Origin of the sequence: Neoroseomonas terrae, from assembly GCF_018129025.1 — a bacterium.
Classification (GTDB): domain Bacteria; phylum Pseudomonadota; class Alphaproteobacteria; order Acetobacterales; family Acetobacteraceae; genus Neoroseomonas; species Neoroseomonas terrae.
The window spans coordinates 1-55,446 of sequence record NZ_JAAEDI010000034.1 but is presented as its reverse complement, the minus strand read 5'-3'; the positions used below and the strand labels follow the sequence as shown (position 1 = coordinate 55,446).

The 55,446-nt window shown below is 70.0% G+C and carries 54 protein-coding genes and 1 tRNA gene; 32 read left to right on the top strand and 23 right to left on the bottom strand.

Annotation, left to right across the window (positions count from 1 at the left end):
- Positions 1-262: 262 nt before the first annotated feature.
- From GXW78_RS24470 to GXW78_RS24450, 5 genes are all read left to right on the top strand, one after another.
- Positions 263-1,636 (top strand): 3-deoxy-D-manno-octulosonic acid transferase, encoded by a 1,374-nt coding sequence (locus GXW78_RS24470; protein WP_211871528.1) that lies wholly within the window; start codon positions 263-265, stop codon positions 1,634-1,636.
- The gene (lpxK, locus tag GXW78_RS24465) at positions 1,637-2,626 is read left to right on the top strand and encodes a tetraacyldisaccharide 4'-kinase (RefSeq protein ID WP_211871527.1); all 990 of its coding nucleotides are present in this window, start codon (positions 1,637-1,639) and stop codon (positions 2,624-2,626) included.
- A 101-nt stretch (positions 2,627-2,727) separates the two neighbouring features.
- Positions 2,728-3,294, top strand: coding sequence for a DUF2889 domain-containing protein (locus tag GXW78_RS24460; RefSeq protein ID WP_211871526.1), 567 nt, complete (start codon positions 2,728-2,730; stop codon positions 3,292-3,294).
- Positions 3,295-3,420: 126 nt separating this feature from the next.
- Positions 3,421-5,607 carry an excinuclease ABC subunit UvrB gene (uvrB, locus tag GXW78_RS24455; RefSeq protein WP_272876902.1) on the top strand — a complete coding sequence of 729 codons (2,187 nt, stop codon included), beginning with the start codon at positions 3,421-3,423 and terminating at the stop codon, positions 5,605-5,607.
- 104 nt (positions 5,608-5,711) lie between these two features.
- Positions 5,712-5,948, top strand: a complete 237-nt coding sequence (locus GXW78_RS24450) for a hypothetical protein (RefSeq protein ID WP_246522597.1) — start codon at positions 5,712-5,714, stop codon at positions 5,946-5,948.
- Between the two features lie 4 nt (positions 5,949-5,952).
- Here GXW78_RS24450 and GXW78_RS24445 read toward each other — a convergent pair whose 3' ends face one another.
- Entirely contained in the window at positions 5,953-7,407 is a 1,455-nt protein-coding gene (locus tag GXW78_RS24445) for an alpha/beta hydrolase (RefSeq protein WP_211871525.1), read from the bottom strand.
- Positions 7,408-7,488: 81 nt separating this feature from the next.
- Here GXW78_RS24445 and GXW78_RS24440 point away from each other — a divergent pair, with 81 nt between their 5' ends.
- The 4 genes from GXW78_RS24440 to GXW78_RS24425 all read left to right on the top strand — a co-directional run bounded on the left by GXW78_RS24440 (position 7,489) and on the right by GXW78_RS24425 (position 12,905).
- Positions 7,489-8,499, top strand: coding sequence for an AI-2E family transporter (locus GXW78_RS24440; protein WP_211871524.1), 1,011 nt, complete (start codon positions 7,489-7,491; stop codon positions 8,497-8,499).
- 17 nt (positions 8,500-8,516) lie between these two features.
- The gene (locus GXW78_RS24435) at positions 8,517-9,740 is read left to right on the top strand and encodes a patatin-like phospholipase family protein (protein ID WP_211871523.1); all 1,224 of its coding nucleotides are present in this window, start codon (positions 8,517-8,519) and stop codon (positions 9,738-9,740) included.
- Positions 9,741-9,906: 166 nt separating this feature from the next.
- Positions 9,907-10,374 carry a biliverdin-producing heme oxygenase gene (locus GXW78_RS24430; RefSeq protein WP_211871522.1) on the top strand — a complete coding sequence of 156 codons (468 nt, stop codon included), beginning with the start codon at positions 9,907-9,909 and terminating at the stop codon, positions 10,372-10,374.
- Positions 10,371-12,905 (top strand): HWE histidine kinase domain-containing protein, encoded by a 2,535-nt coding sequence (locus tag GXW78_RS24425; RefSeq protein WP_211871521.1) that lies wholly within the window; start codon positions 10,371-10,373, stop codon positions 12,903-12,905. Before GXW78_RS24430 ends, GXW78_RS24425 begins: the two co-directional genes overlap by 4 nt.
- A 75-nt stretch (positions 12,906-12,980) precedes the next feature.
- Here the strand turns inward: GXW78_RS24425 and GXW78_RS24420 are convergent, their stop codons facing one another.
- Positions 12,981-13,451: an MmcB family DNA repair protein gene (locus tag GXW78_RS24420; protein WP_211871520.1), complete on the bottom strand. Its 471-nt coding sequence runs from the start codon at positions 13,449-13,451 to the stop codon at positions 12,981-12,983.
- Positions 13,452-13,505: 54 nt separating this feature from the next.
- Positions 13,506-14,339 (bottom strand): SDR family NAD(P)-dependent oxidoreductase, encoded by an 834-nt coding sequence (locus GXW78_RS24415; RefSeq protein ID WP_211871519.1) that lies wholly within the window; start codon positions 14,337-14,339, stop codon positions 13,506-13,508.
- A gap of 91 nt (positions 14,340-14,430) precedes the next feature.
- Between GXW78_RS24415 and GXW78_RS24410 the strand changes: the two genes are divergently transcribed.
- On the top strand, positions 14,431-15,549 hold the full coding sequence (locus GXW78_RS24410) for a PQQ-dependent sugar dehydrogenase (RefSeq protein ID WP_246522596.1): 1,119 nt from the start codon (positions 14,431-14,433) through the stop codon (positions 15,547-15,549).
- A 4-nt stretch (positions 15,550-15,553) separates the two neighbouring features.
- On the opposite strand, the gene GXW78_RS24405 is transcribed toward GXW78_RS24410, so the two are convergent.
- On the bottom strand, positions 15,554-16,783 hold the full coding sequence (locus GXW78_RS24405) for a type VI secretion system contractile sheath domain-containing protein (RefSeq protein WP_211871518.1): 1,230 nt from the start codon (positions 16,781-16,783) through the stop codon (positions 15,554-15,556).
- Between the two features lie 100 nt (positions 16,784-16,883).
- Between GXW78_RS24405 and GXW78_RS24400 the strand changes: the two genes are divergently transcribed.
- Entirely contained in the window at positions 16,884-18,047 is a 1,164-nt protein-coding gene (locus tag GXW78_RS24400; protein WP_211871517.1) for an MFS transporter, read from the top strand.
- Between the two features lie 395 nt (positions 18,048-18,442).
- On the opposite strand, the gene GXW78_RS24395 is transcribed toward GXW78_RS24400, so the two are convergent.
- Positions 18,443-18,661: a hypothetical protein gene (locus GXW78_RS24395; protein WP_211871516.1), complete on the bottom strand. Its 219-nt coding sequence runs from the start codon at positions 18,659-18,661 to the stop codon at positions 18,443-18,445.
- Positions 18,662-18,792: 131 nt separating this feature from the next.
- Here GXW78_RS24395 and GXW78_RS24390 point away from each other — a divergent pair, with 131 nt between their 5' ends.
- The 3 genes from GXW78_RS24390 (at position 18,793) to GXW78_RS24380 (ending at position 21,492) form a co-directional block, all read left to right on the top strand.
- Positions 18,793-19,542, top strand: coding sequence for an SDR family NAD(P)-dependent oxidoreductase (locus tag GXW78_RS24390; protein WP_211871515.1), 750 nt, complete (start codon positions 18,793-18,795; stop codon positions 19,540-19,542).
- A gap of 96 nt (positions 19,543-19,638) precedes the next feature.
- Entirely contained in the window at positions 19,639-20,661 is a 1,023-nt protein-coding gene (locus GXW78_RS24385) for an aspartate-semialdehyde dehydrogenase (protein WP_211871514.1), read from the top strand.
- Positions 20,662-20,688: 27 nt separating this feature from the next.
- The gene (locus tag GXW78_RS24380; RefSeq protein WP_211871513.1) at positions 20,689-21,492 is read left to right on the top strand and encodes an APH(3'') family aminoglycoside O-phosphotransferase; all 804 of its coding nucleotides are present in this window, start codon (positions 20,689-20,691) and stop codon (positions 21,490-21,492) included.
- Positions 21,493-21,508: 16 nt separating this feature from the next.
- On the opposite strand, the gene GXW78_RS24375 is transcribed toward GXW78_RS24380, so the two are convergent.
- Both GXW78_RS24375 and GXW78_RS24370 read right to left on the bottom strand, forming a co-directional pair.
- Positions 21,509-22,153 carry a trimeric intracellular cation channel family protein gene (locus GXW78_RS24375; RefSeq protein ID WP_211871512.1) on the bottom strand — a complete coding sequence of 215 codons (645 nt, stop codon included), beginning with the start codon at positions 22,151-22,153 and terminating at the stop codon, positions 21,509-21,511.
- Between the two features lie 10 nt (positions 22,154-22,163).
- On the bottom strand, positions 22,164-23,393 hold the full coding sequence (locus GXW78_RS24370) for an MFS transporter (protein WP_211871511.1): 1,230 nt from the start codon (positions 23,391-23,393) through the stop codon (positions 22,164-22,166).
- Positions 23,394-23,665: 272 nt separating this feature from the next.
- Here GXW78_RS24370 and GXW78_RS24365 point away from each other — a divergent pair, with 272 nt between their 5' ends.
- From GXW78_RS24365 to GXW78_RS24330, 8 genes are all read left to right on the top strand, one after another.
- A complete protein-coding gene (locus tag GXW78_RS24365; RefSeq protein WP_211871510.1) occupies positions 23,666-24,508 on the top strand; it encodes a class I SAM-dependent methyltransferase in 843 nt (280 codons plus the stop codon).
- A 164-nt stretch (positions 24,509-24,672) separates the two neighbouring features.
- Positions 24,673-25,119: a succinate dehydrogenase, cytochrome b556 subunit gene (gene sdhC / locus GXW78_RS24360; RefSeq protein ID WP_211871509.1), complete on the top strand. Its 447-nt coding sequence runs from the start codon at positions 24,673-24,675 to the stop codon at positions 25,117-25,119.
- Between the two features lie 5 nt (positions 25,120-25,124).
- Positions 25,125-25,517 (top strand): succinate dehydrogenase, hydrophobic membrane anchor protein, encoded by a 393-nt coding sequence (gene sdhD / locus GXW78_RS24355; protein WP_211871508.1) that lies wholly within the window; start codon positions 25,125-25,127, stop codon positions 25,515-25,517.
- 103 nt (positions 25,518-25,620) lie between these two features.
- Positions 25,621-27,429 (top strand): succinate dehydrogenase flavoprotein subunit, encoded by a 1,809-nt coding sequence (gene sdhA, locus GXW78_RS24350; RefSeq protein ID WP_211871507.1) that lies wholly within the window; start codon positions 25,621-25,623, stop codon positions 27,427-27,429.
- A gap of 14 nt (positions 27,430-27,443) precedes the next feature.
- Positions 27,444-28,226, top strand: coding sequence for a succinate dehydrogenase iron-sulfur subunit (locus GXW78_RS24345; RefSeq protein ID WP_211871506.1), 783 nt, complete (start codon positions 27,444-27,446; stop codon positions 28,224-28,226).
- Between the two features lie 156 nt (positions 28,227-28,382).
- Positions 28,383-29,948: an ABC transporter substrate-binding protein gene (locus tag GXW78_RS24340; RefSeq protein WP_211871538.1), complete on the top strand. Its 1,566-nt coding sequence runs from the start codon at positions 28,383-28,385 to the stop codon at positions 29,946-29,948.
- Positions 29,949-30,025: 77 nt separating this feature from the next.
- Positions 30,026-31,597, top strand: coding sequence for an ABC transporter substrate-binding protein (locus GXW78_RS24335; RefSeq protein ID WP_211871505.1), 1,572 nt, complete (start codon positions 30,026-30,028; stop codon positions 31,595-31,597).
- 214 nt (positions 31,598-31,811) lie between these two features.
- Positions 31,812-32,558 carry a hypothetical protein gene (locus GXW78_RS24330; protein WP_211871504.1) on the top strand — a complete coding sequence of 249 codons (747 nt, stop codon included), beginning with the start codon at positions 31,812-31,814 and terminating at the stop codon, positions 32,556-32,558.
- Between the two features lie 43 nt (positions 32,559-32,601).
- On the opposite strand, the gene GXW78_RS24325 is transcribed toward GXW78_RS24330, so the two are convergent.
- A complete protein-coding gene (locus tag GXW78_RS24325) occupies positions 32,602-34,827 on the bottom strand; it encodes a primosomal protein N' (protein ID WP_211871503.1) in 2,226 nt (741 codons plus the stop codon).
- Positions 34,828-34,900: 73 nt separating this feature from the next.
- Between GXW78_RS24325 and fsa the strand changes: the two genes are divergently transcribed.
- Genes fsa through GXW78_RS24310 form a run of 3 tightly spaced genes read left to right on the top strand, consistent with a single transcriptional unit; the run spans position 34,901 to position 37,163 of the window.
- A complete protein-coding gene (gene fsa / locus GXW78_RS24320; RefSeq protein WP_211871502.1) occupies positions 34,901-35,557 on the top strand; it encodes a fructose-6-phosphate aldolase in 657 nt (218 codons plus the stop codon).
- Positions 35,554-36,234, top strand: a complete 681-nt coding sequence (locus GXW78_RS24315) for a GAF domain-containing protein (protein WP_211871501.1) — start codon at positions 35,554-35,556, stop codon at positions 36,232-36,234. Before fsa ends, GXW78_RS24315 begins: the two co-directional genes overlap by 4 nt.
- On the top strand, positions 36,231-37,163 hold the full coding sequence (locus GXW78_RS24310) for a tyrosine recombinase XerC (protein WP_211871500.1): 933 nt from the start codon (positions 36,231-36,233) through the stop codon (positions 37,161-37,163). The genes GXW78_RS24315 and GXW78_RS24310 overlap by 4 nt, the downstream gene beginning before the upstream one ends.
- A gap of 408 nt (positions 37,164-37,571) precedes the next feature.
- Here the strand turns inward: GXW78_RS24310 and GXW78_RS24305 are convergent, their stop codons facing one another.
- The 5 genes from GXW78_RS24305 to GXW78_RS24285 all read right to left on the bottom strand — a co-directional run bounded on the left by GXW78_RS24305 (position 37,572) and on the right by GXW78_RS24285 (position 42,570).
- Positions 37,572-38,570: a Bug family tripartite tricarboxylate transporter substrate binding protein gene (locus GXW78_RS24305; RefSeq protein ID WP_211871499.1), complete on the bottom strand. Its 999-nt coding sequence runs from the start codon at positions 38,568-38,570 to the stop codon at positions 37,572-37,574.
- A gap of 88 nt (positions 38,571-38,658) precedes the next feature.
- The gene (locus GXW78_RS24300) at positions 38,659-39,369 is read right to left on the bottom strand and encodes an endonuclease V (RefSeq protein WP_246522595.1); all 711 of its coding nucleotides are present in this window, start codon (positions 39,367-39,369) and stop codon (positions 38,659-38,661) included.
- A 4-nt stretch (positions 39,370-39,373) separates the two neighbouring features.
- On the bottom strand, positions 39,374-40,642 hold the full coding sequence (locus GXW78_RS24295) for a hypothetical protein (protein WP_211871498.1): 1,269 nt from the start codon (positions 40,640-40,642) through the stop codon (positions 39,374-39,376).
- Positions 40,639-41,586: a metal ABC transporter substrate-binding protein gene (locus GXW78_RS24290; protein WP_211871497.1), complete on the bottom strand. Its 948-nt coding sequence runs from the start codon at positions 41,584-41,586 to the stop codon at positions 40,639-40,641. The genes GXW78_RS24295 and GXW78_RS24290 overlap by 4 nt, the downstream gene beginning before the upstream one ends.
- Positions 41,587-41,814: 228 nt before the next feature.
- Positions 41,815-42,570: a hypothetical protein gene (locus tag GXW78_RS24285; RefSeq protein WP_211871496.1), complete on the bottom strand. Its 756-nt coding sequence runs from the start codon at positions 42,568-42,570 to the stop codon at positions 41,815-41,817.
- 116 nt (positions 42,571-42,686) lie between these two features.
- Here GXW78_RS24285 and pip point away from each other — a divergent pair, with 116 nt between their 5' ends.
- The 3 genes from pip to GXW78_RS24270 all read left to right on the top strand — a co-directional run bounded on the left by pip (position 42,687) and on the right by GXW78_RS24270 (position 44,328).
- Positions 42,687-43,634 (top strand): prolyl aminopeptidase, encoded by a 948-nt coding sequence (gene pip / locus GXW78_RS24280; RefSeq protein WP_211871495.1) that lies wholly within the window; start codon positions 42,687-42,689, stop codon positions 43,632-43,634.
- A 25-nt stretch (positions 43,635-43,659) separates the two neighbouring features.
- A tRNA-Arg gene (locus tag GXW78_RS24275) sits at positions 43,660-43,736 on the top strand.
- Positions 43,737-44,013: 277 nt separating this feature from the next.
- On the top strand, positions 44,014-44,328 hold the full coding sequence (locus GXW78_RS24270; protein WP_211871494.1) for a DUF2171 domain-containing protein: 315 nt from the start codon (positions 44,014-44,016) through the stop codon (positions 44,326-44,328).
- Positions 44,329-44,373: 45 nt separating this feature from the next.
- On the opposite strand, the gene GXW78_RS24265 is transcribed toward GXW78_RS24270, so the two are convergent.
- Positions 44,374-44,805: a PRC-barrel domain-containing protein gene (locus GXW78_RS24265; RefSeq protein ID WP_211871493.1), complete on the bottom strand. Its 432-nt coding sequence runs from the start codon at positions 44,803-44,805 to the stop codon at positions 44,374-44,376.
- 188 nt (positions 44,806-44,993) lie between these two features.
- Between GXW78_RS24265 and GXW78_RS24260 the strand changes: the two genes are divergently transcribed.
- From GXW78_RS24260 to GXW78_RS24250, 3 genes are all read left to right on the top strand, one after another.
- Entirely contained in the window at positions 44,994-45,257 is a 264-nt protein-coding gene (locus GXW78_RS24260) for a hypothetical protein (RefSeq protein ID WP_211871492.1), read from the top strand.
- 498 nt (positions 45,258-45,755) lie between these two features.
- Positions 45,756-46,136, top strand: coding sequence for a PRC-barrel domain-containing protein (locus GXW78_RS24255; RefSeq protein WP_246522594.1), 381 nt, complete (start codon positions 45,756-45,758; stop codon positions 46,134-46,136).
- A 298-nt stretch (positions 46,137-46,434) separates the two neighbouring features.
- Positions 46,435-47,169, top strand: a complete 735-nt coding sequence (locus GXW78_RS24250; protein WP_211871491.1) for a class I SAM-dependent methyltransferase — start codon at positions 46,435-46,437, stop codon at positions 47,167-47,169.
- Between the two features lie 43 nt (positions 47,170-47,212).
- On the opposite strand, the gene GXW78_RS24245 is transcribed toward GXW78_RS24250, so the two are convergent.
- The 7 genes from GXW78_RS24245 to GXW78_RS24215 all read right to left on the bottom strand — a co-directional run bounded on the left by GXW78_RS24245 (position 47,213) and on the right by GXW78_RS24215 (position 53,266).
- Entirely contained in the window at positions 47,213-47,974 is a 762-nt protein-coding gene (locus tag GXW78_RS24245) for a class I SAM-dependent methyltransferase (protein ID WP_211871490.1), read from the bottom strand.
- On the bottom strand, positions 47,971-48,744 hold the full coding sequence (locus GXW78_RS24240; protein ID WP_211871489.1) for an ABC transporter ATP-binding protein: 774 nt from the start codon (positions 48,742-48,744) through the stop codon (positions 47,971-47,973). Before GXW78_RS24240 ends, GXW78_RS24245 begins: the two co-directional genes overlap by 4 nt.
- Entirely contained in the window at positions 48,741-49,802 is a 1,062-nt protein-coding gene (locus GXW78_RS24235) for a FecCD family ABC transporter permease (RefSeq protein WP_338147836.1), read from the bottom strand. The genes GXW78_RS24240 and GXW78_RS24235 overlap by 4 nt, the downstream gene beginning before the upstream one ends.
- A complete protein-coding gene (locus GXW78_RS24230) occupies positions 49,799-50,959 on the bottom strand; it encodes an ABC transporter substrate-binding protein (protein ID WP_211871488.1) in 1,161 nt (386 codons plus the stop codon). Before GXW78_RS24230 ends, GXW78_RS24235 begins: the two co-directional genes overlap by 4 nt.
- Positions 50,960-51,038: 79 nt before the next feature.
- Positions 51,039-52,016: a Bug family tripartite tricarboxylate transporter substrate binding protein gene (locus GXW78_RS24225; RefSeq protein ID WP_211871487.1), complete on the bottom strand. Its 978-nt coding sequence runs from the start codon at positions 52,014-52,016 to the stop codon at positions 51,039-51,041.
- A 41-nt stretch (positions 52,017-52,057) separates the two neighbouring features.
- Complete coding sequence (locus GXW78_RS24220) at positions 52,058-52,813, bottom strand: SDR family NAD(P)-dependent oxidoreductase (RefSeq protein WP_211871486.1); 756 nt, start codon at positions 52,811-52,813, stop codon at positions 52,058-52,060.
- A gap of 42 nt (positions 52,814-52,855) precedes the next feature.
- Positions 52,856-53,266, bottom strand: a complete 411-nt coding sequence (locus GXW78_RS24215; RefSeq protein ID WP_246522593.1) for an RrF2 family transcriptional regulator — start codon at positions 53,264-53,266, stop codon at positions 52,856-52,858.
- A gap of 63 nt (positions 53,267-53,329) precedes the next feature.
- Between GXW78_RS24215 and GXW78_RS24210 the strand changes: the two genes are divergently transcribed.
- Positions 53,330-53,779, top strand: coding sequence for a group III truncated hemoglobin (locus tag GXW78_RS24210; protein WP_338147835.1), 450 nt, complete (start codon positions 53,330-53,332; stop codon positions 53,777-53,779).
- Between the two features lie 9 nt (positions 53,780-53,788).
- Here the strand turns inward: GXW78_RS24210 and GXW78_RS24205 are convergent, their stop codons facing one another.
- Both GXW78_RS24205 and GXW78_RS24200 read right to left on the bottom strand, forming a co-directional pair.
- Positions 53,789-54,565, bottom strand: coding sequence for an inositol monophosphatase family protein (locus GXW78_RS24205; RefSeq protein ID WP_211871484.1), 777 nt, complete (start codon positions 54,563-54,565; stop codon positions 53,789-53,791).
- 238 nt (positions 54,566-54,803) lie between these two features.
- The coding region (locus GXW78_RS24200) for an MFS transporter (protein WP_211871483.1) at positions 54,804-55,446 on the bottom strand (643 nt) is incomplete at its 5' end.

Sequence of the window (55,446 nt, the reverse complement as noted above, 5' to 3'; positions counted from 1 at the left end):
AAACCAATACTTGGCACGGCGCGGTACCATCGCGTGCCGCGAGCAAGGCCGCATTGCGCCCGGCCCGTCCCCACACGCCCGCCGAAGCCTACAGGCGGACGTGGCGCGCGACGGCGACCCTTGGCTCTCATCCAGGCCACCGCGCACCGCGCCAGGTCGAGGTTTGCAAAGGCCCTTCGGCCTTTGCCGGGGCGGCTTGGGGGGGCAGTGCCCCTCCAATTCCGCAGCGGACGACGGACGGCACCCGATGGCCCCCGCCGGCATGACCCCCCTCGCCTGCGCCTGGCACTGGGCCGCGACCTCCGCCGCGCCGCTCCTGCCGGCGTACCTCCGCCGTCGCGTCCGCCGCGGCAAGGAGATCGCCGAGCGCCTGCCCGAGCGCTTCGGCCTCGGTGCCGCGCGGCCTGACGGGCGGCTGCTGTGGCTGCATGCCGCAAGCGTCGGTGAGACGCTGTCGATCCTGCCGCTCATCGACGCCCTGGCTGCGGCTGCGCCGCGCCTATCCTTCCTGGTCACCACCGGCACGGTCACGTCGGCGACGCTTCTCGCCCGACGCCTGGCCCCCGCGCTGGCGGGGCGGGTGAGCCACCGTTTCATCCCGCTCGACGTGCCAGGGTGGGTCGCCCGCTTCCTCGATGGCTGGCGGCCGGATGCCGGGGTGTTCGTGGAATCGGAGCTGTGGCCGAACCTGATTGGTGCGGCTGCGGGGCGGGGCGTGCCGCTCGCACTGGTCAACGGCCGGATGTCCGAGGTCTCGGCCCGCTGGTGGGCGCGCGCGCCGGGCCTGGCGCGCCGGGTCTTCGCCCCCTTCGCCCTGGTGCTGGCGCAGACCGAGGCCGATTCGACCCGTTTCCGCGCCCTGGGTGCCCGGGCGGAAAGCTGGGGAAACCTGAAATATGCCGCCCCACCGCTGCCGGTGGATGCCGCGGAACTCGGCCGGTTGCGCGCGCTGGTGGCCGGCCGGCCGGTGTGGCTTGCCGCCAGCACCCATCCGGGGGAGGAGGCGATCGCGCTCGCGGCCCATCGGCGGATGGCGTCGGCGCATCCGGGATTGCTGACGGTCATCGTTCCCCGGCATCCCGAGCGCGGGGCCGAGATCGCTGCGCTCGCTCAGGGCCTGCGCCTGGCCCGTCGCGGGCTGGCGGAGGATCCGGCCGCGGATACCGGGGTGCTGCTTGCCGACACGCTCGGCGAACTGGGGCTGTTCTACCGGCTGGCGGATGCGGCCTTCGTCGGCGGCTCGCTGGTGCCGCATGGCGGGCAGAATCCGCTTGAGCCGGCGCGGCTCGGCTGCCCTGTGCTGCTCGGCCCCAATGCCTGGAACTTCGCCGAGATCGTCGCCCGGCTGGAGGATGCCGGTGGCCTGGCGAGGGTGGTGCCGGGGCCAGACCCTGCGGCCGCGCTGGCCGAGGCGGTTTCCGCCATGCTAACCAGTCCCGACCGGGGGCGGGCTCAGGCCGAGGCCGCCGCCGGGGTGGCGGCCGAGGAGGCCGGGTTGCCCCAGCGGATCGCCGCGGCGCTGCTGCCGCTGCTGTCCCTGCGGGACGAAGCGGGAGCCGGCACGCCGGGCCCGGACATGGCGGGATCGGTCATCGCCGGGCCGCCAGCGACAGGCATTGTGGACGACAGGAACTGAATGCGCGCTCCAGAGTTCTGGAGCGGCGGTAGCGGGGGGCTCGCGCCCATTCTGCTGTCGCCGTTCTCCGCCCTTTACGCGGCCGCGACGGCGCGGCGCATGTCGCATCCCGGCTGGCAGGCCCCCGTGCCTGTGGTGTGCTGCGGCAATGCGACCGCCGGCGGCGCCGGCAAGACGACGGTCGCCCTCGACATCGGCCGCCGGCTCGGCAATCGCGGCATCGGGGCGCATTTCCTGCTGCGCGGCTATGGCGGGCGCATCAAGGGGCCCGCCCGAGTGGACGTGGCCCAGCACGACAGCACGGCCGTCGGCGACGAGGCCCTGCTGCTGGCGGCGGAACGCCCGACCTGGGTCGCCGCGCACCGCTCGGCCGGGGCGAAGGCTGCGATCGAGGCGGGAGCGCAGGCCATCGTCATGGATGACGGGCTGCAGAACCCGACCCTCGAGAAGGACCTGTCGCTGCTCGTCATCGACGGCTCCTATGGATTCGGCAATGGCCGGGTGATCCCGGCCGGGCCGCTGCGGGAACCGGTGGCCGCCGCCGCCGCCCGCTCCCACGCTGCGGTGATGGTCGGCGACGACGAGACCGGCGCCCTGGCCCAATTGCCGCCTGGCCTGCCGGTGCTGCACGCCCGCCTGGTCCCTGGGCCCGAGGCCGAGTTGCTCGCCGGCCAGCCGGTCTTCGCCTTCTGCGGCATCGCCAATCCGCGCAAGTTCTTCACGACGTTGCAGGAGGCCGGGGCCTTCCTGGCCGGCCGGCAGGCCTATGCCGACCATTACCCCTTCGACGAGGGCGACCTGCGCGACCTGCTGGCGCAGGCGGACAGCCTGCGCGCCACGCCCGTGACGACGCGCAAGGATTTCGTCCGCATCCCGCCCGCCTTCCGCAATCGGGTGACGGTGGTGACGGTGCAGCTCGAATGGGTGGAGCCGGCGGCGATCGAGATCCTGCTCGAGCCCATCGCGGCGCGGGTGCCGGTGGCGGCCTAGCGCCCGGGCATGGCTGCCCCGTGCCCGATGCCGCCTGTGCCGGGTTTCCGGATTCCGCAGGTGGCCAATATGATGCGGCGCAGCAAGCCTGGAACGTCTCAATGCCGCTCTCTACGCCAGCCGACCGCGAACCGCTGCACCGCCGCCAGATCGACATGCGGGGCTATCGCCGTGCCGACGGGCTGTTCGATATCGAGGGGCATCTGGTCGACACGAAGTCCTACGGCTTCGACAATGAGGAGAAGGGCTGGCTCGAGCCCGGCACGCCGCTTCACGGCATGTGGATCCGCCTCACGATCGACGAGGACATGCTGATCCACGCCTGCGAGGCGGCCTCCGACCACACTCCCTATGGCGTGTGCCCCCAGGCGGCGCCGAATTTCGCACGGCTCGCCGGGCTGACGATCGGCCCGGGCTTCAACCGGGCGGTGCAGGAGCGCGTGGGCGGCGTGATCGGCTGCACGCATCTGCGCGAGATGCTGGCGCAAATGGCCACCGTCGCCTTCCAGACCATGTACCCGGTGCGGCGGGAGAAGGAGCTGGCGCGGGAGGCCGCGACCGGCGTCCGCGAGCGCCCGCGCATCATCGGCACCTGCCTGGCCTATGACCCGTCGAGCCCGGTGGTGAAGATGCGTTGGCCCTGGCTGGTGCAGGACGCAGCGGAGTAGGCGCCAAACCGGGCCTGACCAGGCATGGAGGCGCCCCGTCGCGCCGATCAGGGATGCGTGGACCTGTAGCCTGCCGGGACGATGCGCGGGTAGCGTTTCGCCCCCCGCAGGCCCATCTTTCGCTCCATGAATCTGATCACCCCCGGCCCCATGCTGTTCATTCCGGAGAAGCGGCCTGCGCCGCCGCTGGAACGGGCGCTGAAGGTCGTGTCCCCCTACGAGCCGAACGGGGATCAGCCGACGGCGATCCGGGACCTGACGGCGGGGCTGCAGCAGGGCGAGCGTGACCAGGTGCTGCTCGGCGTCACCGGCTCGGGCAAGACCTTCACCATGGCAAAGGTCATCGAGCACCTTCAGCGCCCCGCGCTGGTATTGGCGCCAAACAAGACACTCGCCGCGCAGCTCTACGGCGAGATGAAGTCCTTCTTCCCCGAGAATTCGGTCGAGTACTTCGTCAGCTACTACGACTACTTCCAGCCGGAGGCCTACGTCCCCCGCACGGACACGTATATCGAGAAGGACTCCCAGATCAACGAGCAGATCGACCGCATGCGGCATTCCGCGACGCAGGCGCTGCTCGAACGCTCCGACGTGGTGATCGTCGCCTCGGTGTCCTGCATCTACGGCATCGGCTCGGTCGAGACCTATTCGCGCATGGTCGTGAAGCTGGAACGCGGCGGGCGGATCGACCGTGACGCGCTGGTGAAGGGCCTGGTCGAGCAGCAGTACCGCCGCAACGACGCCTTCTTCGCCCGCGGCACCTTCCGCGTGCGCGGCGAAAGCGTGGATATCTGGCCGTCGCACCTGGACGACCGCGCCTGGCGCATCTCCCTGTTCGGCGACGAGATCGACGGCATCCGCGAATTCGACCCGCTGACCGGCGAGATTACCGGCGAGATGGAACGCGTCGCGATCTACGCGAATAGCCACTACGTCACGCCGCGGCCCACGCTCAACCAGGCGATCTCGCAGATCAAGGTCGAGCTGAAGGAACGCCTCGCACAACTGGAATCCGAGGGAAAGCTGCTGGAACGTCAGCGGCTGGAACAGCGCACCATCTTCGACATCGAGATGATGGAGACGACGGGCTCCTGCAAAGGGATCGAAAACTACTCACGCTACCTGACGGGCCGCCGCCCCGGCGACCCGCCGCCGACGCTGTTCGAATATCTGCCCGAAAACGCCGTGCTGGTCGTGGATGAAAGCCACGTCACCGTGCCGCAGATCGGCGGCATGTATCGCGGCGACTTCGCGCGCAAGTCGATCCTGTCGGAATTCGGCTTCCGCCTGCCCTCCTGCACCGACAACCGCCCGCTGAAATTCGAGGAGTGGGACACCTTTCGCCCGCAGACGGTGTTCGTCTCCGCAACGCCCGGCGGGTGGGAGATGGAGCGCACCCAGGGGAGCTTCGCCGAGCAGGTGATCCGCCCGACCGGCCTCGTTGATCCCGTCACGGAGATCCGGCCCGTCGAGGGGCAGGTCGATGACCTCCTCGCCGAATGCCGGGAGGTCACGAAGAATGGCGGCCGCATCCTGGTCACCACGCTGACGAAGCGCATGGCGGAGGACCTGACGGAATACATGACCGAGGCCGGCATCCGCGTGCGCTACCTGCACAGCGATGTCGACACGCTGGAGCGCATCGAGATCATCCGCGACCTGCGCAAGGGCGTCTTCGACGTCCTCGTCGGCATCAACCTGCTGCGCGAGGGCCTCGACATTCCCGAATGCGCGCTGGTCGCCATCCTCGATGCCGACAAGGAAGGCTTCCTGCGCAGCACGACCTCCCTGATCCAGACCATCGGCCGCGCCGCGCGCAACGCCGAGGGCCGCGTCGTGCTCTACGCCGACACGATGACGAACAGCCTGCGTAACGCGCTGGGCGAGACCGAACGCCGCCGCGCCAAGCAGATTGCCTGGAACATCGAGCACGGCATCACGCCGCAGACCATCCGCCGCGAGATCGCCGACGTTCTGAAGGATGTCTCGCAGGGCGACTACATCACCGTCGATGCCGTGGAGGGCGAGGAAGACCAGAACTTCGTCGGCAAGGACCTGCAGGCCAGCATCGCGGAACTGGAACGCAAGATGCGCGCCGCCGCCGCTGAGTTGGAATTCGAAACCGCCGCCCGCCTGCGCGACGAGATCAAGCGGCTGGAGGCGCTGGACCTCGGCCTCGAACCGAACCTAGCCGGCCGCTCGCTGCGTGAGGCGGCGCCGCGTCCCGACTGGAAACCGAAGCCGATGGGCCCGGGCGGCGGCGGATACGACCCGAAGAAGGCCAAGGGCGGCCGCAAGCGCAAAGGCCCCTGACGCGATCGTGAATCCTGCGGCGGCTGCCGCCGCAATTCCGCCGAGCGCCCGCCACAGCCGAAGGTTGTCCTGCCTCCATCGACCAACACCGATGGAGTTCCACGATGATTGTCTCCCGCCTCCGCATGATGGCCGCCGGCCTTCTCGTTCTCGGCCTGGCCGCCTGTGCCGACCCCGCCGGGCAGCGCGCCCTGATCGGCGGCGGACTGGGTACTGCGGGCGGCGCGGGCATCGCCGCGCTGACCGGCGGTTCCCCGCTGGCCGGTGCCGCGATCGGCGGCGCCGGTGGTGCCGTGGTCGGCGCCGTCACGACGCCGCGCCAGCGCCGCGGCTACTACTGACCGATCAGGGCGGGGCGGTGATCATGCCGCCCCGTACCCGATCCAGCAGATAGGCGAAGAACGGATTCCAGGTGATGCGCGCGAAATGGTTCGCATCCATCACCAGCACGCCGCGCTCGCCTCGCACCGCGATGGCGCCGAGTTCCACGCCCATCGCATCGGCCGGATCGGGCTCGCCACCGTAGAGCCCGTCAGAGGCCGGGAATGGCAGCGCGACATGCGACAGCGAGTACACCGCGCGCGGCCAGTCGGCCCCGAGCGGTGTGACAGCCTCCACCGCGCTGCCCGCGGCGATCCGCCGGGCGACGCCGGCCACGCCCACCCCGTCATTGCCCACCACCGTCACCGCATATCGCCGCGTCGCGGCCGGGAGGATGCGGTCGATCGCGCTGTCGGCGCCGGCCGAGAACAGCGGCCCGAAGCGCAGGCTGCGGTTCAGGTCGAACAGTACCAGCTCGCTGCCGTTCTCGGGCAGCCGGTCATACAGCCGCGACAGCACCGCGGGCGTCGAGACCGTGGCATCCACCACCGACTGGAAGGTCAGCACCGGCGGCAGCGCTGAAAGGCGCTGCGCCTGCGCCAGCCGGTCGAGCTGCACCTCGATCGCTGACGTCAGCCGCCAGGTCTGCCGCGCCGCGTTCACCGGGAAGGAGTTGAACTTGAACGGGTTGAACTCCGGCAGGATGTCGAGCCAGGCGGCCTTGGCGAAACGCGGGAGGAAGGCCGGCAGCCCTGCCAGCCCGGCAAACCGCGCGAAGGCGGTGACGCCCACCATCGGCGAGACCAGGACCAGCCGGTCCGCCTGCGGCAGGCGCTGGTCCTCGATCGCGTCCAGCGCATGCTTCAGTGCCAGTGCGCCACCGTTGGAATACCCCACCAGATGCAGCGGCCCCGTCGCGACGCGTGCGCGCGCCGCCCGCACGGCGAGTCGCGTCGCGGCCATCCATTCCTCCCATACCGCCTCGGTCAGCCCGCCAGGCACCATCCCGTGCCCCGGCAGCCGGATGGCGATGGCGAGGAAGCCGCGCGCCCGGTACGCTTCCGCCAAATGCCGCAGGCTGTAGGGCGCATCCGTCAGCCCGTGCAGGAACACCGCGACGCCGACCGGCGCGCCTGACGGCTCCAGCACGAAGGACCGGTTCCAGTCGCGTACGAAGCGCGTCGGATTCACCGGGCTGTCCGGCGACCAACGCAGGGCGGCGGCGCGGTCCATGGCGTCCAGCCGGTCAGTGACTTCCCGCCGCGTCGCGGCGAAGGCGGCGTCCTCCGCAGCCATCCAGCCGGCCCAGTCGGCGCGGTCGATTGCCTCCAATGACAGCTCCGGCGGGACGAATTCGTGCCACGGGCCAAGCGGTGGGCCGCTCCGCACATCCCACACGCGCAGCGCGACGATAATCAGCAGCAGCGCCAGCACGCCGAACAGAACGCGCCGCAGACTGCGCGAAAGGAAGCCGGCCATGACAACTCCATGCAGCCCTTGCACCCTGCATCGCCCCGATGGAGGGTGGCGCGCAACCTCCGATGCGATGACCCGCCCTCAATGATCGCCGACAGCACGCTCCGCACCCTGGCCGGCATCTGCACGGCCATCCTGCTCGCCGCGGCGCTGTCGCTGGCGCAGTCGGTGCTCGCCCCGGTCGCCTTCGCGCTGTTCCTGATCGCCCTCGCCTGGCCGCTCCAGCGCGGGCTGGAGCCGATGCTCGGTGGCGCCGTCGCGATGGTGGTCACGCTGCTGGTGACGGTCGCGGTGGTGGCCCTGATGGTCTACCTCGCCGCCTGGGGCTTCGGGCGGGTCGGTCGCTGGGTGATCGCGAATGCGCCGATGCTGCAGGAACTCTACCTGCGGAAGCTCGAATGGGCAGCGGCCCAGGGCGTCGAGGTCGCGCCGATCCTCGCCGAGCATTTCAGCATGCGTTCCCTGGTGCGGCTGGCGCAGGAGGTGCTCGGCCAGTTCCAGGGCCTGCTGACCTTCGTCGCCGTCACGCTGGTCTTCATGATCCTGGGCCTGCTGGAAACCGGCGGCACTGCTCGGCGCCTGGCGGCCATGGGGGGAACGGCGCAGGCCGTGCTCGGCGCACTGACCGAGACCGGGTCGAAGCTGCGCACCTACATGGCCGTGCGCACCGTGATGAGCGTGCTGACCGGCCTCGCCGTCTCCGCCTTCGCGTATGCGATGGGGCTCGAGCTCGCGGCGGAATGGGGCGTCATCGCCTTCGTGCTGAACTACATCCCCTTCATCGGATCGTTCCTCGCTACGCTGTTCCCGACCATCTTCGCCATCCTGCAGTTCGGGTCGTGGCAGGCGGCGATCACCGTCTTCGCCTGCCTGCAGGTGATCCAGTTCATGTCCGGCAGCTACATCGAACCCCGGCTCGCCGGCGCGCGGCTCGCCATCTCGGCCTTCATGGTGCTTGTGGCGGTGTTCGTCGGCGCCTTCCTGTGGGGCGTGCCCGGTGCCTTCATCGGCGTACCGGCACTGATCGCCGCGCTGACCATCTGCGAACGCTTCGAGGGCAGTCGTTGGGTCGCGACGCTGCTGTCGGGGAAGTAAGGCAAGGAGATCCGGCCATGACCACCACACCTGGGCGGCGAACCGGCGCCCGCCTCGCGACCTGGCTCGTGGCCATTCTGGTGTTGGCTGGCTGCGGCAACATCAACCGGCTTGACCCACCGCCGCTCGCCGCGACGCCGACCCTGTCGATCGCCGGTATCGACAATGCGCGCTTCTGGCCCGATGCCGACACCGCGCCGCTGCTGCGGGAGATCGCGCAGCTTCGCGAGCGCCAGGCCGCTGGCGCCGCGCCGCGCCAGGTTCCCGCCGCACGCAACTTCCTCGCCTTGTCCGGCGGCGGCGACAACGGCGCCTTCGGCGCCGGCCTGCTGGTCGGCTGGACGGCCTCTGGCCGCCGGCCGACCTTCGACGTCGTCACCGGCATCTCGGCCGGCGCGCTGATCGCGCCCTTCGCCTTCCTCGGCCCCGCCTACGATCCCCAGTTGCGGGAGGTCTTCACCGAGGTCGCGCCGCATGACGTGCTCCAGATGCGCAGCATGCTCCGCGCCGTGCTGTTCGGGGAGGCGCTCGCCGATACCTCACCGCTCTACCGGCTGATCGAGCGCCACGTGAACCCGGCGATGATGGCTGCCATAGCCGCTGAATACGCCCGCGGCCGCCTGCTGCTGATCGGGACCACGAACCTCGATCTCGGCCGCCCCGTGCTGTGGAACATCGGCGCCATCGCCGCAAGCGGACACCCGGACGCGCTCGAGCTGTTCCGCCGCATCCTGCTCGCCTCCGCCTCCATCCCCGGCGCCTTCCCACCGGTGCTGGTGGATGTCGATGTCGCCGGCCGGGCCTATCAGGAGATGCATGTCGATGGCGGCGCGGCGCTGCAGATGTTCCTCTACCCGCCGACCCTCGAACTCCGGGAGCAGGCGCGTGGCCGGCCGGCGCGCGAGCGCACGGCCTGGATCGTACGCAACGGACGGCTGGACACGGAATGGGCGACGACCAACCGTTCCATCCTCAACATCGCCTCGCGCTCGGCCTCGACGCTGCTGCATTACAGCGCGATCAACGACATTACGCGCATCTTCCTGACCACGCGGCGCGACGGGGTGAATTTCCGCCTCGCCTATATCGGCCCGGAATTCGACGCGCCGCGCTCCGAACCCTTCGAGACGGCCTACATGCGGGCGCTATTCGACTACGGATACCGGGCCGGGCAGGAAGGCCGTTGGACGGATTCGCTACGCCCGATCGGATCGATCGAGCGGAACAATCCTGCACCGTAACCGGGCCAGTTCGGTCGCGGCGTGAACTCCTGTATTCTGGCGGGCGTTAAGCAGCTTCACGTCTTCCGAGCCAAAGCCCTACATGCCGCCTGACACTGCATCCGCAATCTCAGTCAACGCCCTGCACGGGGCACTCCGGTCCGCCACGGCCGATCTACATGAAGCGGTGGAACAGCGCTTCTCCCGTTTCGATCTCGGCTGCCGCGATGGATACCGCGCCTTCCTTTCCCTTCAGGCAGCGGCGGTGATACCGCTCGAGGCCGGGCTGGAGCGCGCCGGAATCGAGCGCGAGTTGCCGGACTGGCCGCAGCGCAGCCGCGCCGCCGCGCTGCTGGCGGACCTTGCCGCGATGGGCCACACACCGGCGCCTGTTGCCCCCGTTACCGTCGCCGACGGTCCCGAAGCGCTCGGCGCAGCGTATGTGCTCGAGGGCTCGCGCCTTGGCGCCGCGGTACTGCTGCGCCAAGCCGGCACCGGCCTGCCGGACCGCTTCCTTCGCCACGGCGCACGATCTGGCCTTTGGCCGAGCTTCCTCGCCCGGCTGCGACGAACACCGGAAGCCCATGGCCCCGCGGCCATCCGCGGTGCACGTCTCGCCTTCGCGCAGTTCCTCGACGAACGGGTGCCGGCATGAGCGAGCCTACCCCCCAGACCCTCGACCTGACCAATTGCGACCGCGAGCCGATCCACCGGCCCGGCCGCATTCAGGACATCGGGGCGATGATCACTGTCGATGCCGGCGGCGTGATCCGCCATGCCTCCGCCAATGCCGGCGACTATCTGGGCGTCGCGGCACGGGACCTGCTCGGCAGGCCCGCCATCGATGTCATCACGCCCGAAGTCTTGGACGCACTGCGTCGCCAGGCGGCGCAGGCGCGCGGCGACGCCCCCGAGCACTGCCGCGCCATCCGGCTGCATGAGCGCGGCACGCTGGTGGATGTGGCACTGTTCGACTCCGGCGGGCTGCTGGTGATCGAGGCCGAGCCCGCCGACTCGGCGGGTGGGCATGAGCTCGCGCGCCGCGTCCGGGAGATCGTGCGGCATCTGGACGTCGCAGGCAGCCATATCGAACTCTGCCAGGCCGGAGCGGACCAGCTCGCGCGCCTGCTCGGCTTCGATCGCGTCATGGTCTATCGCTTCGATGATGACGGCTCGGGCGAAGTGATCGCCGAGACCGTGCGGCCGGGCGTGGGTTCCTTCCTTGGCCAGCGTTATCCGGCCGCCGACATTCCACAGCAGGCGCGCGCGCTCTATCGCCGCAACTGGATCCGCACGATTGCGGATGTGGATGGGCCGCTGGTCGACATCCTCGGTGACGGCGCGGGCGTGCTCGACCTCTCGCTCAGCGCCCTCCGCGCCGTCTCGCCGGTGCATCTCGAATATCTGCGCAACATGGGCGTCAGCGCTTCGCTGTCGGTCTCGATCATCCTGAACGACCAGCTATGGGGGCTGCTGGCCTGCCACCACTACGCGCCGCGCGCGGTCAGCAGCCAGCGCCGCACTGCCGCCGAACTGTTCGGGCAGATCTTCTCCCTGGCGTTGCAGAGCCGGCAGATCCGCGACGAGGCCGACCGCGAAGCGAAGGCGCGCAGCGTGCAGGACCTGGTCCTCGCGCGCGTCGCGGCGACCCGGACGACGACGCGCGAACTCGGCGCGCTGCTGCCCGAGATCGCCGCGACGCTTGCCGCCGACGGCGCCGCACTGTCGGTCCAGGGCGACGTCCGCCTGTGGGGCGAGGCACCATCGCGAGAGGCCCTCGCCGGCATCCTCGACCATCTCCGCCGCGAACCGCCGACGGAGTTGCGGATCGTCGAAAGCCTCGGTGAATGGCATCCCGCCGGCGGCTCGGGCCTGGGTGATGCCGCGGGCATGATGGTGCTGTCGCTGTCCCGCGTGCCCCGGGACTATCTCATCTTCTTCCGTCGCGAATACGCGCGCACCGTGGTGTGGGGCGGCGAGCCCGTGAAGCAGGTGGGCCCGCTGGGCGACCGGCTGACACCCCGCAAATCCTTCGAGGCCTGGCAGGAGGTGGTGCGCAATCGCTGCGCCCCCTGGACGCCGCTCGACCGGCGGATCGGTGCCGGGCTGCGACTGACCCTCGCCGAGATCGTGCTCCGGCTGTCGCAGGAACTGGTGGACGAGCAGCAGGCCGCGCAGCAGCGACAGCAGCTGCTGATCGCTGAGCTGAACCACCGCACGCGCAATATCCTCGCCCTGGTTTCCGGCCTGGTCGCGCAGTCGCGCGCAGGTGTGGAGCGCGCCGACGGCACCGCGACAGCCGCCATGGCTTTCGGCCAGCTCGAAGGTCGCGTGCAGGCGCTGTCGCGGGCGCATGACCAGCTCACGCGGCAGCATTGGCGGCCGGCGCCGTTGCGCGACCTGCTCGCTCAGGAGTTGGCTCCCTACGACACCGGGCCGCGGCGCGTGCGGCTCGACGGACCCGACGTGCTGCTGACGCCGCGCGCCTTCTCGACGCTCGCGCTGGTGGTCCACGAGCTCGCGACGAACGCGGCCAAGTATGGGGCGCTCAGCGCGGTGCACGGCAGCGTCTCCGTGGTTTGGCAGCGCCAGCCGGACAGCGCGCTGCGCATCGCCTGGCAGGAGACCGGCGGGCCGCCGGTTCAGGCGCCCCTGCGGCAGGGCTTCGGCAGCACCTTCGTCGAGCAGTCCGTGCCATTCGACCTCGGTGGCGAGGCCCGCGTCAGCTACGAGTTCGAAGGGCTGAAGGCGTGGCTCGTCATTCCGGCCGCCCATGTGCAGGATGGCATGGCTCAGCCCGCGGCACCCGCGGCGACGGCACCGACAGCCACGCCGCAGAAGCGCTCGGGCCGCGTCATGGTGGTCGAGGATGACTTCATCATCGCGCTCGACCTGCGCGCGGCGCTGCGGCGGCTCGGCGTGGGCGAGGTCGCGACTGCATCGACGGTGAAGCAGGCGCTCGCGGCGATTGATGCGGCGCCGCCCGATTTCGCGTTGATCGACGTCAATCTCGGCGGCGAGACGTCCTTCCCGGTCGCCGATGCGCTGGCGGCCCGCGAGATCCCCTTCGCCTTCGTTACCGGCTATGGCGACGACGCTGCCGTGCTGGGGCGCTTCGCGGGCAGGCCTGTTCTTCGCAAGCCCTTCGATCGCACGGCGCTGGCGAGCCTGCTGCCGGCCGGGTAGCGCCTTGCCGCCGGTCGCTCCGGTACCGAGAACCCCGCGGCGGCGCAAAGCGCACGAACGAGGGCCACGGGTGGCTTACTCGAGCCGCAGCGCTGCCCGCATCTCCGCCGCACCGGCGGGGTCCGCCAGCGCCGCCAGCCGCCCGGCCGCCAGCATCGCGACGCGCTGCGTCAGGGCCCGGCGGCGCGCGGAGGCCAGGCGGTGTTCCGGCGCCTCGCGGATCAGTGCCGCCTCGCGGTCCTCGGCGACGACGAGCCCGACCTCCTCGGGAAGCAGTGTCTGGGGGAAGTCGAGATCGACCGCGAAGTACAGCCGGTCGCACCAGGCGCGGTAATCCTGCCACTTGCCGTCGCACAGGAAGTCGCGCGCACAAGACTTGATCTCGATGATCGCGAAGTCGCCATTCGGCAGCAGCGCGACGATGTCGGCGCGGCGGCCGTCGGGCAACGTCACCTGCTCGACCGGCGCCCAGCCGCGGATGGCGCAGAAACGCGCGGCGGCACGGGTCACCGCCAGGGTGCGGATCGGGGCGGCAATGCTCTCCATGCCGCCCATGTTCCCTCTTCGTTCGCCGCGACGCAAGCGGCGGCGGCGATGGCGCTACCGCACCAGCCCACCCGGCTTGGGCGACGCACTCGCCGCCCCCGAGGACCGCCCCGCATCGACAGGCAGCGTGACGCCGGTAATCCAGCGCGCGGCCGGTGAGGCAAGGAAGCACGCAGCCTCCGCTACGTCCCAGGCCGAGCCCTCCACCTTCAGCATCCCCGCCGTCGCGCGCTGCTGGCGCAGTTCCTCGGTCATGCCGCGCGAGGCCACCATCGGCGTGTAGACATAGCCCGGCGCCACCGCATTCACGCGGATCAGGTCGCCACCGTGATGCGCCGCCATCGCTCGCGTCATCTGCACGATCGCGCCCTTGGTCGTCGCGTAGAGCAGGCCCGGATGCCCGCCTTGCAGCCCGGCGACGGAAGCGAGGTTCACGATCGCGCCACCGTCCTGCTTGCGCATCTCGGGCACGGCGTACTTCGCCATCAGCATCACGGATTTCACGTTCACCGCCATGCCGTGATCCCAGCCCTCGGGATCGACCGCCGTCGCATCGCCCGACGGGCCGCTGATGCCTACATTGTTCACCAGGATGTCGAGGCGCCCCCACAGGCGCAGGGCCTCGGCCACCGCCGCCTTACAATCAGCCGCCTTCGACACGTCGCAGACCGCGGACGCACTCACGCCACCGTCGGCGTGGATCATGTCGCCCGTGCCCTTCAGCCAGCCGAGCTCGACGTCCAGCAGCAGCACCTTTGCACCGCGCCGCGCAAGCAGCGCCGCGATCGCGCGGCCATTGCCGACCGTGGTGGCGGTGGTGCCCGAATCGCGCGATCCCGCGCCGGTGACGATGGCGACACGGCCGTCGAACCGCGTGTTGTCCTGCATGCTTCGCTTCCTCCTGCTTCGTGCCAGCCTGCACCGGGACGGCGGGGCTGCAAAGGTTGCGGGGCACGCATGGCGGGGCCACCTGTGCTGCATGATGCGCCGTGCCCTGCTCGCCTCCCTCGCCCTGCTCGCCACACCCGCCCTGGCGCAGGAGGCGCCGGTCACCTCGGAACGCGCGACCTTCCGCGTCACCACCTTCGCCCGCGGCCTCGAACACCCCTGGGGCGCCGCCTTCCTGCCGGATGGCTCGCTGCTGGTCACCGAGCGGCGCGGCCGGCTGCGACGGGTTACGCCGGATGGCCGCGTCTCCGCCCCGCTCGCTGGTGTGCCGCAGGTCGAGGCCGCGGCGCAGGGCGGACTGCTCGACATCGCCCTCGCACCGGATTTCGCGCGTACGCGCGAGGTCTTCCTGTGCCAGGCGGCCGCGGTGGCGGGCGGTGCCCTGACGCGGCTGATCACCGCGCGCCTTTCACCCGGCAATGACGGTCTGACGGCTGTGCGCCGCGTCCTCGATGCGACGCCCGCGCAATCCTCCGGCCGGCTGCATTTCGGCTGCCGCATCGTCTTCGACCGCGACGGCTTCCTCTACCTCTCGACCGGCGAGCGCAACGAACGGAACCGCGCGCAGCGGCTGGACGACTTGGCCGGCAAGGTCATCCGCCTGACGCGGGATGGCCGCGTGCCGCCGGACAACCCCTTCGTCGGCCGCAGCGGTGCGCGACCCGAGATCTGGTCCTACGGTCAGCGCAACCCCCAGGGCCTCGCCGTGAATCCCTGGACCGGTAGCCTGTGGGAGGCCGAGTTCGGCCCCCGCGGCGGCGACGAGATCAACGTCATCCGCCGCGGCGCCAATTACGGCTGGCCGGTGGTGAGCTTCGGCCGCGAATACTGGGGTCCGCGGATCTCCCGTGAGACCGCGGGGCCGGGCATCGTCGACCCGATTCATGTCTGGACGCCGTCGGTGAGCCCCTCCGGCATCGCCTTCTACGATGGCGAGGCCTTTCCCGGCTGGCGGCGCAGCCTGTTCGTCGCGGCGCTGTCCGAACCCGGCCTCGTGCGCCTGACCACCGATGGGGACCGCGTCACCGGTGAGGAGCGACTGCTTTGGGGCCGCGACCGCATCCGGCAGGTCGTGGTCGGGCCGGATGGCCGCATCTACCTCCTGACCGATGCGTCAGACGGCGCGGTGCTGCGGCTCGACCCCGCATAGGCGGCTACGGCAGGTTCAGCATCACCCTGTGTGCCGCTGCCGGTGTTCCCTTCGGCAGCCGCGGCCTGAGCCGCGCTGACAGCAGATGCACGCCCGGGTGTCCCTTCGCCTCCGGCAACTCCGCGCTGCCCTCGGCGAGCGGCCCGTCCTCCCCGCAATACCCTTGCAACCAGGCATTCAGCGCCCGCGCCGCGGCGGCCGTTCCGTGGCCGCGATGCAGTTCTCGGGCCCCGCGCACCGCCAGCGCCTGCACGAATCGTCCCATCCCCAGCACCCAGGGTAACCGGGCCGCCGCCACCGCATCCGCGCTCGCCGCCGCATCGTGGTAGCGGCGCGGCCGGTGCAGTGTCGGTGCTACCAGCAGCGTCGCGCGATCCGCGCCGGTCGGGACCAGGGTGGCGAGGCCGAGAGTGACGAGCGTCGCCTCCGCCTCCGCCGCGTCGCATTCCGTCGGCATGCGGCCCATCGGCGGCAGGCCGGACTCAGCGCCGCCCTCATGGCCCTCGATGCCGGCACTCCAGCCGTCGCGCCGGAAGGCCTCGGCCGCTCGCGACATGAGCACCCAGCCGCCCCCCGTCCAGCGCGGCGCCCCCTCCCCGCCACGCGCCAGCACGCGCGGGCCGACCAGCGTCACGAAGCGTGCTTCCTCACTGTCGCGCAGCGACCGCCAGGCGGCGTGGCGCGGGCCCTCATGCACGCGCGCGACGTCGCGCTTGCCCGGCAGCGCCGCCCATTCCGTCAGGTCGAGCAACGCGGGCGCCGCATGCACCACCACCGGCACGAACGCGCCTGCCCCGGCGGCCGCCAGCCCGCGCAGCGCGAGCACATCCTCCGGCTCGGCGCCGAACTCGGCATCCATCAGCAGCAGCCCGAAGGGCTCGCCGGACCCCAGGCCCTCATCCCACAGCAGCAGCGACAGCTCGCTATCTGCCGGGTCCTGCACGGCGCGGAGGTCGCGCATCATCTCGCGCTTCGTCAGCGGCATCAGCTTCACCACGGCCGGGGCCCCTTCCTGCGCCCCGACGAGCCGGTGCAGCGACCGCCAGGCCGCCTCCATCGCCACGAAGCGCGGATGGTTGCAGATCGCCGCCTGCATCAGCGCGATCATCGCCTCGACCCTGGCAAGCGCACGCTCCTCAGACCCGCCGCCGAGCGTAACCGCAGGGCGCGCCGCCTCGGTCGCCGCCAGCACCGCGGCCAGCGGATCCTCGGCGTCATCAGGCGTCTGGGGCATCGCAACCTCCGCTGTGGGGAGAAGGCAGGGTAGCGTGCCGCGCAGGACCTGTCCCGCCACGGCTTGACGGGCGCAGGCGCGGCGCGCTGTGTGAACGCGCTTGCGCCCTGACCTCGCCCTCCTCCCCCTGCTCGCCGCTGCCGGCTTCGCCGCCGGGGGCGGCATGCGCCTGATGGACCCCCTGCTGCCGCTGCTCGCCGCCGATTTCGGCGTCGTCGTCGCGGCCGTGGCGCCCGTGGTCGCCGGCTTCATGCTGGCTTATGGCGCGGGGCAGCTCGTGACCGGGCCGCTCGGCGACCGCTTCGGCAAGGTCCGCGTCGCGACCTGGGCGCTGCTGCTCTACGGGCTGGGCCTTGCCGCGTCGACGCTTGCCTGGGATCTGGCCTCGATGACGGTGCTGCGCACCGCGACGGGCCTCGTCGCAGGCGCAGTCATTCCGCTCGCCATCGCCTGGGTGGGGGACGCAGTTCCGTATGAGGACCGCCAGGCGACGATCGGCCGCTTCCTGACCGGCATGGTCATGGCGCAGCTCCTGGTCGGGCCTTTGTCGGGCGTCGTCGCGCAGTTCTTCGGCTGGCGAGCGTCGTTCCTGGTGCTCGCCGTGCTGGCGCTGGTGGTGGGTGGCCTGCTGGCGCGCCGGCTCGGGGCGGCGACCATGCTGGGCGGTGCGGTCGGCCAAGCGCGTGGCTTCGGCTTCGCCCAGTACCTCCGGCTGCTGCGGGCGCCCGCCGGGCGCCGGCTGATGGCTGCTGCGGCCATCGACGGCGCGGCCCTGTTCGGTGGCGCCTTCCCCTTCACCGGCGCCTATCTGATCGAGCGCTTCGGCCTGTCCCCGGCCGAGGCCGGCCTCGTCGTGGGCGGCTTCGGTCTCGGCGCCTCCATCTATACGCGGGCGGCGAAGCGCCTTATCGCCCGGCTAGGCGAGCAGGGAATGGTCGCGGTCGGTGCCGCCGCCATCGCCGCCTCGCTCGCCGGCATGGCCGTGGCGCCGGGCTGGTGGGTGGTCGCGGTGTTACAGGTGCCGATGGGCATGGCCTTCTACATGTTCCACGGCGTGCTGCAGGCCCGCGCCACGGAAGCCCTGCCGGAGGCACGGGCGACCGCCGTGTCGGCCTTCGCCATGGCGCTGTTCCTGGGGCAGAGCCTCGGCGCGCTTGCCTTCGGCGCCGTGCTGCACGCGGCGGGCTACGGCGCGGTGTTCGCCGGGGCGGCCGTGGTCGTCGCCGGGCTGGGCGCGTGGGTGGCGATGGCGCCGGCGCGGTGAGAGCGCGCTGGAGAGCGGCGCCGCCCGTCTCCAAACCTCACCTCGCCCAAGGCCTTCCTGATTACGCCGATGTTTCCGCTGTCGAGTTGGAGGGGCTTTGCCCCTCCAAACCACCCCAGCAAAGGCCGAAGGGCGTTTGCAAACCTCCACTTGGTGCCGTGCGCCATGGTCAGGAACGATGCCGAAACCCACTCCCGCGCACGAAACGCGCTTGGAGGAGGCAGCAGGCCCGTCGCGCTCGGCGCCCGCAGATTGCGGTCCAGGGGCAACCCCCTGGCGGGGTGGTCCGGAGGGGCAGCGCCCCTCCGTTCTCCGATGCCTGAAGCAACGGCCTAGTCGGGAAGGCCCTTCGGCCTTTGGTAGGCGCGAAACACTGCTTCGCGCCGTCGACACGCCTACTCTTCGTCGTCTTCACCTTCCACGATGGCCGCCTGAAGCTGCTCCGTCGTGATCAGCAGGATCCTTCGCGCATCGAGGATCTGCGGCGCCTGATGCTGCAGTTCCTCCCACCGCTCCTCGACCGCATCCAGCGCGGCATCGAGGTCGGGGAAGGTCTCGGTTTCCGGCGCGGCGCCGGCGGAACGCCAGCGCAGCGTGACAGGGCCTTGGGTCATGGGCAGCACCGCGATTGAAATGATAGCACCAGCACATAGGCGCGAAGCCACCGGCTTGGCCAGGGGGCAGCCCCTCGCCGCCTCGCCACGGGCAGGGTAAGCACGCCGGGTCGATCTCGAGGAAACTGGACATGACGCAGCAGCGCAGAACCGCACTCATCACCGGCGCCGGCCGCAACATCGGGCGCGCCGTCGCCCTCGGCCTGGCGCAGGATGGGCTCAACGTTGTGGTGAACGGTTCATCCAACCGCGCAGCATGCGAAGCCGTGGCCAATGCCGCCCGCGCCTTCGGCGTCGAGGCAGCGGTCGTCATGGGCGATGTCGGCAGCGAGGCCGAATGCAGCCGCATCGCCGCCGAGGCGACGGCCCGCTTCGGCGCCGTCGACGTGCTGGTCAACAACGCCGCGCTGCGTCCGGCCAAGCCCTTCCTCGAGATGACCGAGGCCGAATGGCGCCGGGTGATGTCCGTCGATCTCGACGCCGCAGTGTGGCTGTCGCGCGCCTGCCTGCCGGGGATGGTCGCGCGCGGCTGGGGGCGCATCGTCAACTTCACCGGCATGAATGCGATGCACGGCTATGCCGGCCGCGCGCCTGTCAGCGTGGCGAAGCATGGCGTCTGGGGCCTGACCAAGGCGCTGGGCAAAGAATTCGGTCCGAAGGGCATCACGGTGAACGCCGTCTCGCCGGGCCCGATCGCCGCGGACGATGCGGACGCCCAGGCCGTGCCGGCCGATTATCGGGCCGCCGCTGTCGCGAAAGTGCCGCTCGGCCGAGAGGGCACGCCGGCCGAGGTCGCGGCCGTCGCGCGGATGCTGGTCTCGGACGCGGGCGCCTATGTCAACGCGCAGATGCTGCAGGTGAACGGCGGCGCGCAGACCTGAAACGCCGGGACGCGCCAGGGACGGGCCACGGCCTTCCCTGGCGGCGGCACCGCCGGCGCTGCTAGACCGCGCGGGTTCACACGAAAGGGGCGCCACATGCGTTACAAGGTCGCCGTCGTCGGGGCCACCGGAGCGGTGGGTCGCGAGATCATCAAAACGCTCGCGGAGCGCGACTTTCCGGTACAGGAAGTGGTGGCGCTTGCCTCCGGCCGGTCGGCCGGGGCCGAGATGTCCTTCGGTGCCGATGCGGTGCTGAAGGTACGCGACCTCGACCGCTACGACTTCGCGGGAACGCATCTGGCGCTGTTCTCGCCGGGCGCTGCGGTCTCGGCGGTGCATGCGCCGCGGGCAGCGGCGGCGGGGTGCCTCGTGATCGACAACACCTCCCAGTTCCGCATGGAGCCGGGGGTGCCGCTGGTCGTGCCGGAGGTGAACCCGCAGACGATCGCGAAGCGGCCGAAGAAGGGGATCATCGCCAACCCCAATTGCTCCACCATCCAGATGGTGATGGCTCTCAAGCCGCTGCACGACATCGCGACGGTGAAGCGCGTCGTCGTCGCGACCTATCAGTCGGTGTCGGGGGCGGGCAAGGAAGCGATGGACGAGCTGTGGTCGCAGACCCGCGGCGTCTTCGTGAACGACCCACCGACGCCCGAGCAGTTCACCAAGCCCATCGCCTTCAACGTCATCCCGCATATCGACCGCTTCATGGACGATGGCGCGACGAAGGAGGAATGGAAGATGGCGGTGGAGACGCGGAAGATCCTCGACCCGGACATCCAGGTGGTGGCGAGCTGCGTGCGCGTGCCGGTGATGATCGGCCACGGCGAGGCTGTGCATGTGGAGTTCGAGCGCCCGATCACCGAGCGCCAGGCGCGCGAGGCGCTGCGCGAGGCGCCGGGGATCACGGTGCTCGATACCCGCGACGACGGCGGCTACGCGACGCCGATCGAGATCGCGGGTGAGGATGCGGTGTTCATCTCCCGCCTGCGGCGCGACCCGACAGTGCCCAATGGGCTCGCCTTCTGGTGCGTGGCGGATAATCTGCGAAAGGGTGCGGCGCTGAACGCGGTGCAGATCGCGGAGGAAGTGCACCGCAATGGCGTGCTGGCGTCATGACGCACGGAAGCGAAGCGCGCTGACCGCATGGACGGTCTGGCAGCGATGCTCGAACGCTCCGGGCAGGCATGGCTGCCGGTCAGGTCCGGGGAATCGGGCGCCCGGATCTTCCGGCGGACGGATGGTTTCGCCCACGCCAAGGCCGTACCGCCGGACCGCGCCGATGAACTCGCCGGCGAGCGCGATCGGCTCGCATGGCTGGGCGGGCGCGGTATCCGCGCGCCCGAGGTGGTCGGCTGGCGTGAGACGGAACACGGCGCCTGGCTGGAGATGACGACGATCCCCGGCGTGCCGGTGGCGGCGCTTGGCGGGGAAGCGCTGCTGGCGGCATGGCCGATCATGCTCGAGCAGCTTGCAAGCCTGCATGCCCTGCCCGTCGATGAATGCCCGTTCGACCGGGGCCTTGCACGCATGGCCGAGCGCGCTGCCGACGTCGTCAAGCGTCAGGCGGTCAATCCGGATTTCCTGCCCGACGAAGATCGGGCCATCCCTGCCGAACGCCTGCTCGCGCGCATTGAAGCGGAACTGCCAGCGAGGCTGGAGCAGGAGGCCCTCGATCGCGTCGTTTGTCATGGCGACCCCTGCCTGCCCAATCTGATGATCGACCCGGCGACATCGCGGTGCACCGGCGTGATCGACCTCGGCCGGCTCGGCCGGGCCGACCGTCATGCCGATCTGGCGCTGCTGCTCGCCAATGCCGGCGAGTCCTGGACCTCGCCGGAGCAGGCCTCCCGCGCCTTCGACCTCCTGTCCTCCGCGCCCGGCATCGGGCCGCCGGATCGCGAACGCCTCGCCTTCTACCTCCGGCTCGATCCGCTGACCTGGGGATGAGCGAGCGCCGCGGCGGTCATCGCTGGTCGGGATACTCCCTACCGGGCCGGGCCCGGTAGGTCGGCAGGGACCAGCCGCCGAGGATGGCGGCGGCGCGCGTCCCGAAGCCGAGCGCGATGCCACAGGACAACGCGACCGTGCGCTCGACCCCGTGATAGTGCAGCAGTGCCGCGCAGGCCGCGCCCAGCGCCGCCGCCGTTACGTAGATCTCCCGCCGCAGCACCAGCGGGGTCTCGGCGCAGATGATGTCGCGCAGCATGCCGCCGGCCGTGGCGGTGATGGTGCCCATCAGCACGGCGACCCAGGGCGCGGCGCCGACGCTGAGCGCCTTCTCCGCCCCCAGCACGGCGAACAGGCCGAGGCCCACGGCGTCGGCCCAGAGCAGCAGCACGAAGCGCCGCTCGACCAGATGCGCGGTGACGAAGACGGCCAGCGCCAACCCCGCCGCCAGCGCCACCATGCCCGGCTGCGCCAGCCAGAACACCGGCTGTCCCAGGATGAGATCCCGCACCGTACCGCCCCCGAAGGCGCAGATGCAGGCGATCAGCATGAAGCCGACGGGATCGAGCTGCTTGCGCGACGCGCTCAGCGCGCCGGCGACGGCCAGCACCGCCACCGCCGCCCAGGTCAGCGCATCGAGCAGATCGTCGAAGACAGTCACGTGCCGGCGGTCACTCCGCCGGGACGGTCGCCGCCCGGCGGCTGCGCGCCTCCGACTGCGCCGATCCGGCGCAGAGCAGTGACAATCCGAGCAGCAGGGCGACCACAGGCAACACGAGCACCGGATAGCCCATGTCGATCAGGAAGCCGAGCGGCACCGGCGTGATGGCCGATCCGAGCGGCAGGCCGGAGGAGACGAATCCGAACACCTTGCCGATCTCGCCCGGCGGCGAGGCATCCTTCAGCATCACGTCGCGCGGCGTGCGGGAAGCGCCCATCGCAAGGCCACCGAGGAAGCCCACGACGGGCAGCAGGACCTCGGGCATCGGCATCAGGCCGAGGGCGAGGATCATCGCCATGGCGAAGCCCGTCAGCACGACGACGAAGCCGATCAGGTTGCGCTTCGAGGTGTCGGCGACCCAGCCGCCGACCAGCGTCCCGCCTGTCGCACCGATCATGTACCCGGTCAGCACCATCGAGCCGACGGCAACCGGCGTGCCCCACAGCTTGCCGAGCACGGTGATGACCCAGGCCTGGATGCCGGAGCCCGCCATGGACGACAGCAGGAAGAAGGCGAAGAACAGCAGAATGGGGCGGGAGAGCAGCAATTCCCGCCCGCTCGGCCCACCCTCGACGACCGGCTTCTTCGGCTGCTCCTTCAGGATGCGCGACTGCAGCAGGATCGCCACGACGACCGGGATGCCGAGCAGCCCCACCGACAGCAGTGCCATCCGCCAGCCCATCGCCGCGGCGAGCAACGCGATGACCGGCGGCGCCAGCGCGAAGCCGAGATTGCCGGTGAAGGTATGCAGCGCGAAGGCGCGACCCATACGCGTCTTGTCGATCGACCCGGCCAGGATCGCGTAATCCGCCGGGTGGATCACGGAATTGCCGATGCCCGACAGCACCGCGAGCAGCCAGATCGCCCAGATCCCAGGCGCGAACGCCATGGCCGAGACCGACAGCGCCATCAGCAGCGTGCCGCCCACCAGGAAGGGCCGCGCGCCATGCCTGTCGACCCAGAAGCCGACCGGGGTCTGCAGCAGCGCCGTGGTGCCCGACATCAGCGCGACCGCCAGGCCGAGCTCGGCGAAGGAGACGTGGAATTCGTCGCGCCAGAAGAAGAACAGCGGCGGCAGGGTCAGCATGTAGAAATGGGACAGGAAATGTCCCGTGCCAATCAGCGTGATGATCCGCGCATCCTGGCCGATTCCGGCGGGTTTGGAGGTCTCGGCGGGCATGGTTCGACCCTGGCCTGTGAAGTATCCTCCAGGCTGAGCGCAGGATGCTTCCCCGTCAACGGTGCGGCAGCCTAACATTCCCTCCATGCGGGCAATGGGTCCGGATCGACCGCCCGTGGGCCTTTCGTCCTCCGCCGCGCCGTCACGGCGCGATGTTGCGGTCGTCCGGTGCAGGGCCGTGGCCACGACGGGCCGCGGGGCGGTCCGACAGAAACGCACTTCGCCCGGAAGCCCACCCTTCCTATGCTTCCGCGCGAAACCGGGGGATTTGCATGTCGGATGAGCCGGCGCCGCTGTCACAGGCTGAGATCGACCAGTATACGCAGCAGAGAACCGGCGGCGATCGCACCCGCCTCGAATGGCACGGCTTCAAGGTCCACAGCCAGTCCGACGAGGACGGCATCATCGAGCGCATCTTTTCGCTGATCGGCACGACCGACCGGCGCTTCGTGGAGTTCGGCTGCGAAAGCGGCAGCGAAAACAATACGCACTACCTGCTCGACCAGGGCTGGACCGGCCTGTGGATGGAAGGCAACCCGAACTACGCACCGCTCGTCCGGGAGAAGTTCCGCGCGCAGATCGCCAGCGGCCAAGTGCGCTTCGTCGAGACCTTCGTGACGCCCGACAACATCAACGCAATCCTCAAGGAGCAAGGCGTCACCGGCGAGATCGACTTTCTGAGCATCGACATCGACAGCAACGACCATCACGTGTTCGAGGCGATCGACGCGATCTCGCCGCGCCTGGTCTGCATCGAGCACAACCATACCTTCCCGCCGGGCGTCGCCTGGGAGATGCCGTACGACACGGATTTCCGCTGGGATCCGGCCTCCGGCGAGGCGCCCTACGGCGCGTCGATCACCTCCATGGCGGCGCTCGCCGCACGCAGGGGCTACGTGCTCGTCGGCTGTGGGCTCTGCTCGGCGAACGGCTTCTACGTCCGTTCCGACCTCGTGGGCGACCACTTCACCGGACCGTTCACGCCGGAAGGGATGTTCAACCCCCTCGAGTACAAGATGATCCTGCGCTACCCGGCGCGCAGCCCGGCCCCGGCCCCGGCCGTTCCGGCGCGCCCGGGGATTTTGGCGCGGCTGCGACAGGCGCTCGGCATGTAGCGCGGGCGCGGCGGCGTTTGTTGCGAGCGCCTCGCAAGTACTTGCCGTGGCGGCAGAAAGTCCCGCCGCGGATTTGACGCTATCCGGCAGCCCACCATACAAGGACCGGGACAAGGCCGACCCTCGGCTCGGGGATCGGGGAAGCGGCCCACTGGAGTTGACCCATGTCGAAGATCACCGACACGCGCGAGGCCGTGATGGTCGGCCGCCGGTCGGACGGCAGCCTCGTCCGCCGCCCACTGTCGCCGCATCTGCAAGCCTATGACATGATGCAGATGACCTCGGCGCTTTCCATCACCCATCGCATCACCGGCGTCGTCTGGTCGATCGGCCTCATTTTCCTGGTGTGGTGGCTGGCCGCCACGGCCTCCGGTGAAGCCGCCTACAACGGGGCGATGTGGTTCTTCTCCTCCTTCCTGGGCGTGCTCGGCCTGCTCGGCCTGACGGCGGTCGCCTGGTACCACACGCTGAACGGCATCCGTCACCTGTACTGGGACAGCGGCCGCGGCTTCGATCTGCCGACGACCTACCTCACCGGCCGGGTGGTGCTGCTCGGCACCGCGGCGCTGACGGCGCTGACCTGGTTCATCATGTTCCTGACCTGGATCTGACGCCGATGGCCGCGCCGCAGATACGCTCCCTCCGTTCCCCGCTCGGCCGCGTGCGCGGCCTGGGCGCCGCCAAGGGCGGCACGCATCACTGGTGGATGATGCGCGTCACCTCGATGGCGCTGCTGCCGCTGACGATCTGGCTGGTCTTCGCGCTGGCCCGCATGCCGGATGCGACCTGGCTGGAGGCGACCATCTGGATCGGCCGGCCATTCAACACGGTGATGCTGCTCGCCTTCCTCGCCGCCGCCTTCCACCACACGGCCTATGGGCTGCAGGAAGTGGTCGAGGACTACGTGCGCGGCGACCTCGCGAAGCTCGGCACGCTGATGGCGATCAAGGGCGCGTGCTTCCTGCTGTGGCTGACGGCGACGATCGCCGTCCTGCGGATCGCGCTCTGACCGGGGCTGGCGGGGCCGCGATGACGGCCCAGATGTGGACTGACAGAGGACGGCAGCCGGGGCGATCCGCCCCGCGCCGTGGACGATAAGCGAGACGGATGCGATGAACGCGATCAGCAAGCCTTCGAACGGCGCCTACCGCATCGTGGACCACACCTACGACGTCGTCGTGGTGGGCGCGGGCGGCGCGGGGCTGCGGGCCACCTTCGGCATGGGCGCGGCGGGGCTTTCCACCGCCTGCATCACCAAGGTGTTCCCCACGCGCTCGCACACCGTGGCCGCGCAGGGCGGCGTCGGCGCCTCGCTCGGCAACATGGGCGAGGACGACTGGCGCTGGCACATGTACGACACCGTGAAGGGGTCGGACTGGCTGGGCGACCAGGACGCCATCGAATACATGTGCCGCGAGGCGGTGCCGGCGATCATCGAGCTGGAACACTTCGGCGTGCCGTTCAGCCGCACCGAGGACGGCAGGATCTACCAGCGCCCCTTCGGCGGCCACATGACGCATTACGGCAAGGAGCCGGCGATGCGGGCCTGCGCCGCCGCCGACCGCACGGGCCACGCGATCCTGCACACGCTGTACCAGCAGTCGCTGAAGCATAATTGTGAGTTCTTCGTCGAGTATTTCGCCCTCGACCTCATCATGGAGGAAGGCGTCTGCCGCGGCGTCATGGCGTGGAACCTGGAAGACGGTTCGATGCATCGCTTCCGCGCACAGACTGTAGTGCTCGCCACCGGCGGCTACGGCCGCGCCTACTTTTCCTGTACCTCGGCGCATACCTGCACGGGCGATGGCGGCGGCATGATCCTGCGCGCCGGCCTGCCGCTGCAGGACAATGAGTTCGTGCAGTTCCACCCGACCGGCATCTACGGCTCGGGCTGCCTCGTGACCGAGGGCGCCCGCGGCGAAGGCGGCTACCTCACCAATTCCGAGGGCGAGCGCTTCATGGAGCGCTACGCGCCGACGGCGAAGGACCTCGCCTCCCGCGACGTCGTCTCCCGCGCCATGTCGATGGAGATCCGCGAGGGCCGCGGCGTCGGTCCGCACAAGGACCACATCCACCTGCATCTCGAACACCTTGGTGCCGAGATCCTGCATGAGCGGCTGCCCGGCATTTCCGAGACGGCGAAGATCTTCGCCGGCGTGGATGTGACGAAGGAGCCGATCCCGATGCTCCCGACCGTCCACTACAACATGGGCGGCATCCCCACGAACATTCACTGCGAAGTGCTGGCCGCCACCGGCACCGACCAGGACCGCGTCGTGCCCGGCCTCATGGCGGTGGGCGAGGCGGCGTCGGTCTCCGTGCATGGTGCGAACCGGCTCGGCACCAACTCGTTGCTCGACCTGGTGGTGTTCGGCCGCGCCGCGGCGCATCGCGCGGCGGAGACGATCAAGGCGGGTGCGACCCAGGCACCGTTGCCGCCCAAGGCCGGCGAGGCCTCGCTCGACCGGTTCGACCGCGTGCGCAATGCGAAAGGCAGCACCTCGGTGTCCGACCTGCGCCTGACGATGCAGCGCGCCATGCAGACCCACGCCGCCGTCTTCCGCACTTCCGAACTGCTGAAGGAAGGCGTGGAGAAGATGGACAAGGTCGCCGCCGGCTATGCCGACATCAAGATCGCCGACCGCTCCCTAATCTGGAACAGCGACCTGATGGAGGCGCTGGAACTCGACAACCTGATCGGCAACGCGCTGACGACGATCCATGGCGCCGAGGCGCGCCATGAGAGTCGCGGGGCGCACGCGCATGAGGACTACCCCGAGCGCGACGACCAGAACTGGATGAAGCACACCCTGGCGCGCGTGGACGACAACTACGCCGTCAGCCTGGACTACCGCGACGTGAAGATGCGCACGCTGACGAACGAAGTGCAGGTCTTCCCGCCGAAGCCGCGCGTGTACTGAGGACAACCGACCAGATGGCCACCTTCACGCTTCCGAAGAACTCCACGGTCGGCGAGGGCCGCACCTATTCCGCGCCGGCCGGTGCCAAGAACGTCAAGGCGTTCAAGATCTATCGCTGGGATCCGGATGGCGGCGCCAATCCGCGCACCGATACCTACGAGATCGACCTCGACGCCTGTGGCCCGATGGTTCTCGACGCGCTGATCAAGATCAAGAACGAGGTCGACACCACCCTCACCTTCCGCCGGTCCTGCCGCGAGGGCATCTGCGGCTCCTGCGCGATGAACATCGACGGGCTGAACACCCTCGCCTGCCTCAAGCCGATCGAGGATGTGACGGGCGACTGCCGCATCACCCCGCTGCCGCACATGCCGGTGGTGAAGGACCTCGTGCCGGATCTCTCGCAGGTCTATGCGCAGCTCCGCTCCGTCGAGCCCTGGCTGAAGGCCGACACCCCCCCGCCGCCCGACAGCGAGCGTCTGCAATCCAAGGAGGAGCGCGCGAAACTCGACGGGCTATGGGAATGCATCCTGTGCTTCTGCTGCTCGACGGCCTGCCCGTCCTATTGGTGGAACGGTGACCGCTACCTTGGCCCCGCGGTGCTGCTGCAGGCCTATCGCTGGATCGCCGACAGCCGCGACGAACACACCGGCGACCGGTTGGATGCGCTGGAAGATCCGTTCAAGCTGTATCGCTGCCACACCATCATGAACTGCACGCGGACCTGCCCGAAGGGGCTGAACCCGGCGCAGGCGATCGGCGAGATCAAGAAGCTGATGGTCGAACGCCAGGGTTGAACCTCCGGCGGCAAGACGCATGAGAAGCGGGAGGAGCCACAAGCTCCTCCCCTTCTTTTTTCAGCTTTCCACACCGGCCCGCCGCTGCGATGTTGCCCGCCAACACGGAGGCGATGCCGGTCGAATACGAGACCGGGAGACTCAATCGTGAAGCGTATGAAGACCGCGGCCTACGCCGCCGGCATCCTGTTCGCCGTGACCGGCGCTGCCGGTGCGCAGACGCTGACCATCGGCGCGGGCGCGCCCGTCACCTCGATGGATCCGCACTATCACAATTACGGCCCGAACAACGCGGCCACCATGCATGTCTATGACCGGCTGGTGGAACGCGACGGGCATGCGCGCCCTCACCCGTCGCTCGCCACGTCCTGGCGCGCCGTGTCGGACACGGTGTGGGAATTCAAGCTGCGCGAGGGCGTGACCTGGCACGACGGCAAGCCCTTCACGGCTGACGACGTCGTCTTCACCTTCTCCCGCGTGCCGAATGTCGCGAACAGCCCGGGCGGCTTCGGCGGCTTCCTCCGCGCGATCGAGCGCGTCGAGGTGGTCGATCCGCACACTTTCCGCCTGCACACGCGCCAGCCGCATCCGCTGATGCCGCTCGACCTGTCGTCGGTCTCCATCATCGCGCGCCACGTCAGCGAGAATCCGACCAGCGAGGATTTCAACGCTGGCCGCGTCGCGATCGGCACCGGACCGTACCGCCAGGTCTCCTACCGCCTTGGCGACCGCGTCGAGTTCGAGCGCAACGACGCCTGGTTCGGCCCGGCGCAGCCCTGGCAGCGCGTCTCCTATCGCATCGTCGGCAATGACGGCGCACGCACCGCGGCGCTGCTCGCCGGCGACGTGGACATGATCGAGCAGATCCCGACCACCGACGTCGCGCGGCTGCGCCGCGACCAGCGGCTGACGGTCACCTCCATCGCCAGCCTGCGCACCGTCTATCTTGCGCCGGACTACGGCAATGACGGCGGCTTGGCGCTGGTCACCGACAATGCCGGGCGGCCGCTACCGGCGAACCCCTTCAAGGACGCGCGCGTGCGCCGCGCGCTCTCGATGGCGATCAACCGCGAGGGCCTCGTCAGCCAGATCATGGAGGGTGAGGCGACAGCGACGGCGCAGTGGCTCCCCGAAGGCGCCTTCGGCTTCAACAATCAGGTGGCGACGCGCCGCTACGACCCCGCCGCGGCGCGCCGGTTGCTCGCTGAAGCCGGCTATCCCGAGGGCTTCCGCGTCACCCTCGCCGCGCCGAACGACCGCTGGCCGAACGATGCGCGCATCGCGCAGGCCGTCGCGCAGATGTGGACGCGCATCGGCGTGCGCACGCAGGTCGATGCGCTGCCCTGGACCGCCTTCGTCGCGCGCCGCGCCCGCTTCGACTTCGCGGTGCAGCTCGGCGCCTGGGGCTCGTCGAGCGGCGAGGCATCGAACTTCCTGGTCAACACGCTCGCCACGCGCGATCGGTCGCGGCTGACGGGCGCGAACAACAACGCGCGGTATTCGGATGCGAGGTTCGACACGCTCGCCGCGCGCGGTTCCGAGACGCTGGACGATGCGGCGCGCGAGGCGATCTGGCACGAGGCGGTTGCGCTGTATGCGGAGGAAGAGCCGCTGATCCAGCTCATGCAGTACGTGAACACCTGGGCGCTGCGGCGTGGCCTCGCGCACGATCCGCGCATGGACGAGCGCACCGTTGCCATGGGTGTGCGTCCGGCGCGCTGAACGTAACAGGGCCCGGGGGATGGTTCCCCCCGGGCACCTTCTGCACTAGCCTCCCATCCAACGAATGGGAGAAGACCATGTCCAGGATTGCTGCCGCCGTCATGGCAGGGGCATTCAGCCTCTGCGCCTCGACCGTCATGGCGCAGACGCTCACGATCGGCTCCGCCGCGCCGGTCACCACGATCGACCCGCATTTCCACAATGTCGGCCCGAACAACGCGCTGACGATGCACATCTTCGACCGGCTGGTCGAACGCGATGGGCGTGCGCGGCCGCATCCTTCTCTCGCGGCATCCTGGCGCGTCGTCTCGGACAATGTGTGGGAGTTCAAGCTGCGCGAGGGCGTGACCTGGCATGACGGCCGGCCCTTCACCGCGGACGACGTGGTCTTCACCTTCTCCCGCGTGCCGAACGTGCCCAACAGCCCGGGCGGCTTCCAGGGCTTCCTGCGCGCCATCACGCGCGTGGAGGTTGTGGACCCGCACACGCTGCGGCTGCATACGGCATCGCCGCATCCGCTGATGCCGCTCGACCTCGCCTCCGTGTCCATCATCGCGCGGCATGCAGCCGAAGGGGCGGGCACCGAAGACTTCAACACCGGCCGCGCCGCCATCGGCACAGGTGCGTATCGCCTCATCTCCTACCGCTCGGGCGACCGGGTCGAGATGGCGCGCAATCCGAACTACTTCGGCGGTGCGGAACCGTGGGAGAGGGTGAGCTACCGCATCGTCAACAACGACGCGGCGCGCACGGCGGCGCTGATCGCCGGCGATCTCGACCTGATCGAGCAGGTGCCGACCTCCGACCTCGCGCGGCTGCGGCGCGACAACCGCGTGACCATTACCGAGATTCCGTCGCTGCGCACCGTCTACATGGCGCCGGACTACTCGCGCGACGGCAACACGCCGCTGATCACCGACAATGCAGGCAACCCGCTGCCCGTGAATCCATTCAAGGACGCGCGTGTCCGCCGCGCGCTGTCCATGGCGATCAATCGCGAGGCGCTGGTCGAGCGCGTGATGGAAGGTGCGGCGACCGCCACCGCGCAATGGCTGCCCGAAGGCGCGTTCGGCTACAATGCCAGTGTCCGGCCGCGCACCTTTGACCCGGATGCCGCGAAGCGGCTGCTCGCCGAGGCCGGCTATCCGGACGGCTTTCGCCTGACCATGCATACGCCGAACGATCGGTGGCCGAACGATGCGCGGCTGGCCCAGGCGGTCGCCCAGATGTGGACGCGCATCGGCGTCCGCGTGCAGGTCGAGGCGCTGCCCTGGACCGCCTTCGTGCCGCGGCGCGCGCGCATCGAGTACGCCATGCAGATGGCGGCCTGGGGCAGTTCGACCGGCGAAGGGTCGAACTTCCTGATCAACACCCTCGCGACCAACAACCGGCAGTTGCTGACGGGCGCGAACAACAACGCGCGCTTCTCCGGCCCGGCGTTCGACGCGCTGGCGGCACGCGGCTCCTCGACACTCGACGACGAGCGGCGCGAGGCGATCTGGCATGAGGCCGTAGCGCTCTACGCCGAGGAGGAGCCCCTGATCCAGCTGGTGCAGTACGTGAACACCTGGGCGGTGCGACGGGGCCTGACGCACGACCCCCGCATGGATGAGCGGACCGTCGCGATGGGGGTGCGGCGGGCAGAGTGAGAGCCTGACGGCGCCGGGCGAGGGAATCGCATGAACTCGCCTGGATCGCTGGCGGCATGGGGGCCGCCAGCCCTCCGTTCTGACCGTCGTGGCGTCGCGCCCGGAATTACACAGCCTCCACAACTTGACAGCCTCACCGCCGGAATGAAATTACTGTCAGGCCGCCATAACCTCTTGTTCATGGTGAGCCGGCTCTCCAGCGGAAACCTTCGCGATGCTTTTATTCTGTGGATCGTCAAGCATAAGGCAGTTTTCGCTTAATAATGCTCGCAAAGCCGGCCGGTTTTCATTTTTGGCAGCGAGTATTCTTGGCCTCTCAAACAAAAATTCTGCCATTCAGCATGGGCGCACCATAAAGCATTTGGCTGAGCTTCCAGGAAATAATACATTTGTATTATTGTTCGGAAATGTTGATCTCGATTTTATCTATTATAGGCACTGCTGCCTGAAGGGAGTCGTTGAGGATGTCGTTCATCTGCAACGCTGCATTTCAGCATACAAGGCGTTTCTCGAAGATCTCCTCCTGAAAGGGCAGGAACGCGGGCGTTCCTGCAAGATCTGCGTATTGGCACCGCAGGCATCGCCGATCCGGGACGAAGTCTTCGTCGAAGTGACCTCGAGACAGGCGAAAGTCGGCCGGGAAGCGATCCGGAAGCTGGGTGACCGGATCGACGTGTCCCATTCCGCCCGCTTGGCTCGCACCAGGATGTTCGCCGACATGCTCGAACGGGACATCGCGCTGCGCGATCTGATCAGGGTGTTCCGGATAGATGGCGAGATGATCGGGCCGGATGGCGCCCTCGTCGACCGGTTCTATCCCAAGCTGCTCATGGAGCATCACGCCAACCCCCTTGAAACGCACAAGAGCTGGCGGCGCGCCCTTTCGGACGAGCTCGATATCTTTCACAGGTTCCGGCCGGCGGCGACGCCCGACATGCCTCTCGCCCCGGCGGCGGCCTGACGGATCGGAGGTCCGCCGGGGCACAGGGCGGAACGTCGTCGCCCTACAGGAACCCCACGGGGTCCACATCCACCTGCACCCGGACGTTCCCCGGCACCACCACCTTCGCCAGCCACGCCTCGAGCAGCGGCTGCACCGCGATGTCCCGGCGCGTCTTCAGCAGCAGTCGCCGCCGGTGCCTCCCCCGCAGGATGGCGAGCGGCGCTGGTGCGGGGCCGAGCACCTCCACCCCCTCCCCTCCCGGTGCCGCGAGTCCGAGGTCGCGCGCCGTCCGCTCCGCCGCCCGCTCGTCCTCCGCGCTCACGATCAGTGCGGCGAGGCGACCGAAGGGCGGCCAGTGGCCCGGCCGGCGGTCGTCCGCCTCGGCCTCCATGAAGGCATCCACGTCGCCGGAGACCAGCGCCTGCATGACCGCATGCTCAGGCGCGAAGGATTGCAGCAGGACGTGGCCGCGATGCTCCTCCCGCCCCGCCCGTCCAGCGACCTGATGCAGCAGTTGGAAGGTGCGCTCGGCGGCGCGCAGGTCGCCGCCCGCCAGGCCGAGGTCGGCATCGACCACGCCGACCAACGTCAGATGCGGGAAATGCCAGCCCTTGGCGACGATCTGGGTGCCGATGATCAGGTCCACCTCCCGCCGCTGGATCGCCTGCGCTGCCGCGCCGGCGGCCGCAGGGCCGGGGATGGTGTCGGACGCCATCACCAGCCGCCGCGCTTCCGGCCACAGGGCGGTCGCTTCCTCCAGCACCCGCTCGACGCCAGGGCCGATCGGCACGGTGGAATGGGCGGTGCCGCATTCCGGGCAGGCTTCCGGCGGTGCTTCGACATGCCCGCAATGGTGGCATTGCAGACGGCGCTGGGCCCGGTGCTCGACCAGCCAGGCGGTGCAGTTCGGGCAACGCAGGCGATGGCCGCAGGTCCGGCACAGCGTCATGGGCGCATAGCCGCGGCGATTCAGGAACAGCATGGCCTGCTCGCCCCGCGCGAGCGTCTCGGTGACGGCAGCCACGAGCGGCGGACTGAGGAAGCGACCGCGCTCAGGGGGCGTTCGGCGCAGGTCAATCAGCGCCACGTCGGGCAGCGCCGCCCCGCCATGGCGGGCCGGCAGGTGCACGCCGGCATAACGGCCCGTCGCCGCATTGTTGGTGCTTTCGAGCGACGGCGTCGCGCTCGCCAGCACGCAGGCGGCGTTGCTGAGACGTGCGCGCACCACCGCCATGTCGCGCGCGTGGTACACGACGCCCTCCTCCTGCTTGAACGCCGTCTCGTGTTCCTCGTCGACCACGATCAGGCCGAGATCGGGATAGGGCAGGAACAACGCGGATCGCGCGCCGACCAGCACGGGCGCCTCGCCTTCCGCCACGACGCGCCAGGTCTCCCGCCGCGTGCGAGAGGTGAGCTCGGAATGCCATAGCGCCGGTGCCGTACCGAAACGGCCACGAAACCGGTCGAGCCACTGCGTCGAGAGCGCGATCTCCGGCAGCAGCACGAGGGCCTGGCGCCCCTGGGCGAGGCAGGCCGCGACGGCTTCGAAATACACCTCCGTCTTGCCCGAGCCGGTCACGCCAGTCAGCAGCGTGGTCGAGAATTCGCGCCGCTGCACGGCCGCGCGCAGTGCCGCTGCGGCAACGTCCTGTTCGGGGCCGAGCGCCGGTCCGGAGCGCGCCGGGTCCGGCAGCGCAAAGGCCGGATGGCGCGGCAACAGGGCGGGCTCGATCAGCCCGGCATCGGCCATGCCACGGAGGATGGCCGGTGCGACGGCAGCGGCCCCGGCGATCTCGCCGCCCGCGCGCCCCTCCCCCTCGGCGAGCACGTCCAGCACGCGCCGCCGCGGCGGGGTGATGCGCGCCCCTTCCGGCGGATGCGGCGCACGGCGCCAGCCGACCTGCGGCGCGCGCGGTTCCAATGCCGATGGGGTGCTCATCGCCATGCGCAGCACGGCGCCGCGTGTGCTCAGGGTGTAGGCGGCGACCCAATCGACGAAGCGGCGCAGCGTGGCCGTCATCGGCGGAACGTCGATCACGCTTTCGATACTGCGCAGTCGCGCGTCCGGCAGGTCGGGATCAGGGGCATCATCCCACACCACGCCGATCACCTGGCGACGGCCGAGCGGCACCAGCACGAAGGAACCAGGCGGGAGGGCCGGCTTATTTATGACATTTTTGTAATCATATGAATCGGCAAGTGGCAGTGGCAGCAGAACACGCAGCCGTGCCGACAGCGGAACATGGCAGCCAGTACCATCAGTCCGCTCCAACTTTGCAGACTTCATGAGTTACACTGTGACCTTGGGCACAGTCTTCGTTTCGCCCCCGCCGCAAATTGCTCCAGGAAGGTGTTCCAGTATGAAGTTCTTCGTCGATACCGCCGAGGTCGCCGACATACGATCTCTGGCCGAGGCCGGCCTCGTCGACGGTGTCACCACCAATCCGTCGCTGATCGCGAAGTCCGGTCGCGACATGAAGACAGTCATCGCGGAGATCTGTGCCATCACGCCCGGCCCCGTCAGCGCCGAGGTTACCGCGACCGACGCCGCCGGCATGCTCGCCGAAGGCCGGGTGCTGCGTGCCATCGCGCCGAATGTGTGCGTGAAGGTGCCGCTGACGGAAGCGGGTCTCGTTGCATGCCGCACGCTGTCCTCCGAAGGTGCGATGGTCAACGTCACGCTCTGCTTCTCCCCTGCCCAGGCGCTGCTGGCGGCCAAGGCGGGCGCCACCTTCATCTCCCCCTTCGTCGGCCGGCTCGATGACATCTCGACCGACGGCATGCGGCTGATCGCGGACATCGTCCAGATCTACCGCAACTATCCCGGCCTGAAGACCGAAGTGCTCGTGGCCTCGGTCCGCCACCCGATCCACCTGATCGAATCCGCCAAGCTCGGTGCCGATGTTGCAACCCTTCCGCCGTCGGTCATCCGGATGCTGCTGAAGCACCCGCTGACCGATCGTGGCCTCGAGGCCTTCCTGGCCGACTGGCAGAAAACAGGACAATCAATCCTATGAGCGGTCACCTCCCTGCCTCGGCTGTTCCTCCCACGGATATCCAGGCGGAGGAGGTCGAGGCCTTCCTGCGTGCCCATCCCGGCTTCCTATCAGAAAGACCGGATATCTATCGCGTGCTGGTGCCGCCCCGGCGCCTGCACGGCGAATCCTTCGCCGACCATATGGCGGCCATGCTTGCCGCCGAACGCAACCGCGCGCGCGCCATGGAAGCCGAGGTCCGTGAAGCGATCGAGGCCGGACGGGCGGGTGCCGGTCTCGCCCTTCGCGTCCGCCTCGCCGTGCTCGCGCTGATGCGCGCGCATGACGTGATGGAGGCCGTGACGCAGGAGGTCCCCGCACTGCTCGGCGTCGAGACCTGCACCGTAGGGATCGAGCCGGGCACTGGCCCGGCCGTGACGCCGGCGGGCATGCTGCGCCTGCCGCGCGGCGCCGTCGTACGGCTGGTCGGCCATGGCCGCGACGCGGTGGTGCGGAACGCGCCGACCGACATCGAATTGCTGCATGCCGAGGCGGCGCCGCTGGTCGTCCGCGACGCGCTGGCGCGCGTACCGCTGGCGATCGGCCCGCCGGCGCTGATCGCGGTCGGCGCGCGCGACCCGGGCGCATTGCCGGCGCGCCAGACCGTCGCGCTGCTCGCCTTTCTCGGCCGCGCCGTCGCCGCCGCCCTGTCGCGGTGACAGGAGAACAGGCGCGCCTCGCCTGGCTCGACTGGCTGGCGCGGGAACGGCGGGCCAGCGGTCATACGCTCGATGCCTACGGCGCGGATGTCGCCGGCTTCCTCGGCTTCCTGACGCAGCATCTCGGCGGCGAACCCGACCTTCCCGCGCTCGGCGCGCTCCGGCCAGCGGACTTGCGCAGCTTCCTCGCGGAACGCGCCGCGGCAGGCGATTCCGCCGCCACACGCGCACGGCGCCTCTCAGCCGTTCGCGGCTTCATGCGCCACCTGACACGGCATCACGGCATGGCGGCGCTGCCGCTCGGCGTCATCCGCGGACCACGGCCAAAGCAGCCCATCCCGCGCGCGCTGACGCCGGACCAGGCCCGCGCCGTGGCACGGGAGGTCGGGGAGGTGCACAGCCTTGGTCGGCACGAGAAGCCCGCGATGCAGGCGGCGCGCGACACGGCACTGTTCGCGCTGCTGTACGGCGCCGGGCTGCGCATCGCCGAGGCGCTCGCGCTGAACCTCCGCGACGCGCCGCTGCCGGGCAACGAGGCGGCGCTGCGCGTCGTCGGCAAGGGTTCGAAGGAACGGCTGGTGCCGGTGCTGCCGGCCGTCCGTGCGGCGGTCGCAACCTACCTGCGCGAGCGCGGGGCGGGCGATGCAGACGAGCCGCTGTTCCTCGGCGCGCGCGGCGCGCGGCTCGACCCGGCCGTCGCGCAGAAATCGCTGCGCGAGTTCCGTCGGTTCGCCGGCCTGCCCGAACATGCGACGCCACACGCGCTTCGGCATTCCTTCGCGACACACCTGCTGGGCGCGGGGGCGGATCTGCGGTCGATCCAGGAACTGCTGGGGCATGCCAGCCTGTCGACGACGCAGCGATATACGGCTGTGGACGCCGCCGGGCTGCTCGCCACATGGAAGAAGGCGCATCCTCGGGCGCGGTGACGCAGAGCGGCCGAGGCGGTGCGTTGCCCTTCCCCGGACCTCACCCCACCAGAGGCCCTCCTGATGAGTTGGCTACTCCTGGCAGCGGAGATCGGAGGGGCTCTGCCCCTCCGAACCACCCCGCCAGGATGCTGGGCATCCTGGACCGCAATCTGTTGTTGCCGAGCATGGCAGGCTTGTTGCTCCTTCCAGGCGTCTCGCGCGCAAGAGCGAGTTTCGGCCCGGCTCCTCCCCATGACGCACAGCGCCAAGTAGAGGTTTGCAAAGGCCTTTCGGCCTTTGCTGGGGTGGCCTGGAGGGGCAAAGCCCCTCCAACGCTGACAGCGGAAGTATCGGAGCAATCAGGGAGGCCCTTCGGCCCGTAGCGAGGTGAGCCTCGGAGAGCGGCAGCCTCCTCGCCATGCGCCGTCACTCCACCCGAATATTCGCCGTCCGGATCACCTCACCCCAGCGGTCGATCTCCGCACGCAGGAACGCCCCTGTCTCCGCCGGTGGGCGGCCTTCGACGACGAAACCGATATCCTGCAGCCGCCGCGCCATCGCCGGTTCCTGCACGATGGTGCGGACCTCCTGCGCCAACCGCGCCGTGATCGCATCCGGCGTCCCGGCCGGGGCCAGCAGCATGCACCAGGTGCTCGCCGCGAAGTCGGGCACGCCGGCTTCCATCACCGTCGGCAGGTTGGGAATGAAGGCGGCCCGGGTCGGGCTCGCGATGGCGAGCGGGCGGATCGTGCCGCCCTCGAACTGCGCCTGGAAGGAGGAGTACGTGTCGAACATCCAGCCGATATTGCCGACCATCAGGTCCTGGAGTGCCGGCTGCGTGCCGCGATAGGGCACGTGCTCCATCGTCAGTCCGAGCTTCAGGCGGAGCTGCTCCATGGCGAGATGCGCCGTCGCGCCGATGCCGCTCGACCCATAGTTCACCTTGCCGGGGTTCGCGCGGATGTAGGCGATGTAGCCCTGCAGATCCTCGGCGTTGATGTGCTTGGAGCCGGCCATGATCAGCGGCGACTGCACGACGAGGCTGACGGGGGAGAAGGAGTCGAGGGCATTGAACGGCATCTTACCCGCCTGCAGCGTGGCGTTCGCGGCATGGGCGGGCAGCACCATCACGAGCGTCGTGCCATCCGGCGCGGCGGTGGCAGCCGCGGCCGCGCCGACGATGGAATTGGCGCCGGGACGGTTCTCGACGACGACGGGCTGGCCGATCGCGCGGGACAGCGGCTCGGCGACGAGGCGCGTCGCGATGTCCGTCGTGCCGCCCGGCGTGTACGGTACGATGATGCGCATCGGGCGGTTCGGCAGGGCCTGCGCGGCAGCCCCGCGGGACAGCATCGGCAGGCCGGCGCCGAGAGTGATCGCGGCACGGCGGGTCAGCGCGCGGCGTGGCGCCTCGTACTTGGTCATGGACTGCGTTTCCCCGGGTGATCGTTGTTGAAGTCCGAGGGTCAGGTAGAGCAGATCACCACCTGCCGGAAGTGGCTGTCGCGAAACGTCACGGCGCTGACGCGGCGGCGCGCCGGGCATCGTTTGCCGCGTCATGCGCCGCGCGGATCGGCGCCGCGAGACGTCGGCCGCGTGTCGCGGCCAGCACCAGGGCCACGGCGGTGGGCAGGGAGACGCGATGGCCCACCGAGACGTAGAGCGGCCTGGCGCCGCGCCGCGTGCGAAGCGCCGTGCCAATGCACTGCCCCTTCCACAGCAGCGGTGCGGTGTCGCCGGGTTCCGGCCCCGGCTCTCCAGTGCCGACCAGCAGCGACTTGGCGACGCCGATGGTCGGCACGCCCAGCACCACGCCTAAATGACATGCGACGCCGAAGCCGCGCGGATGCGCCATGCCCTGCCCATCCATCAGCACGACGTCCGGCTTCAGCGTGAGGCGCGACCAGGCGGCGACGAGCGCTGGCACCTCGCGGAAGCCGAGATAGCCGGGGACATAGGGAAAGTCGGCGATGCGCGTTTCCGTGGCGGCGGCCAGCACTTCATCCGTCGCCGCGTCGATCGTCACCACCGCCGCATGGACGCGCTTCGTCGGGTCGAAGCGGGTGTTCGACACATCGGCGCCGCCGAGACGCAGCGGCCGCGGGGGCAGCGCATCCGTCGTGACGACGTGCGCGGCCATTTCGGCCTGCGCCGCGCGCGCCGTTGGGACGTCGCCCGGCAACAGCCAATGAAGTGGTGTCTCCGGCCCCATGGGCCCCAGCATGCCCTCAGAAGCCGCCTGTGTAACGCAGCCGGGCAAGGATCGAATGCGCCGTGCCGCGTCCGCCGCCTTCCTCATCGACATAGCGCGCATATTGGTAGCCGAGATCGGCACTGAAGCCCGCGCCGATCTCACGGCCGACGGAAACTTCGTACCAGTTCTCCGCGGGCACCGGGTCAACGCTGCGCTTGCGGCGGAGCTGCTGCCAGGCGGCGGTGGCGCGCCAGGGACCCATGCGGTGCTGAATGCCGAGCGTGGTGAAGGTCGTGCGCTCGCTCAGCGTCGTCTCCTCGCTGCCGGCGACCTCCTCGCCGGTGTCGGCGTCGATCGAGCTCGTCTCGATCTCGATGCGCGGCCGGCCGCCGGCGTTGCGGAACTGCACGCCCTCGGCGAACAGCAGCGTCGCCTGGTCGCGGTCCCAGCGATGCTCATAGCGGATGCCGGCGGCGTAGCCCCATTCGCGCGCCGTGCCGTCCGAGCCCGGCGCCAACGACATCACCGCGAGGTGGTAGGAGAAGCCCGGCAGGAACGGGATGCGGTCGCCATCCAGCGCGAGCACGCCGTTGTTGAAGGTGCCGTTGTTGCCCGGCCCGCCCTGCGCCGCGGTGTTGCGGTTGTAGCGCTCGTAGCGTTCCGAGCAGCAGCGGCGCGAGGTGACGTAGGTGCCGGTCAGGAAGGTGCGATCCAGCGTGAAGACCGCGGCCGAGACGTCGTGCTCGCCGAAGCGCGGATCGGACAGCCAGGTCCAGGTGGCGGCGGCACCGAGCGACTGGTCCACCAGATAGACCTCATGCGCGCGGACCGCCGTGAGGATGCCAGGGAAGTCGTGGTACCCCCGGCCGAAGGGCGCGACGAGGATGCCGCCCTGTAGCACCAGCGTGTCGGCCGGCTTGAACTCCGCATAGAGTTGTTCGAGGAAGATCGCCTGCCGGCGGAAGCCGATGACGCCGCCATCGGGAAAGCCGCCGGTCGAATCGCCCTCTCCGACTGGCTCGGTCGCCAGCACGCCCTGGATCGAGAAGTTCTCGGTCAGAGCGAGACCCATCGCGACCTCCCCGAACAGGAAGACCGAGCTGCCGGTGCGTGCGTGATCACTGGCGCTGGTCGTGCTGACGCCGATCATGCTCATGTCGATCTCGACGTTGAATTGCGGGAAGCGCACGCCGGCGGCCGGCGCAGGCACTTCCGGCAGCGGCCGGGTCAGCGTCGCGGCGTCCTGCGCCGTGGCGGGCAGCGTGACGGCAAGGAATGCGGCGACGGCCGATGCGCGCCTCACGCCGGGCCTCCGCGCATCGCAGGCACCAGCAGGCCCACATTGTGGCGGAACATCGCCTCATAGGTCGCGGCCGGGCCGCCGGGGGCCGAGAGCGCATCCACATACAGGCGGCCGCCGACCTGCACATTGGCCTCGGCAGCCACGCGGCGGATCATCGCGGGGTTCGTCATGTTCTCCATGAAGACGGCGGTGATGCGCTGGTCGCGGATCTGGCGGATCAGGCGGGCGACCTCGGCGGCGGATGGTTCGGCCTCCGTCGAGACGCCCTGGGGGGCAAGGAAGGTGATGCCGTAGGCGGCACCGAAGTAGCCGAAGGCGTCATGGCTGGTGACGGCGCGGCGGCGCGGTTCCGGCACCGTCGCAACCTGCGCGCGGACCCAGGCGTCGAGGGCCGTCAGGCGGGCAGCGTAGGTCTCGGCGTTGCGGCGGTAGGCCGCTTCCCCCGCCGGGTCGGCGGCGACCAGCGCAGCGGTGATGTTGCGCAGATAGATCTGGGCGAGCCGGAGATCCTGCCACGCATGCGGGTCGGGCACGCTCGCGGGGGCGACGCTGTGCGACCGGCGGCGGCCGGCGGCGCCATGGTCATGGCCGTGGCTGTGCCCGGCCATGGCGCGCGGCGTGATGCCCTCCGTCGCGGTGACCATGGTGCCACGGAAGCCGGCCGCACCGACCAGGCGGTCCATCCAACCATCGAACCCCAGCCCATTGCGGACGACGAGTTTCGCGTCGCGCAACGTCGCGACATCCGACGGGCGTGGCTGGAAGCCGTGCGTATCGACGTCGGGGCCAGCGATGACGCGCAGCGCGATACGCTCGCCGCCGATCTGCGCGACCATGTCGCCCAGGATGGAGAAGGACGCCACGACGGGCAGGCGGTTGGCCTGGGCAGCCCCCGGGCGAGCCGCGAGCGCGGCCGGGAGGGCGAGGAACAAACGGCGGTTCACGACGGGCAAGACCTGAGATGTTATACCATAACATCACATGGTACCGGACGGCCTACAAGAGCGCCTGTCATGGGAACGTGCCGGGTACGCGATCTCGAAAACACAGGGTCAGGTCAAGGCAAGCGCGCGTCAGGCACGGCCCCGGCGTTGAGTGGCATGCGAGCAACGTGGGACCGGTCGCGTGACGCGGAAGCGCGTGGCTGCTGGTGCCGGCGCGGCCCGGCGCAGTCACCCCTTCCCGAACAACCGCCGCAACCACCCGAACATGCCCCCGCCCGACGCTGGGTCCCGCCGCCGATGCGTGGCGTGCGGGCGGCGGGCCGGCGGTGGAAGGGCGCTCGCCACCGTGTGCCGCCCGGCATCGCGTGCCGCCACGAGGCGCCGCTCCAGCGCGATGACGTGGCTCACGGCTTCAGACGGAGAAAGCTGGATAAGTTCCGAGGCCGTCGCGTCGGCATCGTCCCACGCTTCCGCGCGGCGCAGGGCATCGACGACGCGGACGGTCTGCTCGGCGTCGAGAGGCGGCCCGCTCCGCCACAGCGCCACCGCATCCTGGCGCCATGCCTGGGCCAGGTCCGGGCGGCCAAGATCATCGGCCACCCACGCTGCCTGCAGCGTCGCCTCGGCGGCCGCATGGAGCGCTCCGGTCTCCTCCAGAACATGGCCCCAGGCGAGGAAGCGACGGGCGAGCGGCGGATGGGTGGAATCTTGAATAAGCGCGCGGAAGGGCGCAGCTGAGACCGCCGCGGCGGCGCCAGGATGCGCCCGCGCGATGGCCGGCGCCGTGTAGTGGCAATGCGGGCACTGCTGAAGCCAGCGGAGCATGGTCGAGCGCACCGGCTCCCCCGGCCGCAGGTCGAGGTCGGGTGCCTGTTCAGGCAAGGGCGAGCTGAAGGGTGGCTGCCGGCTTTCGCGCCCACAGACGCCGCAGGCGACCTGACCAGCGGCGGCAGAACGGGGCGGTGCGGAGGGCTTCTCGGCCATGGAAGCGTCATCATAAACCAGATCGCTCGGGGCCGGTATCGCATCGCGCCGGGGCGACGTGATCCGGACAACGTTGCACCATTGCGCGACGGCGCCGGCTTCGGCACATCTGCGCCATGCCCCGCGGCGACCTTTTCCCCGACATCGCTCCCTATGAGACCGGCCTGCTGCCGCTATCCGGCGGACACGTCATGTATTGGGAGCAGGTGGGCAACCCGCGCGGGCAGCCGGTGCTGTTCCTGCATGGCGGGCCGGGAGCGGGTGCGGGCGCGGTGCATCGGCGCTTCTTCGACCCCGGGCACTGGCGCGTCGTGATCTTCGACCAGCGCGGCGCGGGGCGCTCGCGCCCCCTCGGCGAATTGCGGGAAAACACCACGCCGCATCTGGTGTCGGATATCGAGCTGCTGCGTCGCTTCCTCGGCATCGACCGGTGGCTGTTGTTCGGCGGGTCCTGGGGGTCGACGCTGGCGCTGGCCTATGCCCAGGAACATCCGGACAAGGTGGTGGGCTGCGTGCTGCGCGGCGTCTTCCTGGGCCGCAAGGCGGAGGTCGACTGGTTCCTCTACGGGCTGAGGCGAGTCTTCCCCGATGCCTGGGCGTCCTTCGTCGAGCATCTGCCGGAGGCCGAGCGCGGCGACCTGTTGGGGTCCTATCTGAAGCGGCTGTGCGATCCGGACCCGGCAGTCCATCTGCCGGCGGCGCGGGCCTGGAGCCAGTATGAGGGATCGTGCTCGACCCTCCTGCCCTCCCCCGAGACGGTCGCGAGCTTCGCGCAGGATCGCACGGCGCTGGGGCTGGCACGGATCGAGGCGCACTACTTCGCGCATGACCTGTTCCTGGCGGAAGAAGGGCTTCTGGGCCGAATCAGGCGGCTGTCGGGCATTCCGGCGGAGATCGTACAGGGCCGCTACGACATGGTGTGCCCGCCCGAGACGGCGTTCGAACTGGCCGCGGCCTGGCCGGGCGCGCGGCTGACGGTCGTGCCGGATGCCGGCCATTCGGCGCTGGAACCCGGCGTGCGCACGGCGCTGGTCGGCGCTGTGGAACGGTTCCGGCGGCGCTGAGGCCGTGGTATGAGGCGCGCGGTGGGTCCCCGTAGCTCAGCAGGATAGAGCACAGGATTCCTAATCCTGGGGCCGTGAGTTCGAATCTCGCCGGGGACACCACTTCCATTCGCTGGGGCAGGTCGTGATCTCGCGCGCCGCGCCGAGCGACCACAGGCCGCCGTCACACGAAAATCCATGACGAGCCGGCCCCACCGAAAACTTGCCACCACGCGCCTCGTTTAGGTTCCGGTCCGGGCCTGGATGGCTGTCGAGATGAAGCGTTCGCCGCGCGCTGCGCTCCTCACGGTCGCCAAGGGCACTCGGCCAGCCCTAGCAACGCCGACGGGCGCTCCCAACGCAAAGTTGGAGCCGCGCCCGCCAACATGAGGAGCGCTCCATGAACAATATGGCCGAAAAGATTCGCGAACGGATGTCTGTCGTAGCGGCTGACGGCACGCATGTGGGCACCGTTGACCAGGTCGAGGGAGACCGAATCAAGCTTACGCGTAGCGACAATCCGACCGCCTCGCAGAACATGGCCGGCGCGTCTCAGACGATGGCCGGTTCTTCGCAGGGCGGGCACCGCTACCTTCCCATCAGCTCCGTCGCCTCGGTCGATGGTGACACGGTGCGCCTGAGCACAAGCGGAGCGGAGGCCCAGCAGTCCGCTGGCGCCCAGGGCTCAACCCAGGGCGGGCCTTCACGGGCGTAAAGGAGCACGGCGCCGGCCATGGACCGGCGCCGCACCTCCTCACGATCAGCGACGCTCGGGGTATGTGAACGCCGGCCGCGCCTTCAGGCTATCCACGGTCGCGCCGGGCAGCATCCAGCGCTCGCGCTCGCCGTTCCAGCGGAGGTCGCTGAGCGGGATGGCGATATAGCGCTCGCCCATGCCGAGGAACCCGCCGACCGACAGGACGGCGATCGTCGCGCCCCCCGCCGCGTCGACCATCAGATCATGCACTTCGCCGACGTTCCGGTTCTCCTCGTTGATGATGTTGGCTCCGATGATCTGGCTCGCCCGGCGGGCGGTGGCCGCTGGCGTCGGGGTGGTCACCGTGGTGCTCGGAGGCGCGGCGACGGACGGCGCCGCGGGGGTCGTGGTCGAGGGCGCTTGCGCCAAAGCCAGGCCCGGAAGGCTGACGATGGCGGCGGTCAGCAGCGCGCGACGTATGGATGAATGGGTCATAGCGTTCTCCCTCCGGATCCAGAAGCGGATCTGCCTGTTGCAACGCGGGGCTGCGTCCTCGGTTCCGTGGGCGGCGCGCGACACCGCCCTAAAGCCGGAAGCGGCCGGGCATTGTGGCGGCGTCGCGCAAGCCGAAGTAACGTCGGAGGCAGGCCGATGTCTCTGCACACAGGACGGCCGAGGGGCACATGGAAAAGATCGACGCGAAGATCCTGGGGATGGTTTCCGTGACGCTGCTGACGCGGCTGACGGCACATTTGGAACGGGAAGGCGTTCTGCCGCGCGGGTGGACCGCCACCCAGCTGCGCGAGGTTGCCGCGACAGCCGAGACCAACATTCTACGCGGCAGCGACCCGGAATTTCACCACGCGTTCGCCAAGGCGCTCACCCGCATCGCTGAGGTATGCCTGCAGCCGGTGGCCGCCAGTCCGAACGACGGCGAAGCGGACTGAGCGAGCGCCGCGGGGGATATCGCGGGGCTTCCGGGGCTGACCGGGGGGCGAAGGCAACGACGTGGCGAGAAGGCATCAGTAGATGCCGAATGCGATTCTGGCGCGCCTGTGAAGCAACGGGTCTCCGAAGTCGTCGTTCCTCCGACGAGGGGCCTTCACGACGACAGGACAGAATTGCAGGCCAGGTAATGAGATCATCCGACGACAACACGCAGCAGGAGAGGCTGAAGCAGCCCTCATCGCCCAAGCAGCCGTCCATCGCTGATCGGGCGTTTCAGACGTGGCTTCGCCAAGCGGTCAAGGCCGAGTACGGCGACGTCGCGGACGAGCCGCTTCCCCCTGACCTCGAGGCCCTGCTCAACAAGGCAGCAGGACGGACGCGGCAGGCTTTCGCACGCGCGGAACCTCGCTCCGCCGAGTGACGCGTGGCGGGCCGGGCCTGCAACCTGCACGCCTTGAACCGGTTAATGCGTCTCCGAGGCAATGATGGAGGGCACAATGTCGGATCGCATGGCAGGCAAGGGCGTCGCATTGAACGAGACGCAGCAGCTGATCTCGTCGGACAAGGTCGAGGGCACCAGCGTCTATGGCGCGGATCGCAAGAAGATCGGCTCGATCTACACGTTGATGGTCGACAAGGTGTCTGGCCGGGTGTCCTACGCCGTCGTGAGCTTCGGCGGCTTCCTTGGCATCGGGGATGACTACTACCCGCTGCCCTGGAACAGCCTGACCTACGACATCGATCTCGCGGGCTACACGACATCGATCACGCGCGAGCAGCTCGAGAACGCTCCGCACTATCGCGTGGACGAGACGCCGTGGGATCGGCCGGGCTACGGCCGGAGCGTCTACGACTACTACGGCCAGCCGATCATCTGATCGGGAGGCGCGCCCGATACCGCCCGCCGGCCGTATTGGTCCGGCGGGCGTCGCCGTGGTGCCTCCCCGACGAGGGCCGCGTCATCGCGCCGCCGCCGCTGGTGGCGCGACGCCATCGCGGGCATGTCGTTGCCACGGGCTTCGTCCTTGCGGACACCTTCTTCCGGCGATACCACCAGGATCTGCGGTTCGGCTGCTACCAATGCGCTGCCGCGACTCCACCGGCGGCCGCCGCGCGTACCCTCCGCGGTCGGCGGGGCGACTCCCCGCCCCTGCAGGACGAGGATCCGCGATCACGATGAACGACTTGCCGCCCCATCCACCGCTCGACCAGTACTACCGTCATGCGAGCGACCGGGACGACTTCGTGCGCGCGCTGTTCGACCGCGGCGCACCGGCCTACGACCAAGTCAATGCGCTCTGCTCCTTCGGCTCCGGGGCGCGCTACCGTCGGGCGGCGCTGCAGCGCAGCGGCCTCAAGCCCGGCCAGCGCGTGCTCGACGTCGCGATAGGCACGGGGCTGGTCGCGCGGGAGGCCGTCAGGATCCTCGGCCGGCCGCAGGATGTCATCGGGGTCGACCTCAGCGCCGGCATGCTGCGGGAAGCGGGGGCCAGCCTGCCGATTCCGTTAATCCAGGCCCGTGCCGAGGCCATCCCCCTCGCCGACTCCAGCATCGACCTGCTGAGCATGGGCTATGCGCTGCGTCATGTGCCCGACCTGACCGGCACCTTCCGCGAGTTCCGTCGCGTGCTGCGCCCGGGCGGCAGCGTGCTGCTGTTGGAGATCGACCATCCGCGCAGCCGCGCCGGCGGGGCGGCGCTGCGGTTCTACCTCGGCAGCGTGGTTCCGGCCGTGTCGCGGTTGCTGGGGGGCGGGCAGGAAGCGCAGATGATGATGCGCTACTTCTGGGACACGATCGACGCCTGCGTGCCGCCCGCCGCCATCGAGGGGGCGTTGTCGGAGGCGGGGTTCACCTCAGTCTCGTGCGACGTTCAGCTCGGGATCTTCAGGGCCTACCGGGCCCGGCGGTGAAGGCAGGGTGGCGTCCGGGCCGCACCGCCGCCGGGCGCGTGCCTCACCCGGCCGCCACCGATACCGCGAACCGCGTCGGTGCCAGCAACCGCAGGCGATCGGCCAGCGATGCACCGCGAAGCCCGCGCAGGTAGATCCGGCCCACGCCATGCGGCCGTGGATCGGTGAAGCCGGCGCGCAGCAGGTCTGCGGTCAGCCGTTCGCGGGTAAGCCCGTCGTGGTAGGGCACGCGGGCCAGGATCTGCCGGTGGGTGTCACCGTCCACCGGCGAACCACCGCGGCCGCCGAGCATCGCGGCGATCCGGCGCAACAGCGCGCCGCGCCGGGATTCCCGCACCCAGTCGCCATCCACCACCAGCAGCCGCGAACCGGGCTTGAGCACGCGCCGCCAGGCGGCGAAGGCCGCCGCGGGGTCCGTCAGCGTCCAGACCAGGTGGCGCGTCACCGCGCCGTCGAAGCTGGCGTCGGGGAGGCCGGCCAGCGTTTCCGCATCCGCGAGGCGCCCCTGCCAGGGCTGGCCGGCGAGCTTGGCCCGCGCGAGGCGCAGCATCGTCTCGGAAAAATCCACCCCGGTGACCGTGGCCCCGAGGCCGAGCAGCGCGCGGCTGACCTCGCCCGTGCCGCAGGCGAGGTCGAGCACGCTGCGCCCGGCGAGCGGGCCGAGGCCGTCCGTGATCAGCCGCTGCCAGCCACCAAGGTCGGCCTCGTCGATCCGGTGACCCGGCGCCGCATCGAAGCCGGGGGCGCGGCGGGACCAGTAGTCGCGGATCTCTTCCTTGAGATCGAAATTCCCGGCCGCGCTCATGGCAACGCGGCATCGATCATCAGCGTGCCCCGCCGCGACGTCTCGGCGACGAGATCGACGCCGTAGGTCCGCCCGCAGACCGGATCGGAGAACACCTCGCCCGGCGTGCCGTCCGCGACGACCTGGCCCTGGCTCATCAGCAGCACGCGGTCGGCGTGGCGCGCAGCGAGCGACAGGTCGTGCAGCGCCACGACCGCGACCCGGCCGTCGGTCAGCGCCACCCCGCGCAACAGGGCGAGCGCCTCCAGCTGGTGGCGGAGATCGAGGGCGCTGGTCGGTTCGTCGAACAGGAGCACCGGCGCTGGCTGCACGAGCCCTTGCGCCAGCGCGACGAGCTGCTGCTGCCCGCCGCTGAGGTCGCTGATCATCCGCTGGGCCAGATGCGCGATGCGCGTGCGGGCCAGGATGGCCTCGACGCGCGCCGCCACCGTGCCGGCGCCGCCCGACGCGCCGGCGGCGCGCGCGGCCACCAGCACCGCGTCGAACACCGTCAGGCGCGCGGCGGAGGCATAGACCTGCGGCACGTAGCGGACGAGGCGCGTGCGCTCGGCCAGCGTGGTGCCCTCGATCGGCTTGCCGTCCAGCAGGATGCGCCCGGCATTCGGCCGCTTGAGCCCGGCGATGCTGCGCAGCAGGGTGGATTTGCCCGAGGCGTTCGGCCCCAGCAGCGCCGTGACGGTGCCGGGCAGCAGCGCCGGCACGGTGACGTCGCGCAGCACGGGGCGGCGGCCATAGGCGACGGACAGGCCCTCAATCGCCAGCCGCGTCATCGCACCGGGCTCCGGCGCGTCATCACCAGCGAGAGGAAGAACGGCACGCCGACCAGCGCGGTGATGATGCCGATCGGGTAGATGATGCCGGGCGACAGCGCCTTCGACACGATCGAGGTCGCGGACAGCATCGCGGCCCCCGACAACATGGATAGCGGCGCGAACCACCGCTGGTCCTCCCCCACCAGCAGTCGTGCGACATGCGGCCCGACCAGCCCGACGAAGCCGACCACGCCGACGAAGGATACGGCGGTGGCGGACAGCAGGGCGACGATCACCAGCACCTCCAGCCGCAACCGGCGCGGATCGACGCCGAGGCTCGCCGCGCGGTCGTCTCCGAAGCGCATCGCGGTCAGCGCCCAGCGGCGGCGCCACAGCAGCAGGGAGGCGATGGCCAGCACGCCGGCGGCGATGCCGATCTTCTCCAGGCTCGCGCGTTGCAGCGACCCCATCATCCAGAAAACGATCTGCACGAGCTGCGTTTCCGACGCGCGGTACTGCAGCAGGGCGAGCAGCGCGTTGAAGGTGAACATCAGCGCGATGCCGAACAGGATCATCGTCTCGGAGGTCGCGCCCCGCGCCAGGGTGAAGACATGCACCAGCATGGCGGCGCCGAAGGCGAAGGCGAAGGCATTCACCGTGACAAGCGTCGGCCCCGCGGCCGGCAGCACCGACATGCCGGTGACGATCGCGACGGAGGCGCCCACGCCCGCCGCCGAGGACAGCCCCAACGTGAAGGGGTCGGCGAGCGGATTGTCGAGGATCGTCTGCATCTCGGCCCCCGCAAGGCCGAGCATGCCGCCGACCACGACCGCGAGCAGCGCGACGGGCAGGCGGATGTCCCACACGATCACGGCGTGGCGGGGGGATGCGGCCTCGGGCGAGAGGAGCGCGCCGATGATGTCGCCGTAGGACAGCGCGCCGGGCCCGGTGCCGAGATCGGTGATGAACAGCACCATCACGGCGATGGCGCCCGCGGCGAGCAGCGCGCTCCGCCGCAGCGCCAGCCGTCCGGCGCCGCGCGCGGCGTCACCGGCCGCCGAGGCGGCTGCGCTCACGCCAGCTGCGCCCAGAACACGCCGGTCAGCGGGATGGGCGAGAAGCGTTCGTGATAGACGCGCCAGGTGGCGTCGGGGTCGACATCCGCGAATTGCTGCGGATACAGCCACTTCGCGAAGACCTGCAGCGCCACGAGATGCGCCGGCGATGTGTAGAACTGGTGGTAGATCGAATAGAACCGCTTGGTCTTCACCGCGCGCAGGGACGGCCAGCCCGGCCGCTCGGCCAGCGCGCGGATCGCGGCCTGCACGCGCTCGGGCGTCGCCTCGTAGCCGAACGGCACGCCGCGCGATCCCTGCACGGATTCCGACCAGTCGGCGCCGGTGCCGATGATCACCTCGGGGTCGTCGGTGAAGATCGTCTCCGGGTTCACATTGCCGCCGAGGCCGGGGAATCGTCCCGCGCCCCAGTTGATGCCGCCGGCTTCCTGCAGGGTCACGCCCAGATTGGCGTTGCCGAAGGTCTGGCAGCAACTGTTGGGATCGTAGCCGGCCGCGCGTTCCATCAGCACCGTGATGCGGCGGTTCGCCGGCAGGTTCCACACGCGGGAGGAGACGCGGCGCGTCTCGCGCAGGAAGTAGTCGTTGAAGCCGCGCGCCTCGGCATCAAGGCCGAGCAACCGCCCCAGCACCTCGATGCTCGGGGAGGTGTTCTGGGAGGGCTGTTCGCGAAAATCCACGACCGCCGTCGGGATGCCGGCACGGGCGAGCTTGTCGTAGGTGTTCGTCGCCTCCAGCCGCTGATGGGCGGATAGCGGGAAGATCACCAGGTCCGGGTCGAGGGAGATCGCCTGCTCGGTGCTGAAATCCGCGTTCACCGCGTTGGAGAAGCGCGGCAGGCGCTCGGCCTGCGGGCAGGCGGCACGATATTTCCGCCAGGTGCCCGGGTCGAACATGATCATGTCGTCGGCCCAGCCGACCACGCGCTCGAAGGGGCTGCGCGGCACCAGCGTGCTGAAGCCGTACATCAGCCGGCCTTCGCCCAGGATCACCTTCCGCGCCGGGGCCCGCAGCGTGATCGTGCGGCCCGCGAGGTCGGTCGCCGTGATCGGGTCGGCGCCCAGGGAGGGCCGCGGCAGGCCGGCCGCCGCCGTCAGCGCGAGGCCGGACAGCAGCAAGCGACGGCGCGAAACGGGCGCGTTGGGCGGCATGGACATGGGCATCCTTTCGGACAGGAGGCTCCGGCCGGCCCGCTATATTGCAAGCGAAACGCAGTATCAATCACGCCGCCCGCGGCTACTCCGCCACGAGGCTCAGCCGGCGGATCAGCGGCGCCCAGCGTTCATTGTCGCGCTTCGCGCGCTCGGCGAAGACGTCGGGCGTGTGCGGGTCGGCCGGGTCGGCGCCGACGCGGACATAGGCGGCCCGCACCTCCGGGTCCCGCAGCGCGCCCTGCAGGGCGGTATTCAGCCGCGTGACGATCTCGGGCGGCGTGCGCGACGGCACGGCCAGGCCGAAATAGGTCGAGGCCTCGAAGCCCGTGATCACCTCCCCCACCGTGCCCACTCCCGGCCATTCGGGGCGGGGCGCAGGGGTGGTGACCGCGATCGGACGCACCGTGTTCACCGTGCGCAGCGGGTCGCCTTCCGGCAGGCCGAGGCAGCGCGCATGGACACGACCGGCCATGAGGTCGGTCATCGCGTTCGTTGTCTGGCGATACGGCACGTGCACCATGTCGAGGTTCAGCCTCTCCCCGATATCCTCCATGATGATGTGCGTGATCGCGCCGACGCCGGCCGAGGCGTAGTTGAACTTGCCGGGGTTCGCGCGGATCCAGGCGACGACCTCCGCGAAGTTCCGCCCGGGGATGGAGTTGTGCACGACCAGCAGGTTTGATGTCGTGCAGAACATGCCGACCCCGGTGAAGTCGCGCGCCGCATCGTAGCCGACCGAGCGGTACAGCAGCGCGTTCAGCCCGCTGTTGGTCCCCATGGTCGCGACCAGCACGGTGTAGCCGTCGGGCGCCGCCCGGGCGACCGCCTCGGCTGCCATGTTGCCCGCTCCGCCCGGCCGGTTATCGGCTACGACCGGCTGGCCGAGGCGCTGCGACATCGCCTCAGCCGTGACGCGGGAGACGATGTCGGTCTGCCCGCCGCCGCCATAGGGCACGACGAGGCGGATCGGCTTGTCGGGATAGCCCGATTGAGAGAGCGCAGGCGCCGCGAGCATCGTGCCCGCCGCACCCAGCATGACGCCGCGGCGCGAGATGACCATGGTTTCCTCCGTTGGTTGGGAGGAAGCCTAGGCCAGCCCCGTCACGTCAGGAAGGCGCCGCCATTCACATGGATGGTCTGGCCGGTGATGTAGCCGCCTTCCGGGCCTGCCAGCAGACGCACCACGTCGGCGATCTCCTGCACGGACGCCTTGCGGCGCTGCGGGATGCCCTGGTCGCGGCCGAGGCTGTTCGGCATCGCGCCCGCGCTCGCACCGCGCGTCGTGTCCACCGCGCCCGGGGCGACGCAGTTCGCGCGAACGCCCTGGGGGCCGAACTCCACGGCCAGCGCACGCATCAGCCCCTCGAGCCCCGACTTCGATGCCGAAACATGCGCGCGATTCGGCGTGCCGACATGGGTCGAGATGCCCGACAGCGCGATGATCGAGCCGCCGCCGCGCCCGACCATCTGCGGCAGGAAGGCCCGCGAGAGGATGAAGGCACCATCGAGCGCGACCGAGAGGATCTCGCGCCACTCGGCCAGCGACATGTCGAGGAACGCCGTCTGCCGACGCAGGCCGGCGTTGCAGACCAGGATGTCGGCGCCGCCGAATTGGCGTGCGATTTCGGCCGCCATCTCCGTCACCGCGCCTTCCTGCGAGACATCGGCGAGCAGCGCGGCGGCTTTGCCGCCGGCGTCGCGGATCTCCTGCGCCACGGCCTCGATCGCCGCGGCGTCGGACCGGCCATTCACCACCACCGTCGCGCCGTCCCGCGCGAGCGTCAGCGCGATGGCGCGCCCGATGTTCTTCCCCGCGCCCGTGACCAGCGCGACCTTGCCTGCGAATGCTGCAGCCATGCGTTCCTCCTGCCTCGGCACGCGCGATAGCACGCGGTGCGATCAGGGGGCAGGCGGCGCCAGGCAATCGGCGAGCGTGGTCGCGTCCATCTGCGCGAGGAACGCCTCCCGCGCCCGCCACAGCACGCCGCGCAGCAGGCAATCGGGCGAGAGGCAGCAGGCGCCGCCATCGGGGCGGAAGCATTCGACCAGGGCCTGCCCGGCCTCGAAACGCCGCACCACCGTGCCGAGCCGGAGCGCGGCGGGCGGTACCGCCAGCTCGACGCCCCCGCCCGCGCCGCGCCGCGTCTGCACCAGTCCCGCCGCCGCGAGATCCTGCACGATCTTGTGGACATGGTTGCGCGGCACGCCGACCGACCGGGCCAGCGTCTCGACCGCCTGCCGGCGGGCGGGTTCGGCTCCGAGGCGCATCAGCACGCGCAAGGCGACATCGGTGGCAGCCAGAAGGCGCAAGGACGGGTTCCGTTCGAAAGTGGTATTGACGATACCACAATAATCGCGCATGTCATCGCCATCGTGCAGCCCTCCCCGCCCATTCCCGAAGGCCCCGAACGCCGCGCCGCCCTGACGGCCGAGGTCTCGGCCCGCACCGGCCTGACGCCGGAGACGATCGGTCGCTTCCTGCGCGCCTTCTACGGCGCGGCGCGGGTCGATCCGCTGCTCGCCTCCGCCTTCGTCACCGTACCGGACTGGGAGGCGCATATCGCGGCTATCACCCGGTTCTGGTGCTCGGTCGCGCTGATGACGGGCGAGTACCATGGCCAGCCGATGCGCGCGCATGCCCGCCTCACCCTGACCTCCGACCACTTCTCGCGTTGGCTCGCACTGTTCGAGGCGATCGCAGAGGCGCAATTCACCGCCGAGGGCGCGGCGCACATGATCGATCGCGCGCGGCGCATCGCCCGCAGCCTGGAACTGGGGCTGGTGCCCTTCGACCCTGGCGCCGCCCGACCGCCTGGGGTCTGACTGCCGCCGTCACCCGGCCAGCACGACCGCCAGCCGGTCGCCCAGTGCCGGTGCGCCGACACCGATCGGGTTGCCGCCCGCCAGCCAGTCGCCACTATCGAAGGCGTTGGTCCAGCAGCCGGCCTCCCGCGCGATGACGATCGCCGCTGCCGCATCCCAGCTGTTGATGTGCCGCTCGAGATACGCATCGAGCCGGCCCGCCGCGCTCTCCACGAGCCCCAGCGTGCCCGACCCGCCCGTCCGCACCCCGGCGCCAAGCGCGCTGACCGCCATGGCCATGCGGTGGTATTCCGCGATCGGCAACCGCATCGACCAGCCACATTCGACAGTCGCGCGGCGGATGTCCGTGGTGGGCGCGGCCCGCATGGGCGCGCCGTTCAGCGTAGCGCCCATGCCCTCGGCGGCGGCGAAGACCTCCGCCGGCGCATGACGGGCCACGGCGCCGGCCACCGCCCTTCCCTGCATCACGAGGCCGATCGACACGCACCAGCGGTCCCCGCCGCGCGCGAAATTCGATGTGCCGTCGATGGGGTCCAGCACCCAGAGCGGACCGGCACCATCCGTCGCGCCGCCCATCTCCTCGCCGAGGATCGCCTCGCCGGGGAAGTCCTGCCCAAGCCGCTCACGAATGAAGCGCTCGGTGGCGGTGTCCGCCTCGGTGACGAAGTTCTGCGCGCTCTTGAGAGTGCCGATGCCGCCGCCCTCCACCCGCAGCCGCGCAGCAAGGGCGGCGGCGTCGACGGCGATGGACGTCATGATGTCGCGGCGGCGGGCAAGGTCGGTCATGGGGCGGCAGGCTCCGGGGGTGTGGTCCGTGATAGCCGCGGCTTGTCACGGGCGGAACCGAGAGGGGCTCTGCCCCTCTCGGACTCTCCCCGCCAAAGGCCGAAGGGCCTTTGGAAACCTTCACTTGGCGTTGGGCCTGGCGGGCGTTTTGGAAGTGGCAGGTCGCGCCGCGTGCCGCGTCCGGGATCGATCCGCGGGTTGGGGCTGAGCCAGCGCTCACCTTCGTCCGGCTGCCCTGTCACACCGCCTGCGCCACCCGCTTCTCCTGCGCCCACAGCCACGCCACCGATCCCAGCGCCACCACCAGCAGCACCACCGCGAAGGCGTTCAGCGCGAACCAGCCCATCCGTTCCAGCAGGAACCCCGCCAGGAAGGACGCGGTGGCGGTCGTCCCGAAAACCAGGAAGTCGTTCAGCGCCTGCACCTTCCCCCGCTCATTCGCCCGGTAGCAGGTGGTCACCAGCGTCGTCGCGCCGACGAACAGGAAGTTCCAGCCCACGCCGTTCAGCGTCAGGGCGATGCGGAAGTTCCAGGCGTCCAGCCCCGCCACGCCGGCAGCGACACCGAGACCGAGAAGGAGAATGCCGGCGAACATCACCGGCGTCGTGCCGAAGCGCGTGATGAGGTGGCCGGTAAAGAAGGCCGGCACGAACATGCCCAGCACGTGCAGGGAAATGACCCAGTGCGCCTCCACATCCGGCAGGCCACAGGCGACGATGGCAAGGGGCGAGGCGCTCATCAGGAAGGACATCGTGCCAAAGGCCACCATGCCGGAGACGACGGCGGCGATGAAGCGCGGCTGCGCGGCAATCGTGCCGAGCGGCCGCGGCGGCGCGGCCGGCGCCGCCGACGCGCCGGGCGCCGGGGCGATGCCGACGGGC

Bases quoted from the DNA above. Each gene is read 5' to 3' on its own strand.
- GXW78_RS24345 (WP_211871506.1), top strand. From the start codon at position 27,444: ATGGCCACCTTCACGCTTCCGAAGAACTCCACGGTCGGCGAGGGCCGC.
- GXW78_RS24415 (WP_211871519.1), bottom strand. From the start codon at position 14,339: ATGCAGGACAACACGCGGTTCGACGGCCGTGTCGCCATCGTCACCGGC.
- lpxK (WP_211871527.1), top strand. From the start codon at position 1,637: ATGCGCGCTCCAGAGTTCTGGAGCGGCGGTAGCGGGGGGCTCGCGCCC.
- GXW78_RS24260 (WP_211871492.1), top strand. From the start codon at position 44,994: ATGGAAAAGATCGACGCGAAGATCCTGGGGATGGTTTCCGTGACGCTG.
- GXW78_RS24205 (WP_211871484.1), bottom strand. From the start codon at position 54,565: ATGACCGACCTTGCCCGCCGCCGCGACATCATGACGTCCATCGCCGTC.
- GXW78_RS24390 (WP_211871515.1), top strand. From the start codon at position 18,793: ATGACGCAGCAGCGCAGAACCGCACTCATCACCGGCGCCGGCCGCAAC.
- GXW78_RS24330 (WP_211871504.1), top strand. From the start codon at position 31,812: ATGCTTTTATTCTGTGGATCGTCAAGCATAAGGCAGTTTTCGCTTAAT.
- GXW78_RS24410 (WP_246522596.1), top strand. From the start codon at position 14,431: ATGATGCGCCGTGCCCTGCTCGCCTCCCTCGCCCTGCTCGCCACACCC.
- GXW78_RS24435 (WP_211871523.1), top strand. From the start codon at position 8,517: ATGACCACCACACCTGGGCGGCGAACCGGCGCCCGCCTCGCGACCTGG.
- GXW78_RS24255 (WP_246522594.1), top strand. From the start codon at position 45,756: ATGTCGGATCGCATGGCAGGCAAGGGCGTCGCATTGAACGAGACGCAG.
- GXW78_RS24460 (WP_211871526.1), top strand. From the start codon at position 2,728: ATGCCGCTCTCTACGCCAGCCGACCGCGAACCGCTGCACCGCCGCCAG.
- GXW78_RS24370 (WP_211871511.1), bottom strand. From the start codon at position 23,393: ATGCCCGCCGAGACCTCCAAACCCGCCGGAATCGGCCAGGATGCGCGG.
- GXW78_RS24385 (WP_211871514.1), top strand. From the start codon at position 19,639: ATGCGTTACAAGGTCGCCGTCGTCGGGGCCACCGGAGCGGTGGGTCGC.
- GXW78_RS24335 (WP_211871505.1), top strand. From the start codon at position 30,026: ATGTCCAGGATTGCTGCCGCCGTCATGGCAGGGGCATTCAGCCTCTGC.
- GXW78_RS24250 (WP_211871491.1), top strand. From the start codon at position 46,435: ATGAACGACTTGCCGCCCCATCCACCGCTCGACCAGTACTACCGTCAT.
- sdhD (WP_211871508.1), top strand. From the start codon at position 25,125: ATGGCCGCGCCGCAGATACGCTCCCTCCGTTCCCCGCTCGGCCGCGTG.
- GXW78_RS24425 (WP_211871521.1), top strand. From the start codon at position 10,371: ATGAGCGAGCCTACCCCCCAGACCCTCGACCTGACCAATTGCGACCGC.
- GXW78_RS24380 (WP_211871513.1), top strand. From the start codon at position 20,689: ATGGACGGTCTGGCAGCGATGCTCGAACGCTCCGGGCAGGCATGGCTG.
- GXW78_RS24395 (WP_211871516.1), bottom strand. From the start codon at position 18,661: ATGACCCAAGGCCCTGTCACGCTGCGCTGGCGTTCCGCCGGCGCCGCG.
- GXW78_RS24225 (WP_211871487.1), bottom strand. From the start codon at position 52,016: ATGGTCATCTCGCGCCGCGGCGTCATGCTGGGTGCGGCGGGCACGATG.
- GXW78_RS24230 (WP_211871488.1), bottom strand. From the start codon at position 50,959: ATGTCCATGCCGCCCAACGCGCCCGTTTCGCGCCGTCGCTTGCTGCTG.
- GXW78_RS24445 (WP_211871525.1), bottom strand. From the start codon at position 7,407: ATGGCCGGCTTCCTTTCGCGCAGTCTGCGGCGCGTTCTGTTCGGCGTG.
- GXW78_RS24450 (WP_246522597.1), top strand. From the start codon at position 5,712: ATGATTGTCTCCCGCCTCCGCATGATGGCCGCCGGCCTTCTCGTTCTC.
- GXW78_RS24340 (WP_211871538.1), top strand. From the start codon at position 28,383: ATGAAGACCGCGGCCTACGCCGCCGGCATCCTGTTCGCCGTGACCGGC.
- fsa (WP_211871502.1), top strand. From the start codon at position 34,901: ATGAAGTTCTTCGTCGATACCGCCGAGGTCGCCGACATACGATCTCTG.
- GXW78_RS24285 (WP_211871496.1), bottom strand. From the start codon at position 42,570: ATGGCCGAGAAGCCCTCCGCACCGCCCCGTTCTGCCGCCGCTGGTCAG.
- GXW78_RS24470 (WP_211871528.1), top strand. From the start codon at position 263: ATGACCCCCCTCGCCTGCGCCTGGCACTGGGCCGCGACCTCCGCCGCG.
- GXW78_RS24440 (WP_211871524.1), top strand. From the start codon at position 7,489: ATGATCGCCGACAGCACGCTCCGCACCCTGGCCGGCATCTGCACGGCC.
- sdhC (WP_211871509.1), top strand. From the start codon at position 24,673: ATGTCGAAGATCACCGACACGCGCGAGGCCGTGATGGTCGGCCGCCGG.
- GXW78_RS24300 (WP_246522595.1), bottom strand. From the start codon at position 39,369: ATGCTGGGGCCCATGGGGCCGGAGACACCACTTCATTGGCTGTTGCCG.
- GXW78_RS24265 (WP_211871493.1), bottom strand. From the start codon at position 44,805: ATGACCCATTCATCCATACGTCGCGCGCTGCTGACCGCCGCCATCGTC.
- GXW78_RS24405 (WP_211871518.1), bottom strand. From the start codon at position 16,783: ATGCCCCAGACGCCTGATGACGCCGAGGATCCGCTGGCCGCGGTGCTG.
- GXW78_RS24325 (WP_211871503.1), bottom strand. From the start codon at position 34,827: ATGAAGTCTGCAAAGTTGGAGCGGACTGATGGTACTGGCTGCCATGTT.
- GXW78_RS24420 (WP_211871520.1), bottom strand. From the start codon at position 13,451: ATGGAGAGCATTGCCGCCCCGATCCGCACCCTGGCGGTGACCCGTGCC.
- GXW78_RS24240 (WP_211871489.1), bottom strand. From the start codon at position 48,744: ATGACGCGGCTGGCGATTGAGGGCCTGTCCGTCGCCTATGGCCGCCGC.
- GXW78_RS24270 (WP_211871494.1), top strand. From the start codon at position 44,014: ATGAACAATATGGCCGAAAAGATTCGCGAACGGATGTCTGTCGTAGCG.
- GXW78_RS24220 (WP_211871486.1), bottom strand. From the start codon at position 52,813: ATGGCTGCAGCATTCGCAGGCAAGGTCGCGCTGGTCACGGGCGCGGGG.
- GXW78_RS24305 (WP_211871499.1), bottom strand. From the start codon at position 38,570: ATGACCAAGTACGAGGCGCCACGCCGCGCGCTGACCCGCCGTGCCGCG.
- pip (WP_211871495.1), top strand. From the start codon at position 42,687: ATGCCCCGCGGCGACCTTTTCCCCGACATCGCTCCCTATGAGACCGGC.
- GXW78_RS24315 (WP_211871501.1), top strand. From the start codon at position 35,554: ATGAGCGGTCACCTCCCTGCCTCGGCTGTTCCTCCCACGGATATCCAG.
- GXW78_RS24245 (WP_211871490.1), bottom strand. From the start codon at position 47,974: ATGAGCGCGGCCGGGAATTTCGATCTCAAGGAAGAGATCCGCGACTAC.
- uvrB (WP_272876902.1), top strand. From the start codon at position 3,421: ATGAATCTGATCACCCCCGGCCCCATGCTGTTCATTCCGGAGAAGCGG.
- sdhA (WP_211871507.1), top strand. From the start codon at position 25,621: ATGAACGCGATCAGCAAGCCTTCGAACGGCGCCTACCGCATCGTGGAC.
- GXW78_RS24365 (WP_211871510.1), top strand. From the start codon at position 23,666: ATGTCGGATGAGCCGGCGCCGCTGTCACAGGCTGAGATCGACCAGTAT.